At 44.4% G+C, this 44931-nt stretch carries 35 protein-coding genes and 1 pseudogene; 18 read left to right on the top strand and 18 right to left on the bottom strand.

The features are described 5' to 3' along the window. Positions 1-147, top strand: a pseudogene (locus RH949_RS04905) (RNA-guided endonuclease InsQ/TnpB family protein); the annotation flags it as partial. A gap of 23 nt (positions 148-170) precedes the next feature. Here RH949_RS04905 and RH949_RS04900 read toward each other — a convergent pair. The 3 genes from RH949_RS04900 to RH949_RS04890 all read right to left on the bottom strand — a co-directional run bounded on the left by RH949_RS04900 (position 171) and on the right by RH949_RS04890 (position 3034). Continuing rightward, positions 171-962, bottom strand: coding sequence for a Uma2 family endonuclease (locus RH949_RS04900; protein ID WP_044204622.1), 792 nt, complete (start codon positions 960-962; stop codon positions 171-173). Positions 963-1191: 229 nt separating this feature from the next. Further along, positions 1192-2265, bottom strand: a complete 1074-nt coding sequence (locus tag RH949_RS04895; protein ID WP_052307414.1) for a WD40 repeat domain-containing protein — start codon at positions 2263-2265, stop codon at positions 1192-1194. Between the two features lie 268 nt (positions 2266-2533). Next, entirely contained in the window at positions 2534-3034 is a 501-nt protein-coding gene (locus tag RH949_RS04890) for a hypothetical protein (RefSeq protein ID WP_006098466.1), read from the bottom strand. Between the two features lie 311 nt (positions 3035-3345). Here RH949_RS04890 and RH949_RS04885 point away from each other — a divergent pair, with 311 nt between their 5' ends. After that, complete coding sequence (locus tag RH949_RS04885) at positions 3346-4191, top strand: TlyA family RNA methyltransferase (RefSeq protein ID WP_446352110.1); 846 nt, start codon at positions 3346-3348, stop codon at positions 4189-4191. Between the two features lies 1 nt (position 4192). Here RH949_RS04885 and RH949_RS04880 read toward each other — a convergent pair whose 3' ends face one another. After that, positions 4193-4495, bottom strand: a complete 303-nt coding sequence (locus RH949_RS04880; RefSeq protein WP_044204624.1) for a DUF6464 family protein — start codon at positions 4493-4495, stop codon at positions 4193-4195. Between the two features lie 78 nt (positions 4496-4573). Next, complete coding sequence (gene speD, locus RH949_RS04875) at positions 4574-4972, bottom strand: adenosylmethionine decarboxylase (RefSeq protein WP_006098518.1); 399 nt, start codon at positions 4970-4972, stop codon at positions 4574-4576. A gap of 837 nt (positions 4973-5809) precedes the next feature. Between speD and RH949_RS04870 the strand changes: the two genes are divergently transcribed. The 6 genes from RH949_RS04870 (at position 5810) to RH949_RS04845 (ending at position 15837) form a co-directional block, all read left to right on the top strand. Further along, positions 5810-6979, top strand: coding sequence for an AI-2E family transporter (locus RH949_RS04870; protein WP_006098674.1), 1170 nt, complete (start codon positions 5810-5812; stop codon positions 6977-6979). 317 nt (positions 6980-7296) lie between these two features. Continuing rightward, entirely contained in the window at positions 7297-8307 is a 1011-nt protein-coding gene (locus RH949_RS04865; protein ID WP_446352109.1) for a 3'(2'),5'-bisphosphate nucleotidase, read from the top strand. A gap of 836 nt (positions 8308-9143) precedes the next feature. After that, complete coding sequence (locus RH949_RS04860) at positions 9144-10658, top strand: GAF domain-containing sensor histidine kinase (RefSeq protein ID WP_446352108.1); 1515 nt, start codon at positions 9144-9146, stop codon at positions 10656-10658. A 57-nt stretch (positions 10659-10715) separates the two neighbouring features. After that, positions 10716-11111, top strand: a complete 396-nt coding sequence (locus tag RH949_RS04855) for a response regulator (RefSeq protein ID WP_446352107.1) — start codon at positions 10716-10718, stop codon at positions 11109-11111. 43 nt (positions 11112-11154) lie between these two features. Then, entirely contained in the window at positions 11155-13863 is a 2709-nt protein-coding gene (locus RH949_RS04850; protein WP_446352106.1) for an ATP-binding protein, read from the top strand. Positions 13864-14124: 261 nt separating this feature from the next. Then, positions 14125-15837, top strand: coding sequence for an adenylate/guanylate cyclase domain-containing protein (locus tag RH949_RS04845; RefSeq protein ID WP_446352105.1), 1713 nt, complete (start codon positions 14125-14127; stop codon positions 15835-15837). 199 nt (positions 15838-16036) lie between these two features. Here RH949_RS04845 and RH949_RS04840 read toward each other — a convergent pair whose 3' ends face one another. Then, complete coding sequence (locus RH949_RS04840; protein WP_446352104.1) at positions 16037-18016, bottom strand: protein kinase domain-containing protein; 1980 nt, start codon at positions 18014-18016, stop codon at positions 16037-16039. A 555-nt stretch (positions 18017-18571) separates the two neighbouring features. On the opposite strand from RH949_RS04840, the gene RH949_RS04835 reads away from it, so the two are divergent. The 3 genes from RH949_RS04835 to RH949_RS04825 all read left to right on the top strand — a co-directional run bounded on the left by RH949_RS04835 (position 18572) and on the right by RH949_RS04825 (position 20057). Further along, positions 18572-18757, top strand: coding sequence for a hypothetical protein (locus RH949_RS04835; RefSeq protein WP_446352103.1), 186 nt, complete (start codon positions 18572-18574; stop codon positions 18755-18757). After that, positions 18739-18960 (top strand): hypothetical protein, encoded by a 222-nt coding sequence (locus tag RH949_RS04830; protein ID WP_446352102.1) that lies wholly within the window; start codon positions 18739-18741, stop codon positions 18958-18960. Before RH949_RS04835 ends, RH949_RS04830 begins: the two co-directional genes overlap by 19 nt. A 473-nt stretch (positions 18961-19433) precedes the next feature. Further along, entirely contained in the window at positions 19434-20057 is a 624-nt protein-coding gene (locus tag RH949_RS04825) for a type IV pilin-like G/H family protein (RefSeq protein ID WP_446352101.1), read from the top strand. 189 nt (positions 20058-20246) lie between these two features. On the opposite strand, the gene RH949_RS04820 is transcribed toward RH949_RS04825, so the two are convergent. The 6 genes from RH949_RS04820 to RH949_RS04795 all read right to left on the bottom strand — a co-directional run bounded on the left by RH949_RS04820 (position 20247) and on the right by RH949_RS04795 (position 29022). After that, positions 20247-21476: a serine/threonine protein kinase gene (locus RH949_RS04820; RefSeq protein ID WP_446352100.1), complete on the bottom strand. Its 1230-nt coding sequence runs from the start codon at positions 21474-21476 to the stop codon at positions 20247-20249. Between the two features lie 255 nt (positions 21477-21731). Beyond that, positions 21732-23756 carry a serine/threonine protein kinase gene (locus RH949_RS04815; protein WP_446352099.1) on the bottom strand — a complete coding sequence of 675 codons (2025 nt, stop codon included), beginning with the start codon at positions 23754-23756 and terminating at the stop codon, positions 21732-21734. Positions 23757-24088: 332 nt separating this feature from the next. Continuing rightward, on the bottom strand, positions 24089-25375 hold the full coding sequence (locus tag RH949_RS04810; RefSeq protein WP_446352098.1) for a glutamyl-tRNA reductase: 1287 nt from the start codon (positions 25373-25375) through the stop codon (positions 24089-24091). A gap of 281 nt (positions 25376-25656) precedes the next feature. After that, entirely contained in the window at positions 25657-26697 is a 1041-nt protein-coding gene (gene glpX, locus RH949_RS04805) for a class II fructose-bisphosphatase (protein WP_006098657.1), read from the bottom strand. Positions 26698-26849: 152 nt separating this feature from the next. After that, the gene (locus RH949_RS04800) at positions 26850-27770 is read right to left on the bottom strand and encodes a class I SAM-dependent methyltransferase (RefSeq protein ID WP_446352097.1); all 921 of its coding nucleotides are present in this window, start codon (positions 27768-27770) and stop codon (positions 26850-26852) included. A gap of 253 nt (positions 27771-28023) precedes the next feature. After that, the gene (locus tag RH949_RS04795) at positions 28024-29022 is read right to left on the bottom strand and encodes a GGDEF domain-containing response regulator (protein ID WP_044204628.1); all 999 of its coding nucleotides are present in this window, start codon (positions 29020-29022) and stop codon (positions 28024-28026) included. A 336-nt stretch (positions 29023-29358) separates the two neighbouring features. Between RH949_RS04795 and RH949_RS04790 the strand changes: the two genes are divergently transcribed. Together RH949_RS04790 and RH949_RS04785 are read left to right on the top strand one after the other, a co-directional pair. Continuing rightward, entirely contained in the window at positions 29359-29748 is a 390-nt protein-coding gene (locus RH949_RS04790; protein ID WP_446352096.1) for a hypothetical protein, read from the top strand. Beyond that, a complete protein-coding gene (locus RH949_RS04785; RefSeq protein ID WP_446352095.1) occupies positions 29726-30742 on the top strand; it encodes a S66 peptidase family protein in 1017 nt (338 codons plus the stop codon). The genes RH949_RS04790 and RH949_RS04785 overlap by 23 nt, the downstream gene beginning before the upstream one ends. Before the next feature lie 98 nt (positions 30743-30840). Here RH949_RS04785 and RH949_RS04780 read toward each other — a convergent pair whose 3' ends face one another. The 4 genes from RH949_RS04780 to RH949_RS04765 all read right to left on the bottom strand — a co-directional run bounded on the left by RH949_RS04780 (position 30841) and on the right by RH949_RS04765 (position 36516). Then, complete coding sequence (locus RH949_RS04780) at positions 30841-31710, bottom strand: DUF4388 domain-containing protein (RefSeq protein ID WP_446352094.1); 870 nt, start codon at positions 31708-31710, stop codon at positions 30841-30843. Between the two features lie 513 nt (positions 31711-32223). Continuing rightward, on the bottom strand, positions 32224-34089 hold the full coding sequence (ilvB, locus tag RH949_RS04775) for a biosynthetic-type acetolactate synthase large subunit (RefSeq protein WP_446352093.1): 1866 nt from the start codon (positions 34087-34089) through the stop codon (positions 32224-32226). A 244-nt stretch (positions 34090-34333) separates the two neighbouring features. Next, positions 34334-34975 (bottom strand): DUF4276 family protein, encoded by a 642-nt coding sequence (locus RH949_RS04770; RefSeq protein ID WP_006098529.1) that lies wholly within the window; start codon positions 34973-34975, stop codon positions 34334-34336. Further along, a complete protein-coding gene (locus RH949_RS04765) occupies positions 34972-36516 on the bottom strand; it encodes an AAA family ATPase (protein WP_446352092.1) in 1545 nt (514 codons plus the stop codon). The genes RH949_RS04770 and RH949_RS04765 overlap by 4 nt, the downstream gene beginning before the upstream one ends. A 307-nt stretch (positions 36517-36823) precedes the next feature. On the opposite strand from RH949_RS04765, the gene RH949_RS04760 reads away from it, so the two are divergent. The 3 genes from RH949_RS04760 to RH949_RS04750 all read left to right on the top strand — a co-directional run bounded on the left by RH949_RS04760 (position 36824) and on the right by RH949_RS04750 (position 42688). After that, a complete protein-coding gene (locus tag RH949_RS04760) occupies positions 36824-38629 on the top strand; it encodes a tetratricopeptide repeat protein (protein WP_446352091.1) in 1806 nt (601 codons plus the stop codon). Positions 38630-38982: 353 nt separating this feature from the next. After that, positions 38983-41016 (top strand): tetratricopeptide repeat protein, encoded by a 2034-nt coding sequence (locus RH949_RS04755; protein ID WP_446352090.1) that lies wholly within the window; start codon positions 38983-38985, stop codon positions 41014-41016. Between the two features lie 142 nt (positions 41017-41158). Beyond that, entirely contained in the window at positions 41159-42688 is a 1530-nt protein-coding gene (locus RH949_RS04750; protein WP_446352089.1) for a YifB family Mg chelatase-like AAA ATPase, read from the top strand. Positions 42689-42780: 92 nt separating this feature from the next. On the opposite strand, the gene RH949_RS04745 is transcribed toward RH949_RS04750, so the two are convergent. Both RH949_RS04745 and RH949_RS04740 read right to left on the bottom strand, forming a co-directional pair. Further along, a complete protein-coding gene (locus RH949_RS04745) occupies positions 42781-42972 on the bottom strand; it encodes a hypothetical protein (RefSeq protein WP_044204632.1) in 192 nt (63 codons plus the stop codon). Between the two features lie 8 nt (positions 42973-42980). Then, positions 42981-43304, bottom strand: a complete 324-nt coding sequence (locus tag RH949_RS04740) for a hypothetical protein (RefSeq protein ID WP_006098444.1) — start codon at positions 43302-43304, stop codon at positions 42981-42983. A gap of 96 nt (positions 43305-43400) precedes the next feature. On the opposite strand from RH949_RS04740, the gene RH949_RS04735 reads away from it, so the two are divergent. Both RH949_RS04735 and RH949_RS04730 read left to right on the top strand, forming a co-directional pair. Further along, on the top strand, positions 43401-44579 hold the full coding sequence (locus tag RH949_RS04735; protein WP_446352088.1) for a DNA cytosine methyltransferase: 1179 nt from the start codon (positions 43401-43403) through the stop codon (positions 44577-44579). Continuing rightward, a complete protein-coding gene (locus RH949_RS04730) occupies positions 44569-44853 on the top strand; it encodes a hypothetical protein (RefSeq protein WP_446352087.1) in 285 nt (94 codons plus the stop codon). Before RH949_RS04735 ends, RH949_RS04730 begins: the two co-directional genes overlap by 11 nt. Positions 44854-44931: the final 78 nt, after the last annotated feature.

Genomic DNA, 44931 nt, shown 5'->3' with positions numbered 1-44931 from the left:
GAGTGTTTGTGTGGATTGATTCTAGACAGAGATTGGAACGCGGCGATCAATATCAAGAGAGTGGGGCTGGGCATATTCCCCACTATAAAACGCCCCAAGCGTAGCCTTTTGACTACGACAAAGGAAGCCCACACTATACCCTTTTAGGGTTAGTGTGGGAGGATGTCACATCAACTATTTGGATCGATCCCGTGGGAACGCAACAGTTCTTCAAGACGCTGCGATCGCACTCGTTCGGCTTCAGCGCGTTGTCGTTCAGCTTGCAGTTGTTCTTGGGCGATCGCTTCCCGTTCAGTTGGGGTGAGAATCCAATTCCCTTCAGCATCGTACCAACGTAACCATAGACGATTAATCCCTTCGTACTCTCCCGACCACAATCCCAAACCTAATTCCAATTGGGGTATCCAAATCCTCGGTTCGGTTAACTCCAACTCTTGGTAAAAACCAGCCGTAAGTGCAAACCCTCTTAATCGATCCGTATAGCGGTCAAACACCACATAATAGGGGACATTTAAAATTTGCTCGTAGACTTCCCATTTTGTCGGGGGTTCACTACTCAGGCGTGTACTTCTACCTAAATCTTCTTTTTCCGTCCCCGGTGACAATAATTCCACCACCACTGTCGGACGCACCATTTCTTGCCAAATCACATAACTTAACCGTAAATCCTCCTGATCATAAAGTCTTGATACGCCCACCACACCAAACCAATCGGGTCGTTTATACCAATAATGGTGACGCGCATCGTAGTAAAGGTTCATATCACTACCGCAAAATATTTGCTCAGGTGGGTAGTTAGCCGGATGAAACGTTACGCGCAATAGTTCGGGTTGAAGATCATGAAATTCGTCAGGCAAACCAGGTTCCTCCGGATTTTCACTCGGTAAATCGTACATGGTAGGCAAGCTTTCTCTAGGAGAACGAGGCGGATGATTTTGCTCGATTCGGTATTTGATTGCCATAACACGTTGCTTAAAGTCTTTACCATCATAATAATTCGATACACGCCAAATCAACCAAGCTGTTTGAGTGCGATCGCTAGTGCAGCTTGGCAAAAATACTTGAGCAACTTCGTAGATACGATGAAGCAGGGGGAGCAGAGGCAGCAGGGGAAGCGGGGGGAGATATTAGCTGTTCAGTTATTTCTGCCTTCTTGCACTAGCACGATTCAGGAATGTTGGAACCCAACTCCTACTGATCGCCTATTCCCCAAATCGCGATCGCGCCATCATTACTTCCACTCACCAATATCTGTCCATCATGACTAAAGCCGAGGGAGAAAATCGAACCCGAAAACCCTTCCAACATCGTCATCAACTCACCAGATTCCAGATTCCATAACCCTAATCTGCCATAAGGACCTAAGGCACTGGCTAAAATGTTACCCGACGGATGCAGCGCCAAGGCATTGACAAACACAGGTTTAGGATTTTCCACTGGTGTCGAAACTAATTCCCCAGTTTCGGGATTCCAAACATTAACGGTTTCGGCAAAACTCTCACTCACCAGAACTTTTCCATCCTGATTAAACGCCAAAGCCCTTAAAGACTGAGGATGCTGGAGAATATGCAGGATTTCGCCACTCTGCCAATTCCATAGATGAATGGTACCGTCCTCAGAACCACTGGCAAGGAGTTCTCCATTGGGACTAAACGCAAGAGACAGGGTTAAATTTTCAATCTCAAATTGAAGCAGTTGTTCGCCTGTTTTTAAATTCCAGAGGGCAATTTCTGATACAAAACCTAAACCCTCTCCTCTTCTTCCGCTAGCTAGAATTTGTCCGTCTGGACTAATTGCCAGGGATGGAATCATCCCTTCTTTCTTCTGAAAAGTCTTAATTAATTCCCCTGTTTTCAGATTCCAGAGTTTAATGGAACCGTCCTCAATACCCCCTCCACTCACCAATTTTTCTCCATCTGGACTAATGGCGAGAGCAGTAACTTGATCCGAATGTCCAGAAAGTGTCCGCAATAGTTGACCTGTATTTAGGTTCCAGAATTTAATCGTTTGATCATCACTACCCGTGGCGAGGAATTGTCCATCTTGGCTAATTGCGATCGCACCTACGGCGTCTGCATGTCCCTTAATATTACGCAATAACTTGGCATCTTGCCATGGTTGAGTCGGCGTAGCGGCGATGAGAGTAGCATTGCCAGGATTGGGGGATACAGAGAGCGATCGCGGCACATTGGTTACGATAACAGACAGTACAGTTATAACCGTCAGTGTGACGATAACCGCATAAGAACTTGACCGACGACTCATAGTTAACCCTTGAGAACAACACCATCCCACCGGAATGGGTGAGATTGTTCCCTTAGACGACAGATAATGCCAAAAAGTATCCCATAAATATTATTCCCGTGCCAACAACAGCACAAAAAATTAAAGAAATTAATTCGGAGAGGGTACAACTTACAGAAAATCCAGGCATTGCGAAACTCCCAAACTACGGTAACGATGCCATGATCACTTGGAATGGATCAATCTACCTCATACTTTTGGGTTAAATTAAATAATCTGGCTGAGAAATTTAATGAATATTTAATCTTTCCGCCGGATTAGTTGGACGTGGTTGGCGAATAATCATTATAGTCTTTGTCAACACTCCGGCTAACTCGGCAATCCAAGCCGAGGGAATTTCGGCAATCAGATTAGCATCCAACCAGAGAGATAATTGATGCAAGATGGTCGTGGCGCGATCGAGGGGAGCAGGTCTGACCACAATTGATTGTAACGTTTCGCAATATTCCCGGCGTTTCTGAAACGCTTGCTGGCGTTCAGTGTATGTGGCAGGTGCATAAAATTCAACCGCCCCAATGGCATACACTGACGTACAATCAACATCAAAACTACTTCCCACAGCAGCACCGGGACCGACAAAATCAGCATAAAACCGTTTTTGGATAATTAAGCCTCCCCGACAGTCAGGTTTAATCGCCAGCAACTGTCCACTTTTGAACAAATCAAGGGGAACAGAGGTACAAGGAGAGTGGGTTGTGGAATAAGCAGAAGGATCGTTAGTTGGATGCATAGCTCACCTGACAGCAGCAGATCGATATCTAATACTGGGTTGTATCTCTCACTGTCAGGGACTTATGCAATGAGGTATCCCAGAGCACTGACTTCCGGTTGCTGCTGAACCAACCCAAGTACGCTATTCTGGACGAAGCGACCAGTGCTTTGGATCTGGGGAATGAGGAACGGTTATATCACCATTCTATAAAACCGGATTTAGTAAGTATTTTCACTGCTAACTGTTAACTGTTAACTGTTCACTGCTATACCTGGACATCAATCTTTTACACTATACTAATAAATGTTAACAAGCCTCAAACCCTTACTTTGAAACAACGACTAGATACCTTATTAGTAGACCTTAACTTATGCGAATCCCGACAACAGGCACAACGGCTGATTCTGGCGGGAGAAGTGCGGGTTAATCAGCAGCTTGTTGATAAACCGGGAACTGAAATAGAGACAACCGCCGAGATTAAAATTAATCAAAAATCCCCTTATGTTTCTAGAGGTGGGGAAAAGTTAGTCAAAGCCTTAGACGAATTTGGTATAGCGGTAGCCGGACGTATTTGCTTAGATGGCGGTATTTCCACGGGAGGCTTTACCGACTGCTTACTGCAAAAGGGGGCAAAACGGGTTTACGGTGTTGATGTAGGGTATGGACAAGTTGCGTGGACATTGCAAAATGATGACCGGGTGATTTTGAAGGAACGCACAAATTTACGCTATTTACAACCTGCTGATTTATATGGAGAACCCCTCGGAATAGACGAGGAGGATAAGGAGGAGATTTATCCAGATTTAGGGGTTGTCGATGTGTCGTTTATTTCCCTGACAAAAATCCTAGAAGCCTTGTGGAACCTGCTACAAGCGCCGCGTGAGGTGGTGTTACTGGTGAAGCCACAGTTTGAAGTGGGACGAGAACGGGTTGGCAAAAAGGGCGTAGTGCGCGATTCTAAGGATCAGGCTGGCGCGATCGCCCAAATTTTACCAGCTGCCCAGAATTTAGGTTGGGTCTATCAAGGCTTAACCTGGTCACCTATTACGGGTCCTGCGGGTAATATTGAATATCTGCTCTGGCTAGGAATGGATAGTCAAATTCAGAGTCCTGATTTAAGTGAAATTCAAGGCATCACTCAATTGGCTACCGCTTACTTTCGAGAGAAACATTGATTTAAGATTCCCTGGGTTGGTAATCGCAACAGTTATCACAAGGACCTAACGGATTAACCGCACAGCGGATATAAGCCGAACGAGCATTAAATCGACAGGTAATATCACCAATTAAATAACCAACCCCTTCCAGATAATACTGATCAGGCGGTAATGGATTTCTTGGCAGTACCCTAGCCGTTGTTGATGCTTGAATCGAGTTTCTTAACCGGATTTGCGCTTGTTCCTTTGCTCTATGCATCACCCATATCGAAAGCAGTGGGGGGGTCAAACCCAAGACAAACACAATAATTGTCTCGAACATGGTTTTTTTCTCCCGGGTGACTTTACCTAACCTCGTAATCCCCCACTATACCTAATTAGGGCTTAGTGGGGGAGGATATCAACTCACCATCTGATAGACTGACTCTTCAATTCGCTCCTGAATGTCCGGCATATTCTCAAAACCGCGTACAATTTCTCTCATTCGTACCTGCTTAGCTTGGAGCGCTGTTTGTAGCAGTTTCATGGCTTCCTTTGGCTTACCGCACCCGCAAAAAAATAAATCAGCGGCAAAATAACCATGTTCGGGCCAGGTATGGATGGCAATATGAGACTCCGCCAATGTCGCTGTCGCCGTGACTCCGTGGGGACTAAACTGGTGTACACATAAATCAATTAGAGTGCCTTCTCCAACAGAAATCGCATCAATTAAGGCGCGGCGAATTCCCTCAGGATCATTGAGAAGGTCTTCAGGCGCTTCCCATGCGTCAACGACCAGATGAGTTCCCACTTGTTTCATTCTACTCGATTTACTCCACCCAATAAGATTTCAAAGACTCTATTTATAGCATAGACTTAATTCAGTCCTCAACTCATTAGAGATTTAAGCCGATTCAGTATCAATGGCACTCTTTTGTTCCTTAGCACAGCATGGCGTAACTTTACCAACCCTTGAAATCAGTTGTACCTAGGCATGACAACAGAAGTTTGACAGACGCCAGATATTGCGTCTATACATGACTCCTGACTTCCGCCTAGGGGTACTAGTCGCTATAGTCAAGCCGCTCTATCCAACTGCATCTATTGATTAGGGTAACAAATAAATTATCCCTTGGAGCAAATAACCGCGATTTTCGAGATCATTAAACTTGGTTCTATGCCGCCCAATAATTTTGCTTTAAAACGTCCATCACAATCTACTCCTAAAATCATCCATCTTAAGCATGACCTGCTTAAGTTATAAATGGAGCAAACCTTCCCCACATTTCTTCACTTAATTATCTCTCAACCTAGAGTCGTTGACAATCTCATGAGGTGAGAAAATCTCTCATAAAGCACCAGGAAAGTTATGAACTCCAGTTAGACCTGAAAGTTGATCGCTAACCTGCTACCCTAAGCTTGGGGTCTTATTTGACTCAATGGCGACGTGATGATAGTCAACTATCCCACATTCACCTTAGGGAGAGAACGCGGCTGGCGGGAAACCGAAAGTCTTGTTGACCCGCTTAAGTTCCTAACCACTGGAACTAAGGTATTGGGGTCATGACACCCACAAATGTGTACCCGTTTGCAATTCTATCATCTGACGTTAAACTCTTTAAAATGGATGCCAGGTTTTGCTAACCAGAAAACTGCGATGAATTCTATATTTTCACCCATTCAAAAAGTTCTAATCACATGGTTGCTGGTGTTAGTAACAGGTTGGGTCACGCTGAGTGCGTTGAGTTATGTGGGCGAAATCATTAGTATTTTGCTCACGGCATCTCTAATTGCATTTTTGCTCAACTATGCCGTTCGGGTACTGCGACCCTTCTTACCTCGAACAGTGGCGGCGATTTTGGTTTATTTAGTCGCGGCGGTTTTTGTTGTCTTCATTGCCCTCACCCTAGCACCACCCGTATTTAATCAAGGACGGCAATTAGTGACTCGGTTCCCCGAATTACTCGAACAAGGTCAACAGCAATTGGTGGACTTTCAAGCCTGGAGTGTGGAACATAATTTGCCCTTTGATGTGCGAATTTTAGGGTCTCAAATGTTAGCACGTATTCAAGCTAAAGCCGAAGCGATCGCGTCAACTGGTTTGGGCTTAGTTGTGGGGACATTTAGCTGGTTTATCGACTTCATTTTAGTCCTCGTCCTTTCGTTTTATATGCTTATTGATGGTGAACGACTATGGCGCGGTATTACCAGTATTGTCTCTGCCAAAATCCGTTATGGATTAACTCAAGCACTGCGACGAAATCTTCAGCGGTTTGTATCGGGTCAACTCTTACTGGGGTTATTTATGGCAACAACATTAACCTTGGGCTTCCGTTTATTACAAGTGCCGTTTTTTCTGCTGTTTGCTGTTTTTATCGGCTTTATGGAGATTATTCCCTTTGTTGGTGCCACTCTGGGAATTGCTACCGTAGTCATTGTTGTCGCCTTTATTGATTGGTGGCTAGCCTTGGAAGTCTTGGGAGTATCTGTCGCCTTGCAACAGATCAAAGATAATTTAATTGCTCCCCGAATTATGGGCAACTTAACAGGTTTATCGCCCGTGATCATTCTAACGTCTCTGTTATTGGGGGCTAAAATTGGCGGAATCTTGGGCGTCATTCTGGCGATTCCGGTGACGGGTGTGGTGAAAAGTTTAGCGGAAATTGTACTTGACCCCACGTTACCGCCTCAGACGGGAGATTTTTTCTCCAATCCTTTGAACGAAAAAAAATCCCAGAATACTTTGGCGATCGCTGCTAATACCGATGCTGATTCTGATAGTTCTAGTCAAGATGCTCAGGGAATGGAACAATCAGAGACAATTTAAGCCCTCAACTAAAGCCCTCAACTAAAGTTGGGGCTAAAAGCTTAAACCCGTTTTAACGGGGTCAAAGGCTTACTTAGTAAGCTCGATGCTTGCTTTAGCTCCAAGATAAGAAATTTATTGGCAGGCTTCTTAAGGTGAATAGCCCTGAAATAATATGAGTTCGTAGTCGGCACTTTAGTGCCTCAAGCGCTCGCATCGCTCACTACAAACGCTTAAGTCAGTGACATTCTTCTTAAGGTCAGCGACATTCTCCTTAACCTATTTAGAGCGAACAACCTCTATACTAACGGGGTCAAGATAGGATCTCAGCATAAACCATGTCCTACCAGCGAGAAAAACAGGTTGCCATCCAAGCTGTAACGGCTGCGGCTCAATTATGTGAACAAGTGCGTCAGGAAGAGGGTTCCTTAACCCTAACCAAACCCGATCGCTCTCCGGTGACTGTGGCTGATTTTGGCACACAAGCGGTTATATGTCGGGTATTAGCCGAGGCGTTTCCCGGTGATTCCATCGTGGGAGAGGAAAACTCTAGCTTGTTGCGACAACCAGCGATGACCCAACAGTTGACAGGGGTGACGCATTATGTTAAGTCTCAGATTGCTGAGGCGACACCGGAAACCATTATCACCTGGATTGATCGGGGTACGGGTCAAGTCGCAGATCGCTATTGGACGCTTGATCCGATTGATGGGACAAAAGGCTATGTTCGGGGTGACAATTATGCGATCGCCTTAGCCTTAATTGAAGACGGTGAGGTGAAACTGGGGGTGTTAGGATGTCCGGCGCTTCCCATTCATCCCCATCAACCGGATGGCGATCGCGGCGTTCTGTTTGTCGGTGTAAAAGGACAAGGGACAACCCTAATCCCCCTCGCCGGAGGTCAACCTCAGACGATCCGTGTCAATGAATGCGATCGCATTGAGTCGCTTCGATTAGTCAAAAGTGTAGAATCGTCTCATGGGAACCCCGAATTGGAAGTGGCTATCACTCAATCCCTAGGTTTTACAACCCCCTCCCTCCAGATTGATTCCATGGTCAAATACGGCATTATTGCACGAGGTGAAGCCGATCTCTACATCCGCTTACCGTTTCCCCTGGAGTCCTCAAAACGGCAAAATATATGGGATCATGCGGCTGGTGTGGTTATCTTGGAAGAAGCTGGGGGACGAGTCACCGATATGTATGGTAAACCCTTAGACTTTGCCTGTGGAACTAAGCTGTTCAACAATCAGGGGATTATTGCCAGTAACGGGGCGATTCATGATGCGGTGTTAGTCACCGTAGCACAGGAGATTCAAGCCTCTGAGACATCCCAATCCACACCCTAGTCTAACCAAAGAAGGCTCCCCTTATTTTGCCATTCACGATTTAATGTGTAATGATTACGGCGATCGGGTAGCTTGGCGAACACAAACACTGAAATATAGTAGTACTAAGACAGGGCGTGGACATTCTGTACTGTTCCCTATTCCCTCTTGGACTACAGCACTTTCTAACACGGTGTAGTACAGCAACTCTAGGACAGCTCTGTGCTGCTATTGTTTGGGTGTATCACATCGAGTCTGAAAACGCTGTAACTGATGTCCTTTCCGTATCCCGTCGTGCTATATAGGTAAAACGTTCACCGAGCTACCCAGAATTTGGGTACGACTTGGCATAAGCTGTTCGGCATTTAAACCTTAATATCAATAATGGCGAAATCCTTGTAGTGCGTTTAGCGAAGCCATGCCGCAGGCTTTGCATCTTGCTCGCTACTAATACCCAATTTAAAGGCATGACAGCTTACTACGATTTAACGTGCGGAGTCTGAGGTTCAAGGTTAGCCTAACAGCAAGCCCTGTATTTCAGAGTAATATTGTTGTATTACTATTAGTTTTTTAAATTATCGTTATAATCAGAGTAAAATAATGTTGAAATTTTATATAATACCCAATAAAACGTCAGGGACATATCGGCAGCAACGTGAATTTTGACAGGGTGTCGATGAACATCACGATTGCGCCAGTGACAGTAATCTGAGTCACAAGATTTTGCTAACTCTCTTTATAGCTGCAACCCCACTTATCTAAAGCATCACAGGTTTTATAGGTGCAAATCTGTGATCTTTATGTCACTATCAGGATAATAAATTCAGCCCCACACATCCTTAGATTTAGCCAACGTCATGAAAGCATCACCCGCCATTTCCGGCAAAACTATGCTAGATAAATTACTCAGCAACTTAATGAAAGTTATTATTGAAAATGCTGGGGCGCAAACCGGATTTATTCTTTTAAATAAAACAGGAGAATGGGTAATTGAAGCGTCTGGCAATGTGGATTCTGGCAACGTTACAGTTTTACCGTCTATTCCTATTGAGAAACATTTACCCACATCTATTATTCACTATGTCACCCGTACTAAAGAAACTATTGTTGAGAAGGAAGCTGCACAACAGGGAAAATTTACTAATGACCCGTATATAAAAGTGAATCAAACCAAATCCATTTTATGTGCGCCACTAATCAATCAAGGTCAACTCAGTGGTATTGTGTATCTGGAAAATAATCTCACCACAGGCGCTTTTACTCCTGATAGATTAGAAGTCATACAACTCTTATCCGGGCAAGCTGCGATCGCCATTGATAATGCTAAACTCTACAACAGCCTTGAACAAAAAGTCACCGAACGCACCCAAGCACTCGCCCAAGCACTTGAAGAAGTTAAAACCATCCAAGATGAACTGATACAAAAAGAAAAAATGGCAGCTTTGGGACAGTTAATTGCAGGGATTGCCCATGAAATCAACACCCCCCTAGGAGCCATTCGCTCCTCTGCCGGAAATATTGCCAAATTCCTAGACCAAACCTTAGAACAGTTACCTACACTGTTTCAATCCCTCTCAACAGAAGACTCAGCCAGTTTCTTAGCCTTACTCCAACGCTCACTGCAACACCAATCAACATTTTCCACGAAAGAAGAGCGTAAATTTAAAAGAGCCTTAAGACGCGAACTGGAAAACTCAGACATTCATGATGCTGATATCATTGCCGAGAGGCTAGTGATCATGGGAATTACGGATGAAATTGCCAGCTTGATACCCTTGTTACAAAGATCGGATAGTTTTCAAATCTTAGAAATTGCCTATAAACTGTCTGAACTTAAACGAGGCACAGCTACGATTAATACTTCCACAGATCGAGCATCGAAAGTAGTGTTTGCTTTGAAAACCTATTCCCGCTATGATCAAGCGGAAGAAAAGATAATAGTAAATCTGACTGATGGGATTGAAACGGTTTTAACCCTCTATCACAATCAACTAAAACAAGGAGTTAAAGTAATCCGAAACTATACCGACATTCCTCCCGTATCCTGTTATGCCGATGAACTAAATCAGGTGTGGACAAATCTTATCCATAATGCCTTACAAGCGATGGATAACCGAGGCACGTTAACGATTGATGTTACTCAAGTGAGCCAGGAGGCTAAAATTAGTATTACCGATAGTGGCTCTGGGATACCCGAAGAAATTAAATCGAAAATATTTGAACCATTTTTTACCACTAAACCGGCTGGAGAAGGCAGCGGATTGGGATTGGATATTGTAAAAAAAATCATTGACAAACATTCTGGTCACATGACTGTAGAAAGCCAGCTTGGTCGGACAACATTCAATGTTTTTCTGCCAATTCAGTCTTAGCAGTAACCTACGACTGATACTAAGAACTAATGACCAATAACTAAGGACGAATGACAAATGGCTAAACCCATTATTTTATGTGTTGACGACGAAAAAGACATTTTGCAGAGTCTAAGAACGCAACTCATGGAGGCATTTGGCAATGCCTACGCTTATGAAGTGGCGGAAGATGCTGATGAGGCTTTAGAAGTAATTGATGAACTCATTGAGGATGAAATGCCAATTATTCTTATTGTCTCGGATTGGTTAATGCCTGGGATGAAGGGAGATGAGTTTCTGATCAAAGTGCATCAGCAATTTCCTAAGGTCATTAAAATTATGCTCACGGGTCAAGCTGATGAAGCAGCCATTCAACGAGCAAAAGAAGAAGCAAACCTCCATTGCTGCTTATTTAAACCTTGGTCTGAACCTGAATTAATAGAAATTCTCAAATCAGGTTTAGCCCAACTTTAGTAACAAGATTGTCAGGATAAAATTAACCAGCGAAAAATGAGCTATGAGCTATGGTTCTATTATTAATAAACTCCCTTTACGGATAGTTCTTATTGTACCCTTTGTACTCCAAATTATTGGTGCAGTAGGATTGGTTGGTTATTTGTCTTTTAAAAATGGACAAAAATCAGTTAACAATTTAGCTAATCAATTAATAGAAAAAAGCAATGATCATATTAAAGACAATATCTCAAATCACTTGACCTTGCCTCATAAAATAAATCAAGCCAATAAAACCTTGTTAAATTTACAAGCTTTTGATTTAGAAAACACTCAGAAAATAGAGCGATATTTTTTGCAGCAATTGCAAATTTTTGATAATGTTACCAGCATAGTATTTGGTAGTCAATCCAAGGACTTTATTGGAGTGGAATTACGGGCTAATGAACAATTAGTGGTTATGAAATCAAATACTGCCACTAATTATAATTTACACACTTATGAGGTGACTAAAACAGGAAAATATATCAAGCCTATCAATATTAGTAAAGATTATAATCCAACGATTAGACCTTGGTATACAAAACCAGTAGAAGCAAAAACAGAAGTTTGGAGTGATATTTTCCCTCAATTAGATACAAAAGGTTTAACCTTAGCAGCCGTACAACCCGTTTATGATGCTCAGGGTAATCTTCAAGGCGTTATTAATAGTAGTTTTTATTTGACGGCTATTAGTGACTTTTTACAACAATTAAAAATTGGACAGACTGGTCAAAGTTTTATTGTTGATGAATCAGGGTATTTGGTTGCTACCTCTACTTTAGAAGAGTTGGCAAAAGCTGACCAAGACCAATTAGAAAGAGTGTTGGCTATTCATAGTCAAGATGCAATAACTCGAAAAACGGCTTTATATATTTCCAATAATTTATTAAATGGCAATAACACCATCAATGGTTTAATTGTTAAAGCTATAGTGATTGACAATCAAAAATATTTCCTACAAGTCAGTCCTTATAGAGATAAATTTGGATTGAACTGGTTTGTTGTAGTCGTTGTCGCTGAGTCTGATTTCTTAAAAGAAATCAATGCGAGCAAACGTCAAACGATTTTCCTTTGTATATTAGCCTTAATAGTGGCAACAGTGATTGGATTTATCTCCACACTTTGGGTAACAAAACCGATCATCGAACTTAACCAAATTTCCCAAAAAATTGCTCAAGGAGAATTTGACAAAACTGTCACCGTTAACCGAGAAGATGAACTCGGACAATTGGCACGTTCTTTTAATAAAATGGCTTCTCAATTACAAATCTATTTTCAAACCTTAGAAGAAAACGAAAATCGGTTAAGACAATTCCTAGAAGCTATACCTGTAGGTGTTACTGTTCATGAAACTAATGGTCAGATCTGCTATTTGAACCAGACTGGACGAAAATTATTAGGGATTACTTCTCATTTAGAAGCTAAAAAAGAGGAACTCAGTCAAGCGTATAAAATTTATAAAGCCAATACCAATAAACTTTACCCGATAGAATCTTTGCCTATTGTTAATGCGTTACAAGGAAAAACGGTTTATCTTGATGATTTAGAAATACATCAACCCGATAAAATCCTTCCCTTAGAAGTTTCCACAACACCTATCTTCGATGAACAGGGTAAAATTATTTATGCGATTGCTGCTTTTCAAGACATTACCAAACGCAAAGAAGCCGAGAAGCTTTTAGCGGACTACAATCGCACATTAGAAACTCAGGTTGCTGAACGAACCCAGGAACTCGCCCAAGCCCTCGAAGAACTCAAAACAACTCAAGATGAACTCATTCAAAAAGAAAAAATGTCAGCTTTGGGTCAACTCATTGCAGGCGTTGCCCATGAAATTAATACGCCTCTAGGAGCTATTCGTTCCTCTGCCGGAACTTTTGCCAAATTCCTAGACCAAACCTTAAATCACTTACCCACACTGTTTCAATCCCTCTCTACAGAAGACTCAGCTATTTTCCTGGCTTTACTACAACGCTCACTACAACACCAATCAATTTTCTCTACGAAAGAAGAGCGGAAATTTAAGAGAGCCTTAAGACGGGAACTGGAAAACTTGGATATTGCTGATGCCGATAGTATTGCCGAGAGGCTGGTGATTATGGGGATTTCTGACGAGATTGAACCCTTTATCCCTCTGCTAAAAAGACCGGACAGTTTGCAAATCTTAGAACTCGCCTATAAACTTTCCGAACTCAAACGAGGTACCGCTACCATTAATACCTCCACAGAACGAGCCGCGAAAGTAGTATTTGCGCTGAAAACCTATTCTCGTTATGACCAGTCTGGAGAAAAGATAACAGTCAATATTACTGAGGGAATTGAAACAGTTTTAACCCTCTATCAAAATCAACTCAAACAAGGAGTTAAAGTGATCCGAAACTACACCGAAATTCCACCTGTATCCTGTTATCCCGATGAACTAAATCAGGTGTGGATAAATCTAATCCATAATGCCTTACAAGCGATGGATAACCGGGGTTCCTTAACGATTGATGTCACGCCAGAGAACCAGCAAGTGAAGATTAGCATTATCGATAGTGGTTGTGGCATACCCGAAGAAATCCAAGGGAAAATATTTGAGCCATTTTTCACAACTAAACCGGCTGGAGAAGGGAGTGGCTTAGGACTGGATATTGTCAAAAAAATCATTGAAAAACATTTGGGTAACATAACTGTAGAAAGTCAACCTGGTCGAACGAAATTTAGTGTTTTTATTCCTCTTGAATTCTAGCGGTAAGACTGAATTCTCTATAGAAATAAGGTTAGACATGAAATCCCATTAGTTTATCTGTTTATAACGATAAATATATTTTTTGCCAAGCACGCTTATACTAGAATATTAACCCTATAATAGTCAACTAAGTAGTCGGACAAAAGCCAATAATATTGTATTAGTTTTTGTAAATAGTCCTCAACCCCTTACCAAGGAAAAAGGACATAGCTTGCTTCTAGATGAAAGCGAGTATGACCAATAACAAACAATTAATGACCAATGATAAACAAAAAACCAGTCATTATCTGTGTTGATGATGAAGCCAATATACTCAAAAGCCTCAGGACAGAACTTCAAGAGGCGATAAGTAACGAGTATCTGATTGAAATTGCTGAAGGTGGAGAAGAAGCCTTAGAGTTAATTGAAGAATTGTTAGAGGATGGTTATGAAGTTCCTTTAATTATTTCCGACCATATTATGCCAGATATGAAGGGAGATGAGCTGTTAAAGCACGTTCATGTCATTTCTCCCAAAACCCTCAAGATTATGCTGACTGGACAAGCGGATCTGGAAGCAGTGGGACGGGCAATTAAGTATGCAAAATTATATCGTTATATTGCTAAACCTTGGGAAACGGAAGACCTAAGATTAACAGTTGTAGAAGCCGTAAATAGTTATCTTCAAGATAAACAACTCGCTCAAAAAAATATCGAACTCCAGCGTTTGAATCAGGAGTTAGCTGAATCGGTTAAGTTACTCAGTGCTAGTGAACGCAAATTTCGGGCAATTTTCAATCATACCTTTCAGTTTACTGGAATGCTCTCGGTTGAGGGTATTCTCTTAGAAACCAACCAAACCGCCTTAGATTTTAGCGGATTGCAGTTAGAAGACGTGGTGGGCAAGCCATTCTGGGACTGTTACTGGTGGACAGTTTCTCCCGATACCCAAGCTCAGGTTAAAGTGTCGTTTGAAAAAGCGGTTGGCGGTGAATTTATCCGCTATGAAATCGATATCTTGGGCGCTGACAAACGTACTGCGACGATTGATTTTTCAATGAAGCCAATTTTTAATGACAGCGGTATTGTTGAATATCTAATTGTTGAAGGTCGAGATATTAGCGATGTCTATCGGGAACTGCACTTGCGCCAAAAAGTTGAAGCGGAACTGATTCAACTCAACGAAGCCTTATCCCGCTTTGTCCCCCGTCAATTTCTCCAGCTTTTAGAGAAAGACAGTATTATTGATATCCAATTAGGCGATGAAGTAGAACAGGAGATGTCGGTTTTATTTTCCGATATCCGCGACTTTACTACCCTGTCTGAAACGATGACGCCTGAGGATAATTTTAAGTTTATTAACGCTTATCTCTCCCAGATGGAACCCGCGATTATTGAGCATCAGGGATTTATTGATAAATACATGGGGGATGGGATTATGGCGTTATTTAGTGGCAGTGCCGATGATGCCCTCCGCGCTGGAATTTCTATGTTACAACGGTTAGCTAAGTATAATCAAAATCGGGTGAATTCGGGATATCTACCCCTGGAAATTGGCATCGGCATTAACACAGGTTCTTTAATGCTGGGAACCGTTGGCGGACGATACCGCATGGATACTACTGTCATTAGTGATCATGTAAATTTAGCCTCTCGGCTGGAAAATCTAACCAAAAAGTATGGCGTATGCCTGTTAATGACCCATTACACATTTGCACGTTTACAAAACCCCACCGAGTATCATATTCGTTTTATTGAGCAGGTAAAAGTCAAGGGAAAATCAAAAGCTGTGGCAGTTTTTGAAGTCTTTGACAGCGATGAGCCTCAGATCAAACAGAGTAAGTTAATGACGAAGACAATGTTTGAACAGGGAGTGTTTTTGTACTATCAGCAACAAATACAACAAGCCGCTCAACACTTTGCTGAAGTGGTGAAGATTAATCCAACCGATACCGTTGCTCAACTCTATCTGCTGCGCTGTCAGTCTGATCAGTAGGTGGATTTTGTTGTCCCCTTTAAGATGAGTCTATTCATGTTATCCCTAAATCTGCCCCTACATCTAGGTTGGGATTAGGGCGGGTTTTGTTGTGCAGTTTGAGGTTGGTCAATTCATGTTATCCCTAAACCCGCCCCTACATCTGACTCCCAGACGTGCCATGGCACGTCTCTACATGGTTTCCCCATCCCTTACTACCCTAACGCCCTAGTCTTTCCCTCGCCTTTTCACGCAGGTTAGCAGCTTTTTCATGATCCGGTTCCAGTTGCAGGGCTTTATCCAGAGACGGAATCGCTTCCGTGGTGCGCCCTAACGCCATTAGCGCCTCACCGCGAGTTGCCCAAGCATCGGCGGAGTTCCGATCCAGTTCAATCGCTTTATCTAACGCTTGAACCGCCTCAGCGGAACGTCCCACCCCTTGCAGGGCGATGCCATAGCGAATCCACCCTCGGGCATAATCGGGATAGTATTTCGTTACCCGTCCATACAGTTGGAGGGCGTCTATGATCTGGTTTTGTTGGCGTAAGGCATCGGCTTTGCTGACTAAGGCGTCGGCATAATCGGATTTGTAGGCAAGGGCGTCATTACAGGCGACTAGGGCTTGTTCAGGTTGTCCCAGTTGGTTGAGACTGTAGCACCGTCCCCAATAGGCAGGCGCTAAGTCGGATTGCAGTTCGATCGCCTGATCATAAACTAGGATCGCTTTCTCGTATTCTCCGGCTTGTCTTAAATCTTCGGCTTCGGCGAGCAAGGATTCAGCCGTGGGTTCGGGGGTTGGGGAGGGAGAAGGAGTGGGGGTGGGAGTTGGGCTGGGGCTTTCAGCGGGGACATCCTCAATTTGAGACTGATGATTCAATTGAGAGGGGAGTAGAATCAGGGTGACGGTAACCATAGAACTAACCGCGATCGCAATCGTGGCAATTGTCCAGGGCTGCATCAACCATTGCCGAAATCCGTGGCTTCTACTGGTTGTTGACACCGTTGCGGTTGGTTCCAAGTCCTGGGGTTGGCTCAGGGATACGGTAGCATCATTTCGTCCCAAATGGGGTTGAGAGGTTTGGGTGCGTCCGGTGTCTTGGGTTTGACTCGAAGATGATTCGCTATTCGACTCCTCGACTTCAATCAGCGTTGATTCAGTTGGTGTCGCCTCCCAAGCCTGAGTCTCGGCGGAATCAGCGGCTAAATTTTGACTCTCCTGATCCGTCGGCGCTTGGGGATCAACCAGGGGCGGCAATTCACACTCAGGGACTAACGGTTGGGGGGGTGACGCCGACTCCAATAATGGCGCGGGTAAACTCTGGAATGCTAACAGGGTTTCTTCTGCGGTTGCATAGCGATCGCGAAAATCATAGCGCACCATCTTATCCAAAATTTCCCCAAATTCTGGACTAATCTGCTTGGCATATTTGCGCCAGTTGAGTTCACCCGTATCGGAGTCTTCTTTAATATGTTTGGGATGAATTCCCGTTAATAATTGAATCCCAATAATTCCCACCGCATAAACATCACTACTATAGCGAGGTTTTCCTGCCAGTTGTTCATTGGGCATATATCCCTTAGTGCCGATAGAAATCGTCACATTGGTCAACCCCGTTTCCGGATTCAGCGACTCACATCTAACCTGTTTAACCGCACCAAAATCAATCAGCACAATTCTGCCATCCTCAGCGCGGCGAATCAAATTGGCTGGCTTGATATCCCGGTGGATCACATTTTGTTGATGGACAAATGCTAGTACCTGCAACATATCTTGCAGGAGGGATAGCACTTTTTCCTGTGCCCACGTCAGATGAGAGTCTATCTCTTTACTCAAGGGTTGTCCTTGAATATATTCCTGAGCCAGATAAAATTCGTGATTTTCCTCAAAATGAGCCAAAAGCCGGGGAATCTGCTCATGATTACCCAGTCGATAGAGGACTTGAGCTTCCGTTTGGAAGAGGCGTCTCGCCGTTTGCAGCCCCTCCTCATCATCATCGCTCACTTGAGGTTTTAATTTTTTAACCACGCATTGGGGATGACCGGGCAAATGCATATCCCGCGCCAAGAAGGTTTGACCAAACCCTCCGACCCCTAGCTTTTCGATAACGTGATAGCGTCCGCCTAGAGGTTTATTGTCCCAAGCGTCTTGAGAACCCGACACCATCGTTTTTGTCAGCGCCCCTGTTGAATTTTTCTTCATCACTAGACACGTCCAGAAATTACACGTCAACCCACGATTCAAAGGGTGTTTGACTAATTTTTAGACAAGTCTAATTAACTATCGCATTGAAAACAGCACCCCACTAACTTGTCTTATTCTTTATCTGGCAATCGAACCTGAGTTCATTGTTTATTTTTTCCAAGATAGTCGCTAATTCACCGACAGGAAGTTTACCGACGAATCAGCTATTCTTGTTTCTTTTCAAAAATAACCTTGACCGATAACTGTCGTTCGATCAGCTTGAGGTCTTTTAACTCTGGCTTACCCGACACGTTTCTGGAAACACTGCACGTTAGAGTCAGCTCACCTGACTCCGGGGAGCCAGATGCCTACCATGTTAATTATAGAGGCGATACTCACTCTCTAACAAAAAAGCGCTTAACATCAGGACATTCAAGCGTAAATTTACCAACGGCGCAAACAAGCTGAACCTCTGATGACCAAAGACTTTTGTCTGTTTTGTCTAGTCATCAACGCTGAGGTTTAATTGAATTATTTGCTCTACTGTTTACATTTGGGGCATCATTTTTATCTATGGCACGGAAAAATCAGCTAATCAACCGTTGCCGCTTTCTGGTTACCTCAGCCTTAACCAGTAGTGGATTGATCACCGCTAACCTGTTATCGAAATCAGGATTAGCCCAGAGTACAGCACCGGGGATGATCACCTCAGATAAAATCGTCCACAAACCCCTTACGGGGTGGCTAGTCGTGACGTGAGTCGTGAGCAGGCAATTATTGGGAGCAAGAGCGATCGCGTCAGCCGGATGATTGTAGACTATGATACCAGGGAATCCTTTCGTAACCCACAACGGGCGATCGGACCGGCGGCATTAGAAATTAGTCACTACACTGCCCGACTCTATCTGACCAGTCTACCACCCGGTCAAGCGATAGAAGACTGGATTTCAAGAAACTTTTGAGGCAGTTAAAAGCTACAGCTCTTGTGTGGTAAGGTGTTTGGCTTATTAAAACTGATAGTTGAGCACACGCTTGTCCGGAAGACCCGCTTTTTTTCGCGATCGCACGCGGATTGACTTTCACCATCTGACTCTTACTGGGTAATGACTTTGGCTTAACAACTCTCGCACTACCTCACCGTGAAAGTTTTCGCGATTAGTCGCGTCGCCCTCCTTATTTTGAGACGGTGAGCGCTATAGCAAATCGCTAGGCGTGTATTTACAACTCCCGTACCTGAAGCTGAGTCCAGATGAGATGTTCGTACAAACAAAGTGTAACTAGACCAGCGCGAAGCGCTATAACTATAGCAGTCGCCAGGATCATTAGGACATCAGATGAATGCCGCTTATTGTGTCGATGCACGTTTAGTGTCCTAACCATTGTGGCGGTTGCTATATTACAGGTTTAGGTATTAGCCACAGGAGGGTAGGGAAAAATGACTAAAAATTCACCATCCCCAACAGCTTTTAATCAAAAGCATGGTTTTACCATGTCGGGGTGGCTGGTGCGAATTTTTCTTTACAGTTGCGTGATAACCGCCTTGATGTTGCCCAATTACAACTTCCAATGTAATGGTTGGTTTTTGTTCTGTAGCCTTCCCCAACAGAAAGAAGCAAAAATCAATATTGACACAACTGAGCAACCGCTGCAAGCTTATTATCAGGCAAAAGCAAAAACGACTATTGAAAAAATCAATCGAGCGCAGCAATCTTATTATCTCAAATCAGGTTATTTTGCCAATTCAATTGCTGAATTGGATGTCAAAATCACCACAGAAACAGAACCGTATTACTACCAAACTTTATCACCAATGCTACCTGTTCAAGCTTTGAATACAGCCAGTAATTCAACGCAAATTTTTCAGCAGAGCGTTATTGCCATTGCTCAAACTCAACATCCCGAACTTAAACATTATCTTGGTGCAGTATTTACTAGCCAAGTTGAAGGAACTGATAAAATGACAACCTTGGCTACGGTGTGTGCTGTTAATTATAATGCACTTCCTACCACTCTCCCCACACTCACTAACGGTAAAATACACTGTCCTCCCAGCGAGTGAAGCCCAAATTTAAATCGCCATAAGCATGGATACGCATACGATGTAGCGATTTTTCAAAGGGGAACTTCAGCTTAATATACAGTAGTGGCGTGGCACAGCTAAAATGGTGGATACTACCCACCCTACGGTATATCAAGCAATGGTTTTGGCGATCTCATATCATAATGCAAATTTTCAGTGCCACTCCACTTAAGGTAAAACAACTAAACCTCTTTGCGCTACGGTTTGACCATCAATAGAAAATTTAAATGTCCAATTTCCCGGTTGGTCAGCGTCTTTAAAATCGTACCAGCACCAAGCCTTCAATCCCTCTGATGAGGCTTTGAGTCTTGATTGTCCCATCGCAACCAATCTGCCTTCCTGGTTAAACATCTGACAACTGCTATTGTATTCTAATTCTTGCAGATTTCCTAAACTCACTGAAAAATAAATCCGTTTAGCAGTGATTGAGAGACGTTTGAAATTTTCGTTTGAGTTGGGTTCTGTGGTCACTTGCAGGCTAGTATGGAAAGCGAATTTGGGTAGCATGACGTTGATGAGAATTGGCAGCAATATGGCAACACTAGCACCCACTAAACCTGCCCTCCAGACAAGTTTAGGAATTTTAATTGGGTGCAGTACATCTAGAGGGACAAGAGCATCTAAAGCCACCTTAGCTGAGGGATAACGGTCTTTAAAATTGGGTTCTACCATTTTTTGCAGCCAATTGATAAAATCTTGACTGAGGTAAGGAACTCGCTGTTTAAAATTAACCCGACTGGCTTCATCCATCAAGCTGCAAACTTCTGTAGAAGCGGTATCAGTGAGCAAACAAATTAGTGTTGCACCGAGACTATACAAGTCAGAAGCAACAGTAAGCTGGCGGTTAAACATTTGTTCAGGCGGCATAAATCCTAATGTTCCTTTGACTACACTGCTTACAGCCACTTCGCCGCCGCCAGTCCGGGCAAAACCAAAGTCCACTAGATAAACATTCATTTGCTCATCCACTAAGATATTTTCCGGTTTCAAATCTCGGTGAATGACTGGGGGGATTTGTGATTGCAAGTATTGGATAATTTCCAGAACTAAGATGGCAATCTGTTTAACTTGTTGCGGTTTCCACGTTCGCTGGGTTGCCAATGAAGGCGCATCCTTGTATTCCTGCACCATGCAGAAACCTACTGATGTTTGAAAGGAATCCAGATAACGAGGAATACGAGGATGGTTGAGGGAGCGCAAGACTTGAATTTCTTGCTCATACGCCTGATAGTCTGACCAACTAACGCTGGTGTGAGCAAACTGAAATTGTTTGACTACGACAGAACGACCCGTGTTGATTTCAGTGGCAAGGTAAGTAACTCGACCTCCGGCGCGATTATGTCCGAGTTCGCGGACAACTTGATAGCCGTAATTGGAAAAATCAGGAAATAAATTCATATTTTTTATGGCTCTCTTAGACTGGTTATGGCAAATTAGCAATTTAAATGAGCTTAAACCCTTCAAGAGCAAAGGATATAACAGAATAAAAATCTTGTTTTATTAGAATTGCTTTTTTGAATCTCCATGATTCTTGCGTAGCAAAAATTATGGAGGTTATTTTGTAGTAATTTATCATAGCTAGTCTAGAAGAGCCTTTTTTATTGACTTGTTAGTTGAGTAATGACCAATAAGAAAGAAACGGTGCTAATTGAATTATGGTTTAATTAGATGGGGTTCAGCGGCGCGATATTTTTTAAGGATTCTCATAAGGCGAATTTGGTGAAAAATGAGTTGTCTCAGGAGATAGCCACTAATGGCAACAGGAGCAATCGTGACAACTAAGACAAAAATTTGTTCAAATTGTTCAAAGTAAGGCTGCCCAAATTGAGATAAAAAAGTTGAAATTCCGATAACTCCAGATGCCAGACTAATTCCCAGTCCACCACTGAGCAGAATAGCAGCGGCAGTATCTTTTTGGTCAAAGCCTCTTTGACTTTGATGTCTGAATATCGCCCTTACCAATTTCCAGATTACTGCACACACTAACTTAGACACTAACAAAAACATTAGTACACCTAGCGTTGGCATAAAAACAATTACTAATTCTGGCAATAAGCCAATAGATGTAGCTGATAATAAAACGGTAACTAAAAACAATAGAAAATACAAAGATTCGGTAGATTTTATCTCTTTTGCAATGGTAAATCTCGGTAAAGTTAGCAAAAAAAATACTATTCCAATTACGATAACTGGGAGAAACCATTCTATCTCTCTTATGAATTCTGAACCTATAACGGATAAAGAAGGCAGCGCCACTAAAAACATATCCAAAAATATAGACACCACCACAGTTACAGTGACAGCCAAAAAATGATTCATCTGATTTATCTTTTTACCTGATGTTATTGCAGTTATGAGAACATCTATAGCTAGAAACCAGATGAAAAGCAAAATTAAAAGAGTGACAGCGATGTACCAAGGCAGGGGAGTTTCTGGAACATAAGCCAGCCAAACGAGTACAATTGGCATCCAGAATAAAACGCTTAATCCTAATAGAACTAAGCCAGCCAGTTTTGGCAGTTTAGGCAGCGATGCTGTCTGAACTTGAAGGGTGAGAGCATGGGTTTTGGGCGAAGAATTGCTGCGTAATAAAATCTGGCGTAGATAAGTGGCTCCTGCACACAACTTGCTCGTATCTACTGTAATTTCACAATCAATTTGATTCGACTCAAATTTCTGCGGTGTAAATGATATCCATGGGTGATCATAAGGAGTATGAGGGGGATCACGAAAATGGGGGTCAACTTCCCACCTGCCTGCCAATACTGTATCAGGAATTAGATTAGTCACGCTAATCGTTTGTGTCAGTTTTTCTCCATACTGAAACGCTGCAAAATTTAATGTATTTCCGCTGAGTCTAACTTTGGGTAAACTGTTAACATTAATCGGTCTGAGTGCGGCTAACGCATCCGCTGCATTCTGATAACGGTCAGCCACTTGGGGAGCAACCATTTTTTCTAACCAATTCAACCATCCTCGTTGCATCGGCGGCACTAGATGCTGGAAATGAATGTGATAATTGGCATCCATTAAATTGCCGATATCAGCCGATTTTGTCCCGGTTAGTAAACAAATTAAGGTGACACCTAAGCCATACAAGTCAGAGGCGGTGCTGAGTTGTCGATTAAATAACTGTTCAGGTGGCATAAATCCCATCGTCCCTTTGACGACACTGCTAGCCGCGACATCTCCACCACCAGTCCGGGCAAAACCAAAGTCCACTAGATAGACATTGAACTGTTCATTTAACAGAATATTTTCCGGTTTGATATCTCGATGAATGATTGGCGGAGTTTGAGATTGTAAATCTACCAAAATCTGGAGAACGGCAAGGGCAACATGCTTGATTTTTTTAGGAGTCCAACGCCTTGGTGTGGCTAAAGATTGTCCTTGGATGTAGGATTGTACCATGCAGAAACCGTCAGGGGTGTGAAAGGAATCAAGGTAACGGGGAATGTGAGGATGATTCAGACCCCGTAGCATAGTAACTTCTTGCTCAACACTCTCAAATTCTGCCCAACTCGCATCTAAGGCGGCAAATTGAAATTGCTTGATTACGACAGGTTTTTGGGTGTTAAGTTGAAGGGCGAGATAGGTGACTCTGCCACCTAGATGGTTATGTCCGAGTTCGCGGAGGACTTGATAGCCGTTGCCAGACCAATGGGGATAGTTAGTCATGGGTTTGAGTCGCACTCTATCATGACTAAATTATCTCTTTTTTGGTGGAAACGCTCAAGAAACATTTTTGCTGAAGGGGGATGGGTGAATATATGGGTAGAGACGTTTGCAGTTTTCGTCAACAGGTAATCCCCCAAATGCTTCACCGCTATATGGGGAGCACAGGTGTTTGTTTAATGCCTAACGGGTGCGATCGCGTCTGTTAGAGGCTGATATCTTGCACCCTGACCAGGTGATAATTCTTTTGCAGCTGAAGCCTCTATATATCTCAAAAAAAAGAGAGGGTGGATACTCACTCAGCATCACCCTCCTACTCTCTTCCTCTCCAACGCTTAACCAAACTGTTCTTCAATCTCTAAATTAAACAGCGTTTGCAGCGTCTGCATGGCTTGACGTCTGGCTTCAATATCCTGCTGCGCCCTTAACTGCACCATCGGATCATGGAGGATTTTATTGACAATTCCCCGTGTCAGCGCTTCGATGATTTCTTGATGTTTGTCGGCAAACTCTGAACCTAAGCGAGATAAGGCTTTTTCTAATTCCTGTTCCCGAATCCCTTCGACTTTCTCCCGTAGACTACTAATGGTACTCACGGTTTCTAGCGATCGCCACCAAACCTCAAACGCTTCTACCTCTTGTTCCAGTAAGTTTTCCGCTTCCATCGCCATCTGACGGCGGCTTTCGGTATTTTGCGCCACTACTGCTTTTAAGTCGTCCACATTAAAGGCTTGAACCTGTTCAAGTTCATTGACATCAGCATCCACATTACGCGGTACGGAAATATCAAATAGCATTAAGGAGCGATTGGGATCAAGATGGTCTTCCAGTTTAGCCCGATCCAGAATCGGTTCTGTCGCACTGGTACTGGTAAACACCATATCCGACTCTGGAATCACCTCCATCATCTCAGACAGGGAATGTACCGTTAACTGAGCATTCTCAAACTGCTTTGCCAACTCCTCCGCCCGACGAGTTGAGCGATTGATAATGGCGATTGACTCAGCCCCTTTAGAAAGCAGGTGCTGCACCAGCAAACGCGACATCTTCCCCGCCCCGATAATTGCCACTCGGTAAGCCGCCAAGTTTTGCACTTCCATCTGGGCAAGTTCCACCGCCGCCGAACTAATCGAAACCGCCCCGGTACCAATGCTGGTTTCGGTGCGGACTCGCTTTCCGGCGGTAATCGCTTGTTTAAACAGTCGATTCAACAGGCGTCCAATTCCCTTGTGTTGCTGACCGATTTTGTGGGTATGCTTGACTTGCGATAAGATTTGTCCTTCGCCTAAAACTAAACTATCCAATCCCGCTGCGACGCGCATCAGATGCATTACCGCATCTTGATGTAACAAAATAAACAAATGGGGGCGTAATTGATGCAAGGGGACAAGAGAGTTATCCGAAAGGAATTGACTGACTTCACGCACACCCTTTTCCGTTTCTGCTGCCACAATATAAATTTCTAGGCGATTGCAGGTACTAAGGATCGCTACTTCTTCAACATGGGGGTAGCTACAGAGTTGTTGCACCGCACCTTCTATTTGGGCTTCGGGAATACTTAGTTTTTCCCGGACTTCAACGGGCGCTGTTTTGTGGCTTAAACCTACGACGGCAATATTCATTGTGTTCTCCAAATCTCTGTCGTTGGGTTGGGTCAACTATCAGTCTTGTTTTATAAGGATAGAGAAAATTGAGAAATTTGTCTGAATACGATGAACAATTCAGTATAAGTTCACCGATTCAGAGATGGAATTTTTAACCGGGGAGAAATAAACAATCAACGTTAAGCCAGAGTAAGTAGCATTATCATTGCTTATACTCTGGCTTGAACGCTTTTATCTCCATCTCGATGACTGGAATTCAAGTGGAAGAAATCCTGCGAAAATGGATAAATTGACAGTATCTATCGTAGTTGCAGGGTCTTCGGCTGATCAAACAGATGGACAGTATCCACAAAGCGAGCCGTCTTCGACTGGGTGGAAATAACCAGACTTTGAGTCCGTGCCCCCCCGTGGAAGAGTCGTACCCCTTCCATCAAGGTACCCGGCGTAATCCCACAAGCGGCAAATAGCACGGTGTCACCTGAGGCTAGCTCATGAGTATTGTAGACCTTATCGGGGTCATTAATGCCCATTTCTTGGAGCCGCTCTAGGTTCCCCTCTTTGCTTTCACCAATCAAACCCGTCTGCACAGTTGCTGGGTCATAAATTAGCTGACCTTGGAAATGTCCTCCCAAACAGCGCATCGCCGCAGCAGAGATAACGCCTTCGGGTGCAGCACCAATACCCATCAGAGCATGGATATTTGTCCCTGAAAAGGCACAAGAGACAGCCGCAGAGACATCTCCGTCACTAATTAGCCGAACTCTCGCACCAGCAGAGCGGATTTCATCAATTAGTCCTTTGTGGCGATCGCGCTTCATGACCACGACCACAAGTTCCTCAATTGCGCGATCCAGACATTCCGAGAGAATTTGCAGGTTCTCTGTTGCCGATTTACTGATATCGACATGATTTTTAGCCGCAGGAGGCGCCGCTAGCTTTTTCATATAAAAGTCAGGCGCAGCAAACAGTCCACCCTTCTCAGAAATGGCTAGCACCGCCATTGAACCGGGTTGCCCATAAGCCACCAAGTTCGTCCCTTCACAAGGGTCAACGGCAATATCGACTTCAATCAGTTCATCGGGGTTACAGTAGTTCTTTGCCTCCTCGCTGGTACAGATGCCCACTTGTTCACCGATATAGAGCATGGGGGCGTCATCTCGCTCCCCTTCTCCAATCACGATGCGACCCCGCATGTGAATTTTGTTCATCCGCTCCCGCATGGCTTCAACTGCCACATGGTCTGCCTCGTTTTTATCACCTTTGCCCATCAATTTGGCAGAGGCAAGTGCTGCCTGTTCGACAACTTCAATAATTTCTAGTCCTAGCGTAGTTTCTAGCACGAAGCTTTTCCTCTCAACTGCTTAGTTTTTCCCTGGTGTTATTTACTGTCCCCAGTCTAAAAGTCTATCAGAGACTGGGATCTCCTCGAAAGAATGTCGAGTATTGGTTTATGTTAAGTTTTGCTACGACCAGATGTTGCAGACGTAGCGTGCTACGTCTCGACTTGGGTAATGATTGTCCGATGGCGGGGACTATTCGGCGTGATCATCGGTGGCTGGAATCCTGCTTGGGCGATCGCTTGTTCGATATCCAAGGTAATATACTCGTCAAAGTAAGGCTCCGTGCTTTTGAATAAGGTAAAAACGTAAGCTGGCATCGTCGCATACACCTGAGACTGAGGATTCATATCCATCAGAGTCAGATACCCACCAGGACGTAATAACCGCCGTGCCTCCCGTAGGATTGCCTTTGCCACCGTTTGGGGTAATTCGTGGAATACCAAGAAGACAGACACCAAATCATACGAAGCATCCGGTAAACCTGTCGCTTCAGCCGCCGCGTGTTTCCAGTTAATTTCTGTATGATGCTGTTTGGACTTATATTCGGCAACAGCTAGAAAGTAAGGCGATAAGTCTACACCCGTCATGTTTGCCTGGGGATAAATCTGTTGTAGGGCAAAGGTACTCATCCCCACACCACACCCCAGATCCACAATATCTTGCGGCTCGGTTTTAACTTGCTTTTGCACCAACTCATGGTAACTCTGCCGCAGTTTAGCATCTCCTTGGAGTTTATCCTCAGGATAGAGATTGGCATGAACCGCATAAGCCGCAACTTCGTGTTCAAACGCCGCATCCCATTGGAGATTTCCCTGGTCATAAGCATGGAAGGGGCGCAAATAATAATCCGGGTAGGTTACCTGGGGGTTTTGCACTTGACTCAGATAACTCTCCCAGTTTAGAGAACGTAACTCATTGACTTGTTTTGTCCAAGGTACGCCAATTTTTTCCGCTCGCTTGATAATCATCTTACGAGCTTGCTGCTTTGCTAAATTAGCCAAAGGTTTAATGGCAAGGAAACCATTCACCAAACGTGAGGCTAATTGGGGTGTTGTGTTGACCGTAGTCGTCATAATAGTTCTTAGCGATTATCCGTTTTGGGGATTAGCATGTACACATTATTGGCAATCCTACGCTATTCAAGCAACACCATACCACCCCCTACACTCAAGTTTTCTATTGACAACGCGCTACGTTATGTAAGTTGGTGGAAATAAACTCAACTCTATTAAATTGTGTAAATAGCCCTCAAATTTTTACATAAAGCAAACGACAAATGACCAATGACATAAGCCATAAGACATAAGACATAAGACAAATAACGATTCAAACTTTCGCCACATATCGATTACGCCCAGAGGCTTTCGCTTGATACAAAGCCATATCCGCTTCAGCAACTAGCTTAGCTGGTGGAGTATCAGGCTCAGGATAAAGACTGGCAACACCTAAACTGAGTGTGACATATTCACTAATAGCTGACGCTGCATGGGTAATCTTTAAACCATGAACCAAACTGCGTAATTCTTCAGCCACTAAAGACGCACCAATCGTGGTAGTATTGGGTAACACAATAGCAAACTCTTCACCGCCATAGCGAGCCACTAAATCCACAGACCGTTTGGCACAAAAACGCAAAGCATCAGCTACCCTTCGCAAACAGGCGTCACCGGCTTGATGACCGTAGGTATCATTATATTTCTTGAAAAAGTCGATATCACATAGAATCAGAGACAAGGGCGACTCTTCTCGAATCATGCGCCACCACTCATCATCAAGGTATTGATCAAACCGACGGCGATTGGCTACACCCGTTAGTCCATCTAACGTGGCTAAACGTTGTAACTCTCGATTGGCTTGTTCAAGTTTTTGATAAAGCTGAAACTGTTGAATTAAACGCCGTACTCGTTGACGCAAGACGGCTAAGTGAATCGGTTTGGTGATATAGTCAGTAGCACCAACGGCAAAGGCGCGGTCAACGGATTCTGGATCATCCAGATTGGTAATCATTAACACCGGCGTTTGGGAAACTCCCTGTAACCCTTGAGCCTCCAAATGTTCGCTATCGGGTGATGTCTCGTCTTCGTCTGAGAGTTTTTGTAAGTGTTTGCAACAGGTAAAACCATCCATGACCGGCATCAGGGCGTCTAGCATGACCAGATGCGGTTTGAGACGCTGATAAACGTCCAAACCCTGTTCACCGTTGGTTGCTTCAACAACTTTATAGCCTTCTTTTTCCATGACTCGGCGTAAAAGTTCTCGTATAAACTGGTCATCATCAACCACCAAAATGGTTGGCGGTTCTTCGGGCAAAGAAACTAATTTCATCCTTAAGAATGCTGATATTGCCGTCTTTGGGTCTGTAAGATTAATGTGACCCGTTGATACTCAGCCTCTAGCTGGCAAAAAAAACTGCGCCAGTGCTGCCATGGGATCACCACCCTTGCTTATCTGTTCTAGCATCTGACGAAACGGGTAGATTTTCCTAGTTCCTAAAATCCCATGACTTCAACGTGTCAACTTCATCAATTGAGTCTCTATACGTCTGTTGAGGATAGCTGCAACATGGATGCCATTAACCTGAGGCATGTTCCAGGGAATGATTGATCACCTCCAAATCGAGAGAAAGAGTATCTTTCCCTACCATAGCCTGAAGCAATTGCCATGTCTCTGGGTGTAATGGCTGAATTGTTAGAGTTGTTGACTGGCTATCGTGAATTTTATCGGCAGATGCTGTTCAACGAGTCAGACTCAGCACCGTCAGATCAAATGTCTGTGATTAATCGGATACAAAAAAATAATCGTTTCTGTACCGATCGCGCGGTGATGACACCAACCAAGCATCAATCCCAGTTCGGGAGTTTAATGCCTAGCAGCGGTGAGTTGACCAAAATCTGGCAGATGCAATATCTCTATTATTATTGCTTGATGTTTAGAGATGATTCAAGTAAGTCAATTCTAGCTCTTTTTCCCAGCTTGGTACTCCCAGCCATTTTCCACGTTGTCTATTGTAGTTTTCCGGGACTGACCATTGAGCCAACCCTTTTCCGGTAATCGCCGTGCCTTGCTTAAACTCTTGGGACTAACGCTGTTGGCAACCCAAGTCCCTGTAACGGCAAACTCCCTACCCCTTCTCAAACCACGACGCCTGAATCCTGGCGATACCGTAGGGTTGATTAGTCCAGCCGGTCTAGTTGACCAAAAGACCCTTGATGAAATCGCTCCCATTTTATCACAACTCGGTTTGAAAACCAAACTGGGAACCCATCTTTTCGACCAATACGGCTATCTGGCGGGTCAAGATGTTGACCGCGCTGCTGATGTGAATGCGATGTTCGCTGATTCCTCTGTCCAAGCGGTGCTGGCAATGGCAGGCGGATGGGGATGTAATCGAATTTTACCCCTGTTGGATTACGAGCTAATCCGCCAAAATCCCAAAATCATTATCGGCTATAGCGATGTCACCTCACTGCTGTTAGCGATTTATACTCACAGCAACCTGATCACCTTTCATGGACCACTCGGAACATCAACCTGGAATTGGTTCTCAATCCAACATCTGCAACGCATCTTGTTTGATGGGGCAGCAATGACACTGCAAAATCTATTGAGTACTCCTGTGGAAACCATTACCAAGGGTAAGGCAAGGGGGCGTCTGGTGGGGGGAAATTTATCGCTGGTGGCGGCGCTGGTGGGGTCAGATTATTTACCCGATTGGCAGAACTCTATTTTGTTTGTGGAAGATATACGAGAAGAGGTTTACCGGATTGACCGCTTGTTAACCCAGCTCAAACTCGCTGGTATTCTCGATCAAGTGGCTGGATTTATTTTTGCCCAATGTACAAACTGTCCTGCAGGTGAGGCGAATGAACCATCGCTGACGTTGCGGCAAGTCTTAGCTGACCATATCAAACCTTTGGGGATTCCCGCCTGGTATGGTTCGATGATCGGTCATATCCAGGATAAGTTCACTGTCCCTATCGGTGGAATGATCGAAATTGATGCGGAGCGAGGCACAATTCGTTTATTAGAATCGGTAGTAATTTGATATAGAACAGTTTAGTCCTGATTGAAATACATTATTGCATTCCACGCTGCTGTAAACGGCTGTCTGTCTACATCTGTTGTTTCTGATCCTTTCCCGAACTAAGCCGCCCGTAACGGCAGGTGCTTGGACTTATCTGCTAAGAAACCCATTAAGTTGTGCAAAAATGAATGGCTGACGGGCTGATCGGTCACTTCTGGATGTAGCGGTGTCGCGATCGCGTCCACAGATTGAGGACAGGCAGTATGAATCACTAAGGGAGTTTCTTCGACCAATCCGACTGCCATTAATCGAAAAGCAATCTGCTGTACCGTTTTTACCGAAAGTCTGAGTTGTTTAGCAATTTCCCTCAAGGACACAGTGCCACTGGTATACTCCCAGACTTGAGATTCTAAGGCGTTGAGGGGATAACGAGGGTATCCTGTAACACTGAGCAACCCAGCATTAACATCAGGTAATTTATCGCTGAGGGCATCCCAGTTACGCAAAGAACGTAATCCTAGTAAATTGGCACCTAGGGTATTTAAACTCAAACCCGTCATTCCTAACATGGGGAGTTTAACTTCATGGCTGAACTTAAAATGACCTGTTTTGAGTTGAAACAAGGTACAGGTGGGTCGTAAGACTTGGATTTGGAACAACCATTTGATTTGTTGAAGGGTTAACAACCGCTGTTTTTGCAGGTATGTACCCAAGGGTTGCTCCTGAGGCAATGACTCACTCAATTGAGTTAACTGACTTCTATCCATCCATTGGCGTTGAGCAATTAACTTGATTAACCCTAGATGCTTTAACTGAGAATCAACTGCCACAATTCGACCGCGATAGACCCAAACATAGCAAACGCCATTGGGGGTGACAGGAGTAGAAACATCAGTATTCACAGTGAGTAAACCTGTATGATGCCCTTTACCAAGGAGCCGAAAAATTTCGGGTAATGAAAAGTCAGTGAGTGAGCCTGTAATACACATTGTTCTTACGTTGATATCAGTTTTGTTATTGAGGATGCAAAGAGCAGGGTAACGCCTTCAAAGTCAGCCTGTTTAGCTTGATCCCGAAAAAAATCTGTAGTTTTTGCTACTCTTAGTTTAATCCCTGATGAAAGTTTCATACAATTGCTTTTTACTAAGTTCTGTTAAGAAAGAAGAATCTTTATTAAATTAAAACTCGAAAAGTTGCGCCTTATAACCATTCTCATGTTTTGCCGTCATCCATTTGTACCTAAGACGATTCTTTCTCGGTTAAAGTTTATTTAACATCCTACTAAAGGCAGACAATATTAAAGATGGGGAAGGTCGGGAAGGTGAGGAAGGTGGGGAAGATAATATTTTGAAGTTTTACCCTTCACTGGGTTCAAGGGCATGGCGCGTGAATTAACTCACCATCTCCCTCATCTCCCCTATCTCCCCTACCCACTCAGTTTCAAGACGTTCCGTGAAAAGTTAGCACCTCCCCCAATGCCCTTACCTGGCGCTCGTCACCAATTAGCTCAGAGCTACTGTCGATGGCATATCCAACAGTTTCGTACCACATTCACAACAACATTTATGGGTCGCTGGATTTTCGGTTCCACAGTTAGAACACGTCAGGATAGTGGGTGAAATCGGTTCTGGGTTATGAGGGTGCAAGCCCATCATGTCGCTATTCGTATGACCGGGCGCAACCATGGGATAACAGTCCTCATTGCGGGTAACGCGCACGTCTACAAGCATTGGACCGTCATGGGCAAGCATTTGAGCGATCGCATCGGGTAAAGCCTGACGCTGTGTCACCTTAATGGCATTAATCCCATACACTTGAGCCAGATTCACAAACTCTGGGGTACCGACTTCCAGATTCGTCGCTTCATAGCGATCGCCATAGAACAAATGCTGCCATTGGCGCACCATTCCCAGCCAACCATTGTTGAGGATGACAATCTTGACGCCAATGCCGTACTGAGCGATCGTACCCAGTTCCTGCATATTCATCTGGAAGCTACCATCACCGCTGATACAAATCACGGGTTCGGAGGGTAGAGCCATTTTTACTCCCACAGCCGCAGGCAAACCAAATCCCATTGTCCCTAAACCGCCACTCGATATCCAGCGACGGGGCTTATTTTTCAGGAATTGAGCCGCCCACATCTGGTGTTGACCGACATCAGTGGTGTAATAAGCGTGGGGGGATTGACGAGCAACTTCCACAATCACTTCTTGGGGCGAAAGATTCTCCTGGGGATGGGGCAAATCTAAAGGATACTCATCCCGCCACTGTTGCAGGCGATCGCACCACGCTTTCGTTTGTTCTGGATCTATACCATTCCCGACTTGATCAGAACGCCGCAATAGGTCAATTAACACCTGCCGCACGTCGCCAACAATGGGTACATCAGTGTTCCGATTTTTTCCCACTTCCGCCGGATCAATATCGATGTGAATCACCTTCGCCTCAGCCGCAAACTGTTTTGGCAAACTTGCCACCCGGTCATCAAAACGGGCACCCAAGGCGATTAACAGGTCACATTCACTCACGGCAAAGTTAGCATACGCCGTGCCGTGCATCCCTAACATTCCCAGAGCCAGAGGATGGGACTCATCAAATGCTCCCTTACCCATCAGCGTCGTTGTCACCGGAATCTGGAAATGTTCCGCCAGTTCCAGAAGTTCCCCCTGGGCGCTTGCCGCGATCGCACCGCCACCTACATAGAGTAACGGTTTCTTTGCCGCCCGGATTAAACCTAGTGCTTTGTTAATTTGGTTAGAATTCCCTTTCACCGTGGGACGGTATCCCGGTAGCTTAATCGTACCTGGCTCCACGGGAAAGTAATCAAATTGCTCCATTCCCACATCTTTGGGAATATCAATCAACACCGGTCCCGGTCTACCCGTACTGGCGATGTGAAACGCTTCCGCCACAATCCGGGGAATATCGCGAGCCTCATTCACTAAATAGGAATGCTTGACAATTGGCAGCGTAATCCCGAAAATGTCAATTTCTTGGAATCCATCCGTACCAATTGCCCCACGGGGAACCTGTCCCGTAATTGCAATCATTGGCACAGAGTCCAAACTCGCCGTGGCTAAACCCGTGACCAAATTCGTGGCTCCCGGTCCGGAGGTTGCCAAACAGATGCCCACTTTACCTGTCGCCCGGGCATACCCGTCAGCAGCATGGGCAGCCCCTTGTTCGTGTCGCACCAGAATATGTTGGAGTTCGCCAGCGGATTCCGCTTGGTAGATTTCATCGTAAATCGGTAGATTCGCACCGCCCGGATAGCCGAAAATGTGCTTCACACCATGGCGCTTTAAACTATCAATCAGGGCAAAAGCGCCGGATACACGCCTGACTCTTACGGTTTCAGATTGCACAGCTAGTGCCTCCACTTAGTCCAACAATTGTATGAGGAACGTTACTAATGAGTACTAACCCAATTCTGGGTAAGCGGTTTGCTAATTTGGATACAGCTTAGAGTTTGACTCAATGATTTTACTTTCTTGGCAAGACGATTTTAATTGTTCATGAACGAATGAAGTTTAAGTAAAAATTTTATATTTTTTTAATTTCCTCAATTTTCGAGGGAATTACGAGAACTGGATTAAATTTGTAATTTACTCACCAACTCTGTCTTTTGAGCATCTGTTTTATGTCTGCTTCTAGTAGTTGAAAGGCAGACAGACTCTGCAGTGCCGAAAAGTCATCGATAAGTTCAGCGATTCGTTGAATCTTCTCTCGCTCTCTGGCGCGAAATTTCTTTAGTCGCCGACCTGTCAACCCACTTGCTTGACGCAGAAGTTGACAAAGATATTGTTTTGGATCAGGTAACTCCTCACATTTAGAGAGATTTGGCAAATTTAAAGGTTGCTTTCCTCTGGGATTTTCTGCCGCCCTGCGTATGGCAGCTTCGTCAAATAATAACCAAGCTTCTGTCATCCGCACAGGTACAACACAGATAAACGGCACAGAGACTGATTCCCTGATCCCCTCAACGGCTTTTTTAATTTCAGAAACTCGTTTCTCACGAGGTTCTTTTTCGGCATCCCTGTGTATAAATAAAAGGTCGCAAGGGTAAAGGTTCAAACTCAATTCAATTCTCTTTGAGTGATCCTGTGGTTGTTGTGGCAAGCGTCGAAAATCAGCCCACTGGGACTGGATAGCACATTCAACTCCGTGTAATCGCAATAACCAAGTCAGAATAGGTAGTAGCGCCTTGTCAGAACTCCCATCAGATAGTAATGTGTATCGTATTTCCTTCATACAAATTCTTTGGGAAAGCCTAAAATTAGAGGTTGAATGTCTTCTCTATCCAAAACTCTACGTTTTTTAGACTGGGTAGGTTTTAAAGATAAGTTGGTTTCCAGTTGCCCATTGCCATTTAGCTCTGGCTGTTCTGGGGACACTGGATTTAAGTACGCGAGAAGTTTACCTAAAGGAACAGTGCTGATCGTTTCGGTTTCCGCAACTTTAAGGTGTCGCCAAGTATTCGGTAGACAACTAAAGCGTACCCCTTTAAACAATTGTCCTGACGGTGCTTTTTCTTCCTTCAACTCAGCGACTAAAAGACTATCTTCTGGGACTTGCTGTACAACGGCTGGTGAGTGGGTATTGATGATTACTTGGCGTAGGGGATTGTCCTGATCAACAGGTTCTTCAACATCCGTGGCAATGTCTTGTAGAAGTTCGAGGATTTTTGGGATACGCTCTGGATGAATACCATTTTCAGGTTCCTCTAAGCACAATAAACCTTGAGCTTCTGGGTCTAATTCCAGTACCGCTAACGCCAAAAAGCGCATTGTTCCATCTGAGAGCGATCGCGCCGGATGGGTTGTACCATCTCTAGTTGTAACCATTAATGTGAGCAGTTCGCGACGATCATCCCGCTCTATTCCTACCTCCTCAACATCATCGAGCAATTCTGCCAAACGACCTGCAACTTGAGCATAAACCTGCGCTTCGGCTTCCTGATCAGATTGGCGGAGATTTTTTCTCAGCCGTGCCAAATGATAGAGGGTTGAAGCTAGATGAGAGCCATCTGTTCCTAATTTTGTCGGTGCCGTAAATTCGTCGGGTTGTCGCAAAGACGAAGGTTCTAGCTGTAATAACTGCCAAGATTGCATTTCCCGACGTGCCAGTAGTGCTGTTGGGCTTTCGGCTGCATTGGTCACAGACAGTACAGTTCGAGGCAGATCAGCTGCTGAGCGAGCTAAGGCTCTACCACTGCTTCCGCCGTCTTGATGAAGTTTAATCACTCGATTTGTCCCCTCACCTTCTGTAGAAATAAAATAAGGGACTCTGCGCTGTCCTTTCACCGCCGACTTGCGCCAAGTTTTCGCCTTGTGATTAAATAGCAAATGTTTAGGGGCATCACCAAGATTAATATGAACTAACTCTTCTTTCAGCAGTTCCAGTGATCCTAATGAGCGGAGACTATTATCTTGCCGATAGGCTAGCTTTATAGAGTAGCGAAGAAAGGTAATACTAGCTTTGGCAGTTTGTCCTAAATCATCAACACCTTCACCTGGCACAATCATCTCAGCTTCAAATGACATCTGTGGAGCATAGTCATTACCAATTCGATGAAACAGACTGCGGACATCTCCTGTCCTACCTCCCTCATCTCGAACAGCTAAAGCGGCTTCAATTAGAGGAAGATCAGCCAAGGCTGACAGAAACCTGATCGCATCAAACAAGTTAGATTTACCTACGCCATTTACACCGGCTATACAGGTAAATGGACTAAAGCGGACATCTACATTAACAAGATTTTTAAAGCCAGAAACTTTTAGCCTGGTTAGCATAATCTTAATCCTATACAGTCTTTTAAAAGCTGTTCTATACTAATCATCAATTTGCATACATCTGATTGATTTTAACTCATATCCTTCATCCATTTCAATAAACATAAGTTGGTTGATAATCCGTAACGCTTCCGGATTGCCTTGCTATCGTTTTGAGTCAGGGTGAATTAAGTGACATCAGGGTAAAAAATAAAGTAGAGTGAAACCCACCCCGATACGTTGACCAGTTTTTTATCCCCTGCCCTAACCTCAACCAAAAAGGATTGCTATAGTACAGGAAGGATAGACGCATCAGGGGGCAAACCAGGTGAAACCATTAGCAGACCTCAAAGCCTTAATTCAACAAACTGAAGCAAAAGGGGGAAGCCAAGACCCAGGTCTGGCGAACTTATATGCTCAACTCGGACAACTCTACCAAAGCCGACTGGAAAATGGAGAATTTGAGGATTACCAGCACGAACTTGCCCTCGCCGTTGAATATTTCCATAAAGCGGTTGACCTGCAACGACGATTGGGGTTAGACATTGACTTAGCGACAACGCTGAATCATCTGGCGGAACTCTACAGAACCCAAGGACGCTATGACCAAGCCGAACCGCTTTATCTGCAAGCCTTAGACATAAGGAAACGTAACTTAGGAGATAACCATCCTGATGTCGCCACCAGCCTCAACAACCTAGCGCGACTCTACCACTCTCAGGGACAATATCCCCAAGCCGAACCCCTCTATCTCCAAGCCTTAGACCTAAGGCAACGTAACTTAGGAGAGAACCATCCTGATATCGCCATTAGCCTCAACGATATCGCCGCCCTCTACTTCTTCCAAGGACGCTACGAGGAAGCCGAATCTCTTTATCTGCAAGCGTTGGACATAAGGAAACGCAGCTTAGGAGAGAACCATCCTGATATTGCCACCAGTCTTAACAACCTAGCCTTACTCTACTTCTTGCTGGGACGCTATGACCAAGCCAAACCGCTTTATCTGCAAGCCTTAGAACTGAGGAAACGCTTACTGGGACGAAACCATCCCGATGTTGCTACCAGCCTGAATAATTTGGCAGAACTCTACAGAACCCAAGGACACTACACCCAAGCCGAACCCCTCTATCTGCAAGCCTTGGAGGTAATGAGGCGTCTGCTAGGAGATGAGCATCCCGATGTGGCGACTAATATGAACAATCTAGCTGCACTCTATTTCTTCCAAGAACGCTACGACGAAGCCGAACCCCTCTATCTGCAAGCCTGGGAAATCAGGAAACGCTTATTCGGTAATAATCATCCCGATGTGGCACAAAGCCTCAACAACTTAGCCGGACTCTACTTCTCTCAAGGACGTCAGGGTGAAGCCGAACCTCTCTATCGCCAAGCCTTGGAAATCTGGCAACGTTTATTGGGTGATACTCATCCGGATATCGCCACGAATCTGAATAATTTAGCATTACTCCACCACTCCCAAGGACACTACGAGGAAGCTGAACCCCTCTATCGCCAAGCGTTGGACTTAAGGAAACGGTTATTCGGCGCGAACCATCCTGATGTAGTGACCAGCTTGAACAACTTAGCCTTGCTCTACCATTATCAAGGACGCTACGAGCAAGCCGAACCTCTTTATGTGGAGGTGTTGGATGTGGGTAGACAGTTATTAGGAGAGGAGCATCCCGATGTTTTAACCAGCCTGAATAACTTAGCCGCACTCTATAAAAATCTCGCCGAACTTTATTCCACGCAGGGACGCTACGATGAAGCCGAACCTCTCTATCTGCAAGCCTTAGAGTTGCGGAAACGCTTACTGGGAGATGAACATCCCGATGTAGCCCAAAATCTGAATAATTTAGCCATACTCTACTTCTTTCAAGGACGTCATGACAAAGCCAAAGAGTTCTATTCCCAAGCCTGGGAGTTAGGAAAACGCTGGCTAGGGGATGAGCATCCAGATGTGGCACAAAATTTGAATAATTTGGCAGGACTTTATTCGTCTCAAGGAGAATATGAATTAGCCGAACCCCTGTATGTCCAAGCGTTGGCGATTTGTGAAGAACGACTCGGCTCTAATCATCCGACTACAGCAACAATCCGGAAAAATCTCGATGATCTGCGTGCGGCGATGGGATAATTTTTAGGGGAGATGGGGAAGATAGGGGAGATAAGGGAGAAAAACGAAATCGACAGACAGCTAAAGAGAATGTACCCTATAGGAGTGGGTGTTGCTACCAAACGCTCCGAATCAGGGATAACTCTTGTCGAATGTGCTTAGGATTGATTCGGATTAACGCGATTCACAATAACTTTGTCATTTTTTTTAGGTGAACTCGACTATAAACTCTTAAACACAACGAACATGAACCCAAAGCACTGGAATTTGGGTATAAACGGCATAGTCTTAATGTTCTAGAGTATGGCAATTGTCAAAACCGATGAAGTTCACCGAATCGTTCAAGAGCGATTACAAGATTGGAGGTTAATTTCATGATGACGGAGTTGTCTGACCCGACGGTTCATAATGAAAAAACGTATGGCGATTTACTGACAGCGATTCAAGCCAGTCAAGGTAAGTTGAGTGTAATCCTAGCGGTTTGTGATGATATCCATTTTCGCAACCAACTGATTGAACGCTATGAAACCGAACTCGCCGCCTCTGTGCGATCGCATCGCGTTATCTTGGTTAAGGATGACCCGAACCTGAGCCACGCCATTACTGAACTCGTCCAAACCGATGACGATTTACGTCAGGGGGGAAACGCCGTTGTCACCGTGACGGGTGCTGAACAACTTCTCTGGCTCAAATTCGACGCCCAGCATTCAGAACAGGCAATTTTTTTCGCCTCTCTACCAGCAATCCAAGACGCCTTATCCGCCTTGGCTTGTCCACTTGTCCTGTGGCTAACTCACCAACTAGAGAGTCAGCTAAGTCAAAACGCCCCAGAGTTCCAAAATTGGTGTCAAGCTGTCTTTCGCTTCCACTCCCAAAAAACAGCCGCTATTCCCATTCAAAACATTGAGCCATTCCGCCATCTTATCGAAGAAAGCGACGCTTGGGATCAAAACGTATCAGTCTTTCCCGTCGCCGATCTCAACGCCTTGATCGAATACACCAAAGCCAAACACGGCGTCAACGACCCGAATTTGGCAACCTTATATGCTCAAGTCGGACACCTTTATCAACGACGCCTAGAACAGGGTGAATCTCTAAATTATCCCCAAGAACAAGCCTTAGCCGTTGAGTATTTGAGTCAAGCCATTCAGCTAAAAAAAGAACTCGGCTTAGAAACAACCTTAGCCGAAACGGTAAATAATCTAGCCGAACTCTACAGGCTGCAAGGACGCTACAGAGAAGCTGAACCCCTTTATTTAGAAGCCTTAGAACTCAGAAAAAGCTGGTTGGGCGATACTCATCCTGATGTCGCCACCAGCCTCAACAACTTGGCAAAACTTTACCAGGCTCAAGGACATTACGCCCAAGCCGAACCTCTTTATCTGCAAGCCTTGGACTTGAGGAAACGCTTACTGGGTGATGATCATCCAGATCTCGCTCATAGTCTCAATGATTTAGCCACCCTCTATTTTTGTCAAGGACGCTATGAGGACGCCGAACCCCTTTATCTGCAAACCTTGGACTTGAGGAAACGTAACTTAGGCGAGGAGCATCTGGATGTGGCAACCAGCCTTAGTAATCTAGGCTTACTTTATCATTATCAAAGACGCTACGAGGATGCTGAACCCCTTTATCTGCAATCCTTAGACATCGAAAAACGTTTGTTGGGCGAAGAGCATCCAGATGTCGCCACAAGCCTGAACAATCTCGCCGCCCTTTATAAGTCCCAAGGGCGCTATGAGGATGCTGAACCCCTTTATCTGCAAGCCTTGGACTTGCAAAAACGGTTATTGGGAGAGAACCATCCCGATGTCGCCACGAACCTTAACAATCTTGCTGCTCTGTACTTCTCTCAAGGACGCTATGAGAAAGCCGAACCTCTCTATTTGCAAGCCTTAGACATCAGAAAAGGTTTATTGGGAGAGAACCACCCCGATGTCGCACAAAGCTTGAATAATTTGGCAGGACTTTATTTCTCTAAAGGACCCAATAACAAAACCGAATCGTTTTATTTGGAAGCGTTAAATATTCGGAAACGCTTGTTGGGAGAGAACCATCCGGATGTGGCAACTAGCCTGAACAATTTAGCTTTACTCTATCATTATCAAGGACACTACGACAAAGCCGAACCCTTCTATCTGCAAGCCTTACATCTGAGAAAACGTTTATTTGGAGATATCCATCCTGATGTAGTAACCAGTATGAATAATTTGGCATTACTCTATCATTATCAAGGACGCTACGAGCAAGCCGAACCCCTCTATCTCCAAGTCTTGGAACTCGGTAAACGCTTATGGGGAGAAGATCATCCCGATGTCGCGCTCAGTTTGAATAATTTGGCAGCCCTTTACAAGTCTCAAGGACGGTATGAACAAGCGAATTACTTAACTTCCAAGCTATGGAATTGAGGATCGTCATTCGTCATTCGTCATTCGTCATTTGTCATTGGTAAGAGTTTGAGGGAGATTTACAGAACTTAATGCCCGACTTAGAATAGACGGCTGCGATCGCACGCCTTATAATTGCCAGTAAAACTCAGGATCAACAGACATGCTTGCCAGGGTTTGGAGTGCTTCGCTAGTCGGCATCGATGCGGTGAAAGTCGGTGTGGAAGTCGATGTGTCAGGCGGACTACCGGGAATTGTTGTTGTGGGATTACCTGATACCGCCGTCCAAGAATCGCGAGAACGGGTGAGGGCGGCGTTAAAAAATGCCGGGTTTGTTTTCCCGATGCGGAAAATCGTGATTAATCTCACTCCCGCCGACTTACGCAAAGAAGGACCCAGCTTTGATTTACCCATTAGTGTGGGAATTCTCGCCGCCTCACAGCAAGTCAATCCTGAATTATTAGGCGATCATCTATTTTTAGGCGAAGTCTCCTTGGATGGCAATTTACGCCCCATTGCGGGAGTCTTACCCATCGCCGCCGCCGCCCAAAGTTTGGGGATTTCTGGGTTAGTCGTACCCGCTGATAATGCCCAAGAAGCCGCTGTGGTGCGGGGACTAGACGTGTATGGATTCAAACATCTGGCTGATGTGGCAGATTTTTTGAATCAACCAGAACGCTATTCCCCGGTAACGATGGATGAAGTACCCAAATCATCCCCCTCTCAGTTTACAGGCGGAAATTTAAACGAAGTCAAAGGTCAATCCCATGCGCGTCGGGCGTTAGAAATAGCCGCCGCAGGAGGTCATAATTTAATTTTCGTTGGTCCACCGGGAAGCGGTAAAACCATGCTGGCGCGACGATTACCCGGAATTTTACCGCCCTTAAGTTTTTCAGAAGCCCTGGAAGTTACCCAAATCTATTCTGTCGCTGGATTACTTAAAGATAAAGGCAGATTAATCAGACATCGCCCCTTCCGCAGTCCCCACCATTCTGCATCGGGTCCATCATTAGTTGGGGGAGGGAGTTTTCCGCGTCCCGGCGAAATTTCCTTGGCACATCGAGGGGTATTATTTCTGGATGAATTAACTGAATTTAAGCGCAATGTATTGGAATTTTTGCGTCAACCTTTAGAAGATGGTTATGTGACCATTTCTCGCACCCGACAATCCGTCCTATTTCCGGCACAATTTACCTTAGTTGCCAGTACCAATCCCTGTCCCTGTGGTTACTTTGGCGATACGCTGCAACCCTGCACCTGTTCAGCGCGACAACGGGAGAACTATTGGGCAAAACTTTCGGGTCCACTCATGGATCGGATAGATTTACAAGTTGCGGTGAATCGTCTTAAACCCGAAGAGATTACCCGACAGCCTCAAAGTGAAGCATCAGAAGCCGTAAGGGAGAGAGTAAAAGTCGCCCGCGATCGCGCCCGTCATCGCTTCAACTCAGAACCCACACTGCGCTGCAATGCCCAGATGCAAAGTGGTCATTTGAGACAATGGTGTCATTTAGAGGATAGTAGTCGCAATCTTTTAGAAGGGGCAATTCGCAAACTCGGACTCTCTGCCCGGGCAAGCGATCGCATACTCAAAGTCGCCCGCACGATTGCTGATTTATCGGGGGCGGAGACGCTGCAAACGGCACACATTGCTGAAGCGATCCAATATCGTACTATTGATCGAATGCAGTAACACAGATTACGCAGATTGAATGATAGTCTCCAGCAGACTCACGATTGAATGACACAGATTGACACAGAAAACTAAATCACCTCCCCGACTATCTAATCATCTTCTTTGGCATTTTTTTGAGCTTCTAGCACTTCCATTCTTGCTAATGTCGTTGCGGCTTCTGCCAAATACAACGCTGTCATGGCTCGAATTGGCGGATTTGTCTCTCGCCGTAATTCTTGAGATAGGGTGTAAACTCGCATTCTGTAAGCCTCAAGGGATTCCGAATCAACAGCATATTTCATGGTGGTAATCAGTCTAGGCTCTCTGATGTGACTTGAATAGTGAGAAGTTGACGTTCAGGCTCTAAGTAAATATATCGTACTACTAAAATTTCTCTGACTGTCAATGTTACTTCCTGTTCCGCCTCTGGTGGATTGAGTGCAGGATGTTTGGCTACAGCTAAATAGGTTCCTAATGGCAAGTTATAAAAATGAGCGTCAGCAAATCTGAGATTTACAGGCTGTTCGTCATAAATTAGTTCGTCTTTTTTTACGAGTGCAATTATAGCTTCTCCTTCAACTGAAGTCATGGCTACGCCAGCCTCATTGCGAATCATGATCAAGATATCTGACATAGCCTCTCAGGTAGAATGTCTTTAAACACAGGTTGCCCAGATTATAATCATACAAACAGAAGACTCAATAGTGAATAACACAGCTACATCCATCCTATGCTTCACTTACCTATCTGTACAACCGTTGAGTTATTTTGCGGGATTGGAGGATTCCGGATAGCGGCGGATCAGAGAAATATAGCCACAATCTGGGCAAATGATCGGTGTCCAAAAGCCTGTCAAGTATACCGCGATCGCTTTGGAAAGGCACAATTACATCAGGGTGATATTTATCAACTCGTTGATGAAATTCCACCTCATGATCTGTTAACGGCTGGTTTTCCCTGTCAACCGTTCAGTAGTGCGGGCAAAAAAAAAGGAGTACGAGATCCACGCGGTCATATTTTTCAAGTGATTATTGATGTCCTGAAAAGACACAAGCCCAGGTTTTTTATCTTAGAGAATGTCAAACGTTTGCTGTCGATGGAGGAAGGGACTCATTTTGCCACGATACTCAGTGAGTTAGCGCATTTGGACTATACGATTGAATGGCGTTTGGTCAACGCTATGCATTTGGGTTTACCCCAAAATCGTCAACGAGTTGTCATCCTGGGAACCTTAGACAAGGATACAAAGGATGATTTTCCCAATATCAGACTTGCCTCAACTGAAAATATCGCTGAGTTATCCGACTCAACGTTTCAAACCCTGACTAATATTGAAAAATGGACAAAAATAAAAGACCACGGTAATAGATTTCCGATGTGGGGGCTCGCCCAAACAGGTCGTTTTTTTGGCTACAACTTTGCCCAATTTTATCCAGCTACACCGATTGTTCCATTACGGGCAGTCCTTGAGTCAGATGTTGATTGCCAATTTGATTTTACTGAGTCTACGTTAAACCGTTTACAAACCAGTACGCCAGTTAATAATTTTGTTCAGGCTGTACAAATTCTCTACAATCAAAGTGGAGGAGCGCGAATGGGTTACACTGTATTTGGTATTGATGGTGTTGCACCAACACTTACCTCAACAACGAGTCGCCACTATGAGCGTTATAAAATTGGTAATCAGTTCCGCCGTCTGACTAATGTAGAATATGCTCGCATTCAAGGGTTTCCAGATGAACATTGTGCTGGGATATCTATCTATGATCAATATGCTCTTTTCGGAAATGCCATTCCCCCGGTTATGGCTGGGTGGGTTATGGATTGTATCTTAGAAAATAAGAGCGTCCAACTCAAAACACCTAAATTTGAACAACTATCACTTTTCTCTATGACCGATGCTTGCTAAAGAAGAATTACGTGCCATATTAAAGGAATCACTAGATACAACAATCCAGGAAGTTAATCGCGCTCTAAATGGAGAAAACACGGAACAATTAGTAGATGTATTAACTCGTGTGGGACAAGGCGGAAAACTACCGAAATGGTATGAGCAGTTACGAACTCAGCATACATTGCCTAACTTAGATGGTAAGACAATTGGTAGTGTTATTGAAATGGGTTCTCCCGTACTTAGGGTGATAATAAAGTCTTATGAATTAAGCCAAAGTCCCACGGTGTAATGCTTGTAGGTTGGGTTGACGAAGGAAACCCAACTAATTAAGCGATTAAGCTAGGTTTTCTTCAAATCAAGCCAATCG

This window comes from Coleofasciculus sp. A1-SPW-01, assembly GCF_040217205.1.
Lineage (GTDB): Bacteria > Cyanobacteriota > Cyanobacteriia > Cyanobacteriales > Coleofasciculaceae > Coleofasciculus > Coleofasciculus chthonoplastes_A.
Note: the sequence above shows the minus strand (reverse complement) of the source record. Positions and strands in the feature narration are given on the sequence as shown.

Bases quoted from the DNA above. Each gene is read 5' to 3' on its own strand.
- RH949_RS04900 (WP_044204622.1), bottom strand. From the start codon at position 962: ATGGCAATCAAATACCGAATCGAGCAAAATCATCCGCCTCGTTCTCCT.
- RH949_RS04895 (WP_052307414.1), bottom strand. From the start codon at position 2,265: ATGAGTCGTCGGTCAAGTTCTTATGCGGTTATCGTCACACTGACGGTT.
- RH949_RS04890 (WP_006098466.1), bottom strand. From the start codon at position 3,034: ATGCATCCAACTAACGATCCTTCTGCTTATTCCACAACCCACTCTCCT.
- RH949_RS04880 (WP_044204624.1), bottom strand. From the start codon at position 4,495: ATGTTCGAGACAATTATTGTGTTTGTCTTGGGTTTGACCCCCCCACTG.
- speD (WP_006098518.1), bottom strand. From the start codon at position 4,972: ATGAAACAAGTGGGAACTCATCTGGTCGTTGACGCATGGGAAGCGCCT.
- RH949_RS04870 (WP_006098674.1), top strand. From the start codon at position 5,810: ATGAATTCTATATTTTCACCCATTCAAAAAGTTCTAATCACATGGTTG.
- RH949_RS04865 (WP_446352109.1), top strand. From the start codon at position 7,297: ATGTCCTACCAGCGAGAAAAACAGGTTGCCATCCAAGCTGTAACGGCT.
- RH949_RS04860 (WP_446352108.1), top strand. From the start codon at position 9,144: ATGAAAGCATCACCCGCCATTTCCGGCAAAACTATGCTAGATAAATTA.
- RH949_RS04855 (WP_446352107.1), top strand. From the start codon at position 10,716: ATGGCTAAACCCATTATTTTATGTGTTGACGACGAAAAAGACATTTTG.
- RH949_RS04850 (WP_446352106.1), top strand. From the start codon at position 11,155: ATGAGCTATGGTTCTATTATTAATAAACTCCCTTTACGGATAGTTCTT.
- RH949_RS04845 (WP_446352105.1), top strand. From the start codon at position 14,125: ATGATAAACAAAAAACCAGTCATTATCTGTGTTGATGATGAAGCCAAT.
- RH949_RS04840 (WP_446352104.1), bottom strand. From the start codon at position 18,016: ATGAAGAAAAATTCAACAGGGGCGCTGACAAAAACGATGGTGTCGGGT.
- RH949_RS04835 (WP_446352103.1), top strand. From the start codon at position 18,572: ATGGCACGGAAAAATCAGCTAATCAACCGTTGCCGCTTTCTGGTTACC.
- RH949_RS04825 (WP_446352101.1), top strand. From the start codon at position 19,434: ATGACTAAAAATTCACCATCCCCAACAGCTTTTAATCAAAAGCATGGT.
- RH949_RS04820 (WP_446352100.1), bottom strand. From the start codon at position 21,476: ATGAATTTATTTCCTGATTTTTCCAATTACGGCTATCAAGTTGTCCGC.
- RH949_RS04815 (WP_446352099.1), bottom strand. From the start codon at position 23,756: ATGACTAACTATCCCCATTGGTCTGGCAACGGCTATCAAGTCCTCCGC.
- RH949_RS04810 (WP_446352098.1), bottom strand. From the start codon at position 25,375: ATGAATATTGCCGTCGTAGGTTTAAGCCACAAAACAGCGCCCGTTGAA.
- RH949_RS04800 (WP_446352097.1), bottom strand. From the start codon at position 27,770: ATGACGACTACGGTCAACACAACACCCCAATTAGCCTCACGTTTGGTG.
- RH949_RS04795 (WP_044204628.1), bottom strand. From the start codon at position 29,022: ATGAAATTAGTTTCTTTGCCCGAAGAACCGCCAACCATTTTGGTGGTT.
- RH949_RS04790 (WP_446352096.1), top strand. From the start codon at position 29,359: ATGTCTCTGGGTGTAATGGCTGAATTGTTAGAGTTGTTGACTGGCTAT.
- RH949_RS04780 (WP_446352094.1), bottom strand. From the start codon at position 31,710: ATGTGTATTACAGGCTCACTCACTGACTTTTCATTACCCGAAATTTTT.
- RH949_RS04770 (WP_006098529.1), bottom strand. From the start codon at position 34,975: ATGAAGGAAATACGATACACATTACTATCTGATGGGAGTTCTGACAAG.
- RH949_RS04765 (WP_446352092.1), bottom strand. From the start codon at position 36,516: ATGCTAACCAGGCTAAAAGTTTCTGGCTTTAAAAATCTTGTTAATGTA.
- RH949_RS04755 (WP_446352090.1), top strand. From the start codon at position 38,983: ATGATGACGGAGTTGTCTGACCCGACGGTTCATAATGAAAAAACGTAT.
- RH949_RS04750 (WP_446352089.1), top strand. From the start codon at position 41,159: ATGCTTGCCAGGGTTTGGAGTGCTTCGCTAGTCGGCATCGATGCGGTG.
- RH949_RS04745 (WP_044204632.1), bottom strand. From the start codon at position 42,972: ATGAAATATGCTGTTGATTCGGAATCCCTTGAGGCTTACAGAATGCGA.
- RH949_RS04740 (WP_006098444.1), bottom strand. From the start codon at position 43,304: ATGTCAGATATCTTGATCATGATTCGCAATGAGGCTGGCGTAGCCATG.
- RH949_RS04735 (WP_446352088.1), top strand. From the start codon at position 43,401: ATGCTTCACTTACCTATCTGTACAACCGTTGAGTTATTTTGCGGGATT.
- RH949_RS04730 (WP_446352087.1), top strand. From the start codon at position 44,569: ATGCTTGCTAAAGAAGAATTACGTGCCATATTAAAGGAATCACTAGAT.